The organism is uncultured Kordia sp. (assembly GCF_947496985.1).
GTDB lineage: Bacteria > Bacteroidota > Bacteroidia > Flavobacteriales > Flavobacteriaceae > Kordia.
In genome coordinates, this window is sequence record NZ_CANMEZ010000003.1 from 230685 (window position 1) to 288355 (window position 57671).

At 31.6% G+C, this 57671-nt stretch carries 47 protein-coding genes (2 of these 47 cut by a window edge); 23 read left to right on the plus strand and 24 right to left on the minus strand.

Going from position 1 to position 57671, the window contains the following annotated elements:
- Window positions 1-1222 carry the 3' portion of a peptidase inhibitor family I36 protein gene (locus Q0828_RS09400; RefSeq protein WP_298419918.1) on the plus strand. 242 nt of this gene lie to the left of the window's left edge, so only the last 1222 of its 1464 coding nucleotides appear in the window; its start codon lies beyond the left edge, outside the window; it ends in the stop codon at window positions 1220-1222.
- An 84-nt stretch (window positions 1223-1306) separates the two neighbouring features.
- Here Q0828_RS09400 and Q0828_RS09405 read toward each other — a convergent pair whose 3' ends face one another.
- The 6 genes from Q0828_RS09405 to Q0828_RS09430 all read right to left on the minus strand — a co-directional run bounded on the left by Q0828_RS09405 (window position 1307) and on the right by Q0828_RS09430 (window position 5582).
- On the minus strand, window positions 1307-2002 hold the full coding sequence (locus Q0828_RS09405) for an RluA family pseudouridine synthase (protein WP_298419920.1): 696 nt from the start codon (window positions 2000-2002) through the stop codon (window positions 1307-1309).
- Between the two features lie 35 nt (window positions 2003-2037).
- Window positions 2038-2391: a four helix bundle protein gene (locus Q0828_RS09410; RefSeq protein ID WP_298419921.1), complete on the minus strand. Its 354-nt coding sequence runs from the start codon at window positions 2389-2391 to the stop codon at window positions 2038-2040.
- 77 nt (window positions 2392-2468) lie between these two features.
- Window positions 2469-3287 (minus strand): 3-methyl-2-oxobutanoate hydroxymethyltransferase, encoded by an 819-nt coding sequence (gene panB, locus Q0828_RS09415; protein WP_298419923.1) that lies wholly within the window; start codon window positions 3285-3287, stop codon window positions 2469-2471.
- Between the two features lie 444 nt (window positions 3288-3731).
- Window positions 3732-4127 (minus strand): hypothetical protein, encoded by a 396-nt coding sequence (locus tag Q0828_RS09420; RefSeq protein ID WP_298419925.1) that lies wholly within the window; start codon window positions 4125-4127, stop codon window positions 3732-3734.
- A 92-nt stretch (window positions 4128-4219) separates the two neighbouring features.
- The gene (locus Q0828_RS09425) at window positions 4220-4708 is read right to left on the minus strand and encodes a GyrI-like domain-containing protein (RefSeq protein ID WP_298419928.1); all 489 of its coding nucleotides are present in this window, start codon (window positions 4706-4708) and stop codon (window positions 4220-4222) included.
- Between the two features lie 4 nt (window positions 4709-4712).
- A complete protein-coding gene (locus tag Q0828_RS09430) occupies window positions 4713-5582 on the minus strand; it encodes a bile acid:sodium symporter family protein (RefSeq protein ID WP_298419930.1) in 870 nt (289 codons plus the stop codon).
- 662 nt (window positions 5583-6244) lie between these two features.
- Here Q0828_RS09430 and Q0828_RS09435 point away from each other — a divergent pair.
- Window positions 6245-6703 (plus strand): nuclear transport factor 2 family protein, encoded by a 459-nt coding sequence (locus Q0828_RS09435; RefSeq protein WP_298419932.1) that lies wholly within the window; start codon window positions 6245-6247, stop codon window positions 6701-6703.
- A gap of 72 nt (window positions 6704-6775) precedes the next feature.
- Here Q0828_RS09435 and Q0828_RS09440 read toward each other — a convergent pair whose 3' ends face one another.
- Together Q0828_RS09440 and Q0828_RS09445 are read right to left on the minus strand one after the other, a co-directional pair.
- Window positions 6776-7000: a hypothetical protein gene (locus Q0828_RS09440; protein WP_298419934.1), complete on the minus strand. Its 225-nt coding sequence runs from the start codon at window positions 6998-7000 to the stop codon at window positions 6776-6778.
- Between the two features lie 136 nt (window positions 7001-7136).
- Window positions 7137-8555 carry an L-serine ammonia-lyase gene (locus Q0828_RS09445; RefSeq protein WP_298419936.1) on the minus strand — a complete coding sequence of 473 codons (1419 nt, stop codon included), beginning with the start codon at window positions 8553-8555 and terminating at the stop codon, window positions 7137-7139.
- A gap of 237 nt (window positions 8556-8792) precedes the next feature.
- Between Q0828_RS09445 and dnaK the strand changes: the two genes are divergently transcribed.
- Complete coding sequence (dnaK, locus tag Q0828_RS09450; RefSeq protein WP_298419938.1) at window positions 8793-10700, plus strand: molecular chaperone DnaK; 1908 nt, start codon at window positions 8793-8795, stop codon at window positions 10698-10700.
- 122 nt (window positions 10701-10822) lie between these two features.
- Here the strand turns inward: dnaK and Q0828_RS09455 are convergent, their stop codons facing one another.
- The 3 genes from Q0828_RS09455 to Q0828_RS09465 form a co-directional block, all read right to left on the minus strand.
- Window positions 10823-12475, minus strand: coding sequence for an HYR domain-containing protein (locus Q0828_RS09455; protein WP_298419941.1), 1653 nt, complete (start codon window positions 12473-12475; stop codon window positions 10823-10825).
- 174 nt (window positions 12476-12649) lie between these two features.
- Entirely contained in the window at window positions 12650-14752 is a 2103-nt protein-coding gene (gene recQ, locus Q0828_RS09460) for a DNA helicase RecQ (RefSeq protein WP_298419943.1), read from the minus strand.
- A gap of 314 nt (window positions 14753-15066) precedes the next feature.
- Complete coding sequence (locus Q0828_RS09465) at window positions 15067-15711, minus strand: esterase (protein ID WP_366523575.1); 645 nt, start codon at window positions 15709-15711, stop codon at window positions 15067-15069.
- A gap of 73 nt (window positions 15712-15784) precedes the next feature.
- Here Q0828_RS09465 and Q0828_RS09470 point away from each other — a divergent pair, with 73 nt between their 5' ends.
- From Q0828_RS09470 to Q0828_RS09490, 5 genes are all read left to right on the plus strand, one after another.
- On the plus strand, window positions 15785-16204 hold the full coding sequence (locus tag Q0828_RS09470) for a hotdog fold thioesterase (protein ID WP_298419945.1): 420 nt from the start codon (window positions 15785-15787) through the stop codon (window positions 16202-16204).
- Window positions 16205-16219: 15 nt separating this feature from the next.
- Entirely contained in the window at window positions 16220-17311 is a 1092-nt protein-coding gene (locus Q0828_RS09475) for a chorismate-binding protein (RefSeq protein ID WP_298419947.1), read from the plus strand.
- 34 nt (window positions 17312-17345) lie between these two features.
- Window positions 17346-19094 carry a 2-succinyl-5-enolpyruvyl-6-hydroxy-3-cyclohexene-1-carboxylic-acid synthase gene (menD, locus tag Q0828_RS09480; RefSeq protein ID WP_298419949.1) on the plus strand — a complete coding sequence of 583 codons (1749 nt, stop codon included), beginning with the start codon at window positions 17346-17348 and terminating at the stop codon, window positions 19092-19094.
- A gap of 96 nt (window positions 19095-19190) precedes the next feature.
- The gene (locus Q0828_RS09485) at window positions 19191-19532 is read left to right on the plus strand and encodes a DUF2853 family protein (protein ID WP_298419951.1); all 342 of its coding nucleotides are present in this window, start codon (window positions 19191-19193) and stop codon (window positions 19530-19532) included.
- Between the two features lie 104 nt (window positions 19533-19636).
- On the plus strand, window positions 19637-20467 hold the full coding sequence (locus Q0828_RS09490) for a S1-like domain-containing RNA-binding protein (protein WP_298419953.1): 831 nt from the start codon (window positions 19637-19639) through the stop codon (window positions 20465-20467).
- 130 nt (window positions 20468-20597) lie between these two features.
- On the opposite strand, the gene Q0828_RS09495 is transcribed toward Q0828_RS09490, so the two are convergent.
- From Q0828_RS09495 to Q0828_RS09505, 3 genes are all read right to left on the minus strand, one after another.
- Window positions 20598-21329, minus strand: a complete 732-nt coding sequence (locus tag Q0828_RS09495; protein ID WP_298419955.1) for a LamG domain-containing protein — start codon at window positions 21327-21329, stop codon at window positions 20598-20600.
- 65 nt (window positions 21330-21394) lie between these two features.
- Window positions 21395-22669, minus strand: a complete 1275-nt coding sequence (locus Q0828_RS09500) for a hypothetical protein (protein ID WP_298419957.1) — start codon at window positions 22667-22669, stop codon at window positions 21395-21397.
- Window positions 22670-22699: 30 nt separating this feature from the next.
- Window positions 22700-23821, minus strand: a complete 1122-nt coding sequence (locus Q0828_RS09505; protein WP_298419960.1) for a C1 family peptidase — start codon at window positions 23819-23821, stop codon at window positions 22700-22702.
- Between the two features lie 194 nt (window positions 23822-24015).
- Between Q0828_RS09505 and Q0828_RS09510 the strand changes: the two genes are divergently transcribed.
- Together Q0828_RS09510 and Q0828_RS09515 are read left to right on the plus strand one after the other, a co-directional pair.
- Window positions 24016-24855 (plus strand): 1,4-dihydroxy-2-naphthoyl-CoA synthase, encoded by an 840-nt coding sequence (locus Q0828_RS09510; protein ID WP_298419962.1) that lies wholly within the window; start codon window positions 24016-24018, stop codon window positions 24853-24855.
- A gap of 123 nt (window positions 24856-24978) precedes the next feature.
- Window positions 24979-25599, plus strand: a complete 621-nt coding sequence (locus Q0828_RS09515; RefSeq protein ID WP_298419963.1) for an outer membrane beta-barrel protein — start codon at window positions 24979-24981, stop codon at window positions 25597-25599.
- Between the two features lie 76 nt (window positions 25600-25675).
- On the opposite strand, the gene Q0828_RS09520 is transcribed toward Q0828_RS09515, so the two are convergent.
- A complete protein-coding gene (locus Q0828_RS09520) occupies window positions 25676-26491 on the minus strand; it encodes a DUF695 domain-containing protein (RefSeq protein ID WP_298419965.1) in 816 nt (271 codons plus the stop codon).
- A 155-nt stretch (window positions 26492-26646) separates the two neighbouring features.
- Here Q0828_RS09520 and menA point away from each other — a divergent pair, with 155 nt between their 5' ends.
- The 8 genes from menA to Q0828_RS09560 all read left to right on the plus strand — a co-directional run bounded on the left by menA (window position 26647) and on the right by Q0828_RS09560 (window position 35241).
- Window positions 26647-27582 carry a 1,4-dihydroxy-2-naphthoate octaprenyltransferase gene (gene menA, locus Q0828_RS09525; RefSeq protein WP_298419967.1) on the plus strand — a complete coding sequence of 312 codons (936 nt, stop codon included), beginning with the start codon at window positions 26647-26649 and terminating at the stop codon, window positions 27580-27582.
- A gap of 9 nt (window positions 27583-27591) precedes the next feature.
- Window positions 27592-29082: a hypothetical protein gene (locus Q0828_RS09530; RefSeq protein WP_298419969.1), complete on the plus strand. Its 1491-nt coding sequence runs from the start codon at window positions 27592-27594 to the stop codon at window positions 29080-29082.
- Between the two features lie 40 nt (window positions 29083-29122).
- On the plus strand, window positions 29123-30625 hold the full coding sequence (locus Q0828_RS09535) for a hypothetical protein (protein WP_298419971.1): 1503 nt from the start codon (window positions 29123-29125) through the stop codon (window positions 30623-30625).
- A gap of 24 nt (window positions 30626-30649) precedes the next feature.
- On the plus strand, window positions 30650-31327 hold the full coding sequence (locus Q0828_RS09540; RefSeq protein ID WP_298419973.1) for a metal-dependent hydrolase: 678 nt from the start codon (window positions 30650-30652) through the stop codon (window positions 31325-31327).
- Window positions 31328-31460: 133 nt separating this feature from the next.
- Window positions 31461-32504, plus strand: coding sequence for an o-succinylbenzoate synthase (locus Q0828_RS09545; protein WP_298419975.1), 1044 nt, complete (start codon window positions 31461-31463; stop codon window positions 32502-32504).
- Between the two features lie 9 nt (window positions 32505-32513).
- Window positions 32514-33677, plus strand: coding sequence for a CPBP family glutamic-type intramembrane protease (locus Q0828_RS09550; RefSeq protein WP_298419976.1), 1164 nt, complete (start codon window positions 32514-32516; stop codon window positions 33675-33677).
- Between the two features lie 69 nt (window positions 33678-33746).
- Window positions 33747-34316, plus strand: a complete 570-nt coding sequence (locus Q0828_RS09555) for a hypothetical protein (protein ID WP_298419978.1) — start codon at window positions 33747-33749, stop codon at window positions 34314-34316.
- A gap of 13 nt (window positions 34317-34329) precedes the next feature.
- Window positions 34330-35241, plus strand: a complete 912-nt coding sequence (locus tag Q0828_RS09560) for a hypothetical protein (protein WP_298419979.1) — start codon at window positions 34330-34332, stop codon at window positions 35239-35241.
- Between the two features lie 41 nt (window positions 35242-35282).
- Here Q0828_RS09560 and Q0828_RS09565 read toward each other — a convergent pair whose 3' ends face one another.
- The 6 genes from Q0828_RS09565 to Q0828_RS09590 all read right to left on the minus strand — a co-directional run bounded on the left by Q0828_RS09565 (window position 35283) and on the right by Q0828_RS09590 (window position 47419).
- Window positions 35283-37826: a hypothetical protein gene (locus Q0828_RS09565; protein WP_298419981.1), complete on the minus strand. Its 2544-nt coding sequence runs from the start codon at window positions 37824-37826 to the stop codon at window positions 35283-35285.
- A 104-nt stretch (window positions 37827-37930) separates the two neighbouring features.
- The gene (locus tag Q0828_RS09570; RefSeq protein ID WP_298419983.1) at window positions 37931-40420 is read right to left on the minus strand and encodes a hypothetical protein; all 2490 of its coding nucleotides are present in this window, start codon (window positions 40418-40420) and stop codon (window positions 37931-37933) included.
- 107 nt (window positions 40421-40527) lie between these two features.
- Window positions 40528-43017: a hypothetical protein gene (locus tag Q0828_RS09575; protein ID WP_298419985.1), complete on the minus strand. Its 2490-nt coding sequence runs from the start codon at window positions 43015-43017 to the stop codon at window positions 40528-40530.
- A 217-nt stretch (window positions 43018-43234) separates the two neighbouring features.
- On the minus strand, window positions 43235-43471 hold the full coding sequence (locus Q0828_RS09580; protein ID WP_298419987.1) for a hypothetical protein: 237 nt from the start codon (window positions 43469-43471) through the stop codon (window positions 43235-43237).
- 119 nt (window positions 43472-43590) lie between these two features.
- On the minus strand, window positions 43591-45516 hold the full coding sequence (locus tag Q0828_RS09585; RefSeq protein WP_298419990.1) for a DUF3857 domain-containing protein: 1926 nt from the start codon (window positions 45514-45516) through the stop codon (window positions 43591-43593).
- A gap of 10 nt (window positions 45517-45526) precedes the next feature.
- The gene (locus Q0828_RS09590) at window positions 45527-47419 is read right to left on the minus strand and encodes a DUF3857 and transglutaminase domain-containing protein (RefSeq protein WP_298419992.1); all 1893 of its coding nucleotides are present in this window, start codon (window positions 47417-47419) and stop codon (window positions 45527-45529) included.
- A gap of 170 nt (window positions 47420-47589) precedes the next feature.
- Between Q0828_RS09590 and Q0828_RS09595 the strand changes: the two genes are divergently transcribed.
- On the plus strand, window positions 47590-48690 hold the full coding sequence (locus Q0828_RS09595) for an AMP-binding protein (protein ID WP_298419994.1): 1101 nt from the start codon (window positions 47590-47592) through the stop codon (window positions 48688-48690).
- Between the two features lie 390 nt (window positions 48691-49080).
- On the opposite strand, the gene Q0828_RS09600 is transcribed toward Q0828_RS09595, so the two are convergent.
- Both Q0828_RS09600 and Q0828_RS09605 read right to left on the minus strand, forming a co-directional pair.
- The gene (locus tag Q0828_RS09600) at window positions 49081-49782 is read right to left on the minus strand and encodes a response regulator transcription factor (protein ID WP_298419996.1); all 702 of its coding nucleotides are present in this window, start codon (window positions 49780-49782) and stop codon (window positions 49081-49083) included.
- Window positions 49779-50915, minus strand: coding sequence for a histidine kinase (locus tag Q0828_RS09605; RefSeq protein ID WP_298419998.1), 1137 nt, complete (start codon window positions 50913-50915; stop codon window positions 49779-49781). The genes Q0828_RS09600 and Q0828_RS09605 overlap by 4 nt, the downstream gene beginning before the upstream one ends.
- 241 nt (window positions 50916-51156) lie before the next feature.
- Between Q0828_RS09605 and Q0828_RS09610 the strand changes: the two genes are divergently transcribed.
- From Q0828_RS09610 to Q0828_RS09620, 3 genes are read left to right on the plus strand one after another with little or no spacing between them, the layout of a single operon-like run.
- Entirely contained in the window at window positions 51157-52047 is an 891-nt protein-coding gene (locus Q0828_RS09610) for an ABC transporter ATP-binding protein (RefSeq protein ID WP_298420000.1), read from the plus strand.
- A 33-nt stretch (window positions 52048-52080) separates the two neighbouring features.
- Window positions 52081-55263, plus strand: coding sequence for a M1 family aminopeptidase (locus Q0828_RS09615; protein WP_298420002.1), 3183 nt, complete (start codon window positions 52081-52083; stop codon window positions 55261-55263).
- 59 nt (window positions 55264-55322) lie between these two features.
- Window positions 55323-55733 (plus strand): hypothetical protein, encoded by a 411-nt coding sequence (locus Q0828_RS09620; RefSeq protein ID WP_298420004.1) that lies wholly within the window; start codon window positions 55323-55325, stop codon window positions 55731-55733.
- Between the two features lie 69 nt (window positions 55734-55802).
- Here Q0828_RS09620 and Q0828_RS09625 read toward each other — a convergent pair whose 3' ends face one another.
- On the minus strand, window positions 55803-57431 hold the full coding sequence (locus tag Q0828_RS09625) for a carboxyl transferase domain-containing protein (protein WP_298420006.1): 1629 nt from the start codon (window positions 57429-57431) through the stop codon (window positions 55803-55805).
- A gap of 167 nt (window positions 57432-57598) precedes the next feature.
- Between Q0828_RS09625 and Q0828_RS09630 the strand changes: the two genes are divergently transcribed.
- Window positions 57599-57671 carry the beginning of a DoxX family protein gene (locus tag Q0828_RS09630; RefSeq protein ID WP_298420008.1) on the plus strand. Its footprint extends 284 nt past the window's final position, so the window shows 73 of its 357 coding nt (coding positions 1-73); its start codon is at window positions 57599-57601; its stop codon lies off the right edge, out of view.

Below are 57671 nucleotides of genomic sequence, written 5' to 3' on the forward strand. Positions count from 1 at the left end.
GGAAGATTTGATGGATGATAACGGTGAAGATGATATGGATGACACCATTGAAAGTTTTCAATTATTTGATCATGAACCAAGTTTCAATACAACCAATGTTATTAATAACTTTATTGCATTGTATCCAGGTTCTGATCATGATCGAAAAAACAATATTTATAACAGTGAATTTTACGCACAAAATGTAAAATACCGTATTTATGATCCTGTAATTACGTTAGGTTCTTCGAAAGCTTCTTTTAGAATTGATTTAGAGCATATTCAATTAGAAACCAATGATAAGGCAACTGTAACCTTTGGAATGGATTTTAGTGGAAATTATATAGATCAAGTTGAAGTTACCTATACAATGGCAGATGCGACTCAAATTCCTGATTGGGTCATTAAAATTGTAGATGGCGCTATTGATGTTGCTGCAGATGCTGCTAAAATTATTGCAGATGGTGCAGAAATTGTAATTACAGATGGCGTAGGTGTTGTTGCGACTGTTGAAACGAATAAAATTATTGATTATACAGCCAAGGCAGTTACATTTTGCGTAGACCATTTAAATACAGTTTTAAATGCTGTTTTTAATTATCAAGATGATGGAGGAACGATGTACTTCGCCGGAATTGTATCACATAGTATCGCACGTTCTGTATTGGCGTATTATGAAGAAATATTTGGACCAGATACGAATCCAGTGAAAACATTTACATACCAAAACTTTTTAAGTTCTATGGGCGTTTCTAGTTTTGATAACTCAAGAGAAAATCCTTTTGTAGAATTTAAAGAGAATGATTATGATTACAGAGCATATTATCCTGATAATACATTCTTTTATGCGCAAGGTGGATCGTTATCTTCTGTAAAAATTGACGCAGTCACTGGTTTTCAAAAAGACGATCATTTAATTATGCAATCTATTTATGATCCTAAAGGAAATTTATTTTCGATTGTAGGAAGTATTGATATTTTTGGAAGAAATCATGATGATGACTATACATCGCCAGCTTCTGGAATTGTAACATATAATAAAGAGCAACAAATGATTCATATTGGACAAGATGGTACAGTTACAAATATTAATTACAACTCTTTACAAGATGCATATCAAGATAAAATGTTATCAGCATTAAACAGTACGGCAAATACATTTGATATGGACATTACAGATCACCAGTACGGATTAATTGATGCTTCTATGCGTGTGTTAGCAGCAACCAAAGCAGGAATGTAATCGTATTCAAATGAACAAATAAGAATTATCATTCTTAGAAGCGAAATAGCTTTCAGAATTTTTCTGGAAGCTATTTTTTGTAAATTAATTACAGGCGTCCCAAATGGGATCTTTTGGTGTTGGCGCTATAATTTCTACTTGTTCTTTCTTTACAGGATGTGTGAAAACTAACTTGCGTGCATGTAAATGTATGCTTGCATCTTTATTGGAACGATTAAAACCATACTTTAAATCACCTTTAATTGCACAATCAATCGTTGCCAATTGCGCTCTAATTTGATGATGTCTTCCTGTATGTAATGCAATTTCTAACAAAACGTAACGATCAAGTTTTTTCTTAACTGTATACTCTAAAATGGCTTTTTTACTTCCGTCAATTTCTTTAGAAAATGCCGTCGATTTGTTATTCTTCGGATTCTTGCGAAGCCAATGAGTTAACATATCATTTGATTTTGGCGGTGTGTTTTTAACAACTGCCCAGTACGTTTTCTTTGTTTTTTTCTCTACAAACTGAAGATTCAATCGCGGTAAAGCTTTGGAAGTTCTTGCAAAAACAACAATACCAGTTGTAGGTCTGTCTAAACGGTGTACAACACCTAAAAACACATTTCCAGGCTTATTATATTTTTTAGCAATATATTCCTTTACAACATCGCTCAGTGGTTTATCTCCAGTTTTGTCACCTTGCACAATATCTCCAGCACGTTTATTAACAACAATCACATGATTATCTTCATAAAGCACTTGTAAGTTATTTTTTGTGGAAATTATTTTAGACATGCGTCAGATGGTTAGATTATTGAATTGTTGGATATTTATGTTTTTAATATCGTTGTAAATTTAGAAATCATTTTGATAATTACGTGAAGTTCTTTGATGAGTTTTTGTAAATCTTCTTTTGAAAGAAATCCCAAATCATTCGCAATTAACAATTGTGTTTCTATTTCATAAGCTGAACCAACAGCAATTCTTAAAAATCGAATAAAATCTTTATTTGAATCTCTTGAAGTTCCTTCCGCTATGTTTGAAGGAATTGATACGCTAGCTCTGCGTAATTGATTTATTAAGCCAAATTTTTCTAATGCTGGAAACTTTGATGTCGTGTTGTAGATTGATGCACAAAACAACCTACTTTTTTTCCAAATTTCTAATTCTTTAAAACGGTGCATACTATCATATTTATTTATTAAATATGAGCATCTCAGGAGGAAAAAATCTACAATCTAAAAGTCTAAGAAAGTCTAGTTTAATATTGCTCCGATTCATTAGGGAAATCAACCGATTTCACATCAGCAGCATACTGTTTAAAAGCGTTTGTCATTTCTTCATACATACTTAAATAACGACGTAAAAAACGTGGATTAAACTCATGTGTCATTCCTAACATATCATGTGTTACCAATACTTGTCCGTCTACACCATTTCCAGCACCAATTCCAATCACAGGAATCGTAAGACTTTCAGCAACTTCTTTTGCTAAAGTAGCAGGAACTTTTTCCAATACAACCGCAAAACAACCTGCTTTTTCAAGCATTTTGGCATCTTCTTTTAATTTAGCAGCTTCTTCTTCTTCTTTTGCACGAACTGTATATGTTCCAAACTTATAAATAGATTGTGGCGTTAATCCTAAATGCCCCATCACAGGAATTCCAGCATTTAAAATACGCTTTATTGATTCTTTAATTTCTTTTCCTCCTTCAACTTTTACAGCATGTCCACCAGATTCTTTCATAATTCGAATCGCAGAACGCAATGCTTCTTTCGGATCAGATTGATACGTTCCAAAAGGTAAATCTACTACAACCAAAGCTCTATTAATTGCTCTAACAACAGAAGAAGCATGGTAAATCATTTGATCTAATGTAATAGGTAATGTCGTTTCGTGTCCGGCCATTACATTACTGGCAGAGTCTCCAACTAAAATTACATCAATTCCAGCACCATCTACAATCTTTGCCATTGTATAATCATAAGCGGTAAGCATGGAAATTTTTTCTCCATTACTTTTCATTTCTACAACTGATTTAGTGGTAACTCTTTTGTACTGTTTCTTTGCAACTGACATATATAATATTTTATGAAGCCATAAAAATAATACAAAAAAAACTAGTGTTAACGTATGATGAGGTAAATAATTTAAAATCAGACAAACATAATGCGCTATATTTTTCGCAAGAAAAAATATCAATTACAGTTTATCCGTAATTAAAAGACAGTAATTATTGCAAACTTCTTATATATAAATCGTATATTTGTTTAATATTTATTTACAAACGTTAAACAATATTGAATTTGTTAACGGAAATAATATTATTTATAATATGTGTGACAACAAAATCGAAGCGTGTTAGTTTTGTACACAGCTTAACTTAACGCATTCTAAGGACATGTAACACAAGTTAGTTTAGTTGATCCTAGGAATCTTATGGTGCGATTAGTAAGATTTCTAGGATTTTTAATTTACAATATTTTCTTGTAATAAAAGCAAAGCTCCTGTGAAAAAGAAAGCTTATTGATATTTTAAAATGAACTTTCTCACCTTTTTTTCATCGATCTCTCCCTTATCATTGAAAACTTTCCCTTTGTAGAGAATCTTTATAATGTTTTTCCATGATTTACCAGCCAAACTACTCGTAAATAATGTTTTTTCACTGTCAAAAAAAACGATCTTTACTGCATCATCGCCAAAGTAATTTTGTGTTCCTCCGTTATCAGCCTCCATATATATCAATTCATCTTCGCCATCAAGTGAATAAATAGTAAATTTTGATCCAAAATCTTCTCTTTCGAATTTGAAGATTTCTTTTCCATCTACTTTTACTTTATCCTTTTTGAATTTTACTTTTTGTGCATAAATAGTATTTGATACTAATGCTAACAATACAATAATTATTATTTTTTTCATTCTTATAATTTTAGCCGCATAATATAATATTTATATAATTTTTACAAAAATCTTTTTTTAAAATTATCTCTCTGTAATTACTAATTTTATGTTTAGATTTTTTTAATCGGAATCCAAACCTCTTCCTGCGAGTTTTCATCAGATGGATTATAGTTTTCTCCCAATACTTCAAAATGTGGTCTGTTATCTAAATTATAGCTTGAATTTGGCAACCATTCACCAAAAATATAATTCGCTAATGCTGGAAAGCCAGAAGGTAGTCCTTTATAAATAAATACAGCGTACAAACCAGATTCGATGGTTAAGGTTTCCATTTCATCAGGAATAAAAGAGAAATCAATAACTTCTGTCATAGCATATTTAGTAAACGCTGTCTGCGGATTGAAATTTTTAAAATACAAATCGTCATCATATACTTGAATAGAATAAAAATCGCTGCCAATTACATTTTTGACATGCTTTCTATTTTGCATAAAACTTCTCCATAATACTGGAGTTGTGTTATTGACTAAAGACATTCGAGTTGACTTCCCAATGAGTTTTTTCTGCGGAAGCGTTTGTATTGTTGGAGTTTTAAACATAAAATTAATTTATTTCTTTTCGTTTACTAAAATACCACATTAAAATACTACCCGTCACAAACATCCAAATGGAATATGCAACAATAGGAATAGCCATATCTAAATTGTTTAAAACTGTAGTTGCAATTACAATTGCTAATGTTCCATTTTGAATACCACTTTCTACGGTTATGGAGATAGAATCTTTTAAATTGAGCTTAAATAAACGAGCCGTTACATAACCTAATGTCATAGTGGCAATATTAAGAAGTAACGTTACCACTCCAACTTGTTTCATGGCATCTCCTAGAAATTTCCATTTTGCAGCCACGATTGCAATAAAAATCAATACAAAAATAACTGTAGAAGCTGTACGCATTTGTTTTTCCATTCGTATAGCAAACGCTGGTTTTGAACGACGAATGAGCATTCCTATTGAAATAGGTATGGCAATAATAACAAGTATTTGAAGTATAATATCTATTATAGGTAACTTAATCACAACATCAGTAGTACTTCCAAAATAGTCAAGTGCAAATGATAAAATTGTCGGAATTGTCAAAATAGTTGCAAAACTGACAATAGCTGTTAAGGTAACTGACAAGGCAATATTTCCTTTGCAAACTTGTGTGATCAAATTACTTGTAGGGCCACCAGGGGCAGCTGCTAAAATCATTAATCCAATTGCCATGGTGGAATCTAAACCAAAAGCAATGGCTAATGAGAAGCCAATAATTGGTAAAAATATAAGCTGATTTACAATGCCAATAAACGCTGCTTTAGGATATTTTGTAATTCGTGTAAAATCTTTTGGAACTAAGGTCATTCCCATACCTAGCATAATAATACCAAGCGATAGGGGAAGTAATACTTTGGTTAGAATAGTCGTAATCATTGGTTGGTTATTTTGCTAAACAATGTAGTGATAATAAATGGAATGAAATTTTATGGAATGTTATATTTTTAATTCAATTTGAGTCGACTCTTTTATATACGTAAGTCCTTCGCATTTTTCCTTTTCTATTAGGTAGAAAAAAAATGAGTTTTCTTTTTTTGATCTTAACAGTCCAAGAATGAAATGTTTTTGGATTATTTTTTTCTCTTGTTAAAATTGTGATTTTCTTCTTGTAGAGAATATAACCTTTTGAAATCTCTGGTGTGTATTTTCTAAAAGTTTTCCAATCTTTTTTACTAGAAACGTTATAATTTTTTCGTGTATATGTTGAATCAGAATGAATGATAATTTCTGTAACTATATAAGAGTAATTTGGATAATAATTATGATCATGTGCCAAATAGATTTTGTCTTTGTTTTGACTTAAGCTAATGGTTGTAATGAAAAATAAGGTTAGGGCGATAGCTGTTTTTTTTAATAGATATTTCATAAAAAAGATTCAATATTCAAGAATAGACCATTATCTTAATAAAAATCACTTATTTATAAAAAAGTAAAAGTAGTTAAATAATATGGTTGGAGATTTGTTAAAAATCTTAAAACTATGATAAAACGAAACTAGTTTTCCAGTTTTTATATTATTTTTCAAAAAATCAATCAACATGAAAACCTATATCCTCTTATTATTTTGTATAATTAGTTTTAGCTTGAATGCCCAAACAGACGATGTAAAAGCTGTAAAACAAGCTGTAATTCAATTTTTTGAAGGATTTCACAAAAAAGATTCTGTCATGATGCAAGAAGTAGTTCATAAAGATATCATCTTGCAAACGACCTTCATGACTAAAAAAGGAGAGTCAATATTACGAAAAGGCAATGCCGAAGGCTTTATAAAAGCGGTTGCTACTAGAGCTGACAGTCCAACTTGGGATGAACGTATTCAATCTTATAACGTTCAAATAGATGGAACAATGGCCAATGTATGGACACCTTACGAATTTTGGTTAGATGGAAAGTTTTTGCATTGTGGCGTAAATTCATTTCAACTATTTAAGGACAACGGAAAGTGGAAAATTATCTACTTAATTGATACACGCCGGAAAAAAGGTTGTCAAGAATAATTATAAGTATATCTTCAAAATATAAAGAGACGAATTATAACTCGTCTCTTTACAATAATTATCACTTAATGTCTATCCAACAGTAGGATCATTTGGATCTATAGTATCCGTAATCGTGTCTGTTGATGTGTGCGTATACGTATCTGTAAGTGTATCCGTAAATGTGTCGGTAAATGTGTGCGTGAACGTGTGTGTAAAAGTTCCTGTAATTGATGCGCGTCCTCCTTTAATACCGACGTTAAGATTAGAGATTGATTTCTTGTTAAGCGCTAATGCTTTGATACTTCTGTTTTTCATGATTAATAATTTTTATGGTAAATAATACACTGAAGTTACTGAAAAAAGAATGTAAAAATCTTAAAAAAAATGTAATATTTTTGATAATATTTCTCACGAAATTACATGTGATTGCGTGTGTCAAGAAAAAAGCATACTAACAATCTGCTAAGTTTACACCAACGGCCAAACCGCCTTCAGAAGTTTCTTTATACTTTGAATTCATATCTTTTGCGGTTTCCCACATGGTGTTCACTACTTTATCAAGCGGAACTTTAACGTCTTCAGGATTGGTTTCCATTGCAAGTTCGGCTGCATTAATCGCTTTTATCGCTCCCATAGAATTTCGCTCAATGCATGGTACTTGTACTAAGCCACCAATAGGATCACAGGTTAAACCTAAATGATGTTCCATGGCAATTTCGGCAGCAATCATGACTTGTTCAGGCGAACCTCCATATAATTCTGTCAATGCACCAGCTGCCATGGCAGAAGATACGCCAATTTCAGCTTGACAACCACCCATTGCAGCAGAAATAGTGGCACCTTTCTTAAAAATGCTTCCAATTTCACCAGCAACTAATAAAAAGCGTTTGATATGACTAAAATCTGCTTTATGATTTTCAATCACCATATAATACATTAAAACTGCAGGAATAACACCAGCGCTCCCATTCGTTGGTGCTGTCACAACTCTTCCTAATGAAGCATTTACTTCATTTACAGCTAAAGCAAAACAGCTTACCCATTTAAAAATTTGACGAAACTTTACGGTAGTCTTTCTTATCTTTTGTAACCAATCTTCGGGAGAGTTATATGGTAAATCACCTTTTAACTTTTGGTGAATATCATATGCTCTTCGTTTTACATTAAGTCCACCAGGCAAAATTCCAGTGGTATGACAACCAGTGTACATACATTCTAACATGGTGTTCCAAACACGACGCAATTCGGCATCGATCTCTTCTGGAAAACGCAATAAAGTTTCGTTTAGTAAAACAATTTCAGAAATCTTCTTTTGTTCTTGATTGCAAAAATCGATTAAATCGGTTGCTTTATTAATAGGAAATGGGAAAATACGAATTGGATGATCCGTATCTGAATGTGTTTCTTCTTCCTTTACCACAAAACCACCACCGATAGAATAAAAAGTAGATGAATATATTTTATGATTTGCAACGGCATGAAAAGTAATACCATTTGGATGAAAAGGAAGAAAATCTGAATTAAATATAATGTCTTTACTTGGTGTAAAAGAGATTTCTTTTTCTTGATTGAAATTTAAAACTTCTTGTTCATTAATAGAACTTACAATTGTGGAAATACTTTCAGTAGGAACCGTTTCTGGGTCTGCACCATACAACCCAAGTAAAACTGCCAAATCGGTAGCATGCCCTTTTCCAGTTAAAGATAAAGAACCGTATAAATCTACTTTAATTGAAGTAACTGCATCAAAAAGATCAGTAGCTTTTAACTCTTCAATCCAGCTTTCAGCAGCTCTCCAAGGACCTAAAGTATGGGAACTTGACGGGCCAACACCAATTTTAAGCATATCAAATACACTGATGTATTCCATTATATATTCAGTTTAGTAAAACAAATATATAGGATTCAGATTAACAAAAAGGATGTATCGCATGAAATTTATCGAAGAAAAAACAAAAGTTCTGCCAACCTGTCATTCAATCTTGCCATAATCGTAAATCTATCTGACAAAACTTTAGCATTTTAGGGTTGGCATAGTCATTGTCTTATGGATAACAGTAAAAAAATAAAAATCACAACACAATAGATAAAAGTTTAAAATAAGGTTATGAGTAAAATTATTGGAATCGATTTAGGAACTACCAACTCATGTGTTTCCGTAATGGAAGGAAATGAACCAGTAGTAATCGCAAACGCTGAAGGAAGACGAACTACTCCTTCTGTTATTGCTTTTGTTGAAGGCGGAGAAATCAAAGTTGGTGATCCTGCAAAAAGACAATCTGTAACAAACCCTACAAAAACAGTTTATTCTATCAAACGTTTTATGGGGAACAAATTTTCAGAATCTGCTAAAGAAGCAGGACGTGTTCCATATAAAGTAGTAAAAGGAGATAACGATACGCCAAGAGTTGATATTGACGGACGTTTATATTCTCCACAAGAATTATCTGCAATGATTCTTCAAAAAATGAAGAAAACTGCTGAGGAATTCTTAGGACAAGATGTTTCGGAAGCTGTAATTACAGTACCAGCATATTTTAATGATGCACAACGTCAAGCTACAAAAGAAGCAGGAGAAATTGCAGGATTAAAAGTTAGAAGAATTATCAATGAGCCAACTGCTGCGGCATTAGCTTATGGAATGGATAAGAAAGGAACAGATCAAAAGATCGTTGTTTTTGACTTTGGAGGTGGAACACATGATGTTTCTATTCTAGAATTAGGAGATGGAGTATTTGAAGTATTATCTACTGATGGAGATACACACTTAGGTGGAGATGATGTTGATGAGAAAATCATTAACTGGTTGGCAGATGAGTTCAATAGTGAAGAAGGAATGGATTTACGTAAAGATCCAATGGCATTACAACGTTTAAAAGAAGCGTCTGAAAAAGCAAAAATTGAATTATCAAGTACAACTTCTACGGAAATTAACTTGCCATATATTACTGCTACAGCTAGTGGACCAAAGCACTTGGTTCGTACATTATCTAGAGCAAAATTTGAGCAATTAATCGACGATTTAGTAAAAAGAACAATTGAGCCTTGCCAAACTGCTTTGAAAAATGCTGGTTTATCAACAGGAGATATTGACGAAATTATCTTAGTAGGAGGTTCTACACGTATTCCTGCTGTACAAGAAGCAGTAGAAAAATTCTTTGGTAAAAAACCAAGTAAAGGTGTAAATCCTGATGAAGTTGTTGCTGTAGGAGCTGCAATTCAAGGTGGAGTTTTAACAGGAGATGTAAAAGACGTTTTATTATTAGATGTTACACCACTTTCTCTTGGAATTGAGACAATGGGGAATGTAATGACAAAGCTAATTGATGCAAACACTACAATTCCAACAAAGAAATCTCAAGTATTTTCAACAGCTGCAGACAATCAGCCATCTGTGGAGATTCATGTACTACAAGGTGAGCGTCCAATGGCAGCAAACAATAAAACAATTGGTCGTTTCCATTTAGATGGAATTCCACCAGCACAAAGAGGAGTTCCTCAAATTGAAGTAACATTCGATATTGATGCTAACGGAATTATCAATGTTTCAGCTAAAGATAAAGGAACAAACAAAGAACAAAACATTCGTATTGAAGCTTCTTCAGGATTAACAGAAGAAGAAATTGAGAAAATGAAGCAAGAAGCGGAAGCAAATGCAGAAGCGGATAAAAAAGCAAAAGAAACTGTTGATAAGTTAAATGAAGCAGATTCTATGATTTTCCAAACAGAAAAGCAATTAAAAGAATTTGGTGATAAATTATCTGATGATAAGAAAAAGCCAATTGAAGATGCTTTAGAGGAATTGAAAAAAGCGTATGAAACAAAAGACATCGCAGTGATTGATCCTGCTTTAGAGAAAATCAACGAAGCTTGGAAAGTTGCTAGTGAAGAAATGTACAAAGCACAAGCAGAAGCACAACAAGGCGGAGCTCCAGGACCAGATCCATCAGCACAAGGTGGAGATGATAAAGACGGAGAAGATGTTCAAGACGTAGATTTCGAGGAAGTTAAGTAATCTTAACAATTATTATATAAAAGAAAACCAGCTCAATTGAGCTGGTTTTTTTTATGATTTCTTCAAATATTTATTTTGTTGTCATATCGCACATAAGTCGAGATAAAACATAAATCACATTCTTATCTTTTTACAATTCGTTTCACAGCAATTCTATTATCAGAATCTTCTAACTGCATAAAGTATATTCCGGCTGCAAGATTTGAAATATTAACCGTTTTTCCATCAGCTAACTGTCCAATATTAGAAATGGTTTGTAAAGTTCTACCATTTAAATCAAGAATACGTATGTTATTCAATGAAACATTGGTTACACTATTAATTGTAATAACATTCTTTGTAGGATTTGGTGAAAGCCTGATACTATTTGAAAAAGCATTTTCATCAACACTTAAGTTTTCATCTATAGTAACGTCAAAAGAGCACATTACTGCGTTTCCTGCCAAATCTGTAATTGTAAACGTATTTGTTGTCGTACCAATTGGGAAATCAGCACCACTAGGTAAACCAGCAGTTTGAGTTGGGATATAATCAACTTCTAAAAGGTATCTGTATGTGCTTCCATTCGTAATATCATTCCAACCACCACTTGATTGAATTACAGTATAATCTTCATTTCCTGCATTATTTGGTTCTCCAGAATTCCAATTATCATAGGTTGAAACATCTCCACTGTGCCATATAAAACTTCCTTCGGAAGCTGTATCACTAAATCCTAACAGCACATCTCCAGTTCCTCCAATTTTACTGATGGCTTCGGTGATAGTTGTATTGTCTGTGCCATTTCTTATGGTTCCTACAAATCCACCTTGAACAATTGCATCAGTAAAAGCATCGGCAGGCGTAAATGTATTATCTGATAAATAATATGCTTTTCCATTAATGTTTGTCAAAGGTGTAAAATCTGTCAATGGGTTTATCAATACACAATTATCTGTAGGTGTTAAGGCATAATTAACAACAGCAGTTGTATCTCCAAAACTAGCAGCTGTTTCCATAATGTTTGCAGGGCAACCGGCAACAGGTAATTCATTGTCTACTACAGTAACTGTAAAGCTACAGCTAGAAGTATTATTATCAGAATCAGTAATACTCATAAAAACTTCAGTAGTTCCCACAGGAAATGATGAACCAGAAGCCAAACCAGATGTTACGGTTGGTGTCAACATTCCATCTTCAGTATCGTTAGCGGTAACGTTATAATTTACAACAGCGTCACATTGTCCGGTAGTATTATTAACAGTAATATTTGCAGGACAGCTAATCACTGGCGAATCTCCAATAGATTCAAATAATTGAATATCTGCAATTTGATTAATGCTTGAAGCACCACAAGTTCCTGTAAAGTTAACTCTATAATACGTATATGAGTTAGTATTCGTAAATGAAAATGTTCTTGAAAAGAAACGTGTAGAAGCACATGGAATAGTTCCAGTAGCAATACTTGTAAAATTTGTTCCATCATTAGAACCAGAGATTTCATAATTAGTCGGATCACGTTCAGGTGCATCGTTTGCTGTTACAAATTCCATAGCAATGGCAGTAGTTGCAACACCTAGTATATCGACTTCAAGACCAATACCATCAAAAGCATTAAAATCTAAATACTTTGTATTCGAATTTTGATCAATTACATTTTGAACACCTTCAGCTCCAGGCGAATTTACACTTCCAAAAGTGGTTGCTGTGTGAATGGAATCATCAAAAATCCCTTGCGCATTAGTAAAAGAAACTCCTGTACAAATAAGAAGTAATAAGAGTAATTTTTGTTTCATAATTAGTTGGTTGTTAGTTTTAAGTGAAATTAAGACAGGAAGTTAGCTGAATTTTCTAAAACTATCAAATTTTTCATCAAAAGTGTGAAAAGAATAAAATCTATATAAATTATAGAGAATACTACACTTATCGTGAAGAAAAATAGAATGGTAACTAATTGTATATTGATGTACTTAATTTTCTTTACTCAAAATGGTTAAACCAATACGAATTGTAGAATAGGGAATTGCTTCTTCAAAATGTTCAAAATAGGCTTTTAACGTATCAGGATCATTAAGTGTTTCTTTAGCGTCTCTAATACTTTGTAAGTCTTGTTTTCCAATAAATTGCATTAAATCGATATCTTTTCCATCGTCATATAATTTAGAAATATGAGAAAAGATAGTAGTTTCAGCTAATTTTCGTTCTTGCGCAATTTCAGCAATCGATAAACCTTGTTTGTATAATTCGTATGTTTTCTTAGTTGTTTCGCCTTTAGTACGTCTTGGTTTTTTTTCTTTTGAAAAAGCGATGATTTCTTTAATGAATTGATATCCATAATTTTCCATCTTTTTTCGCCCAACACCATTAATTTGTATAAATTCTTCATCAGACATTGGTCGTTCTGCGTCCATTTCTTTCAAGGTTGCATCGTTAAAAATTTGATACGCAGGAACATCTTCTTCGCGTGCAATATTGAGTCGTAATTCACGTAATCGTTCAAATAATAAATTTTTAGAGGCTTTAGGAGCTTTTGCTTTTTGTTTTTCTTTTACTTTCTCAGCTTCGACTAAGTTTGCTAAATCAACTTTCTTTCCTTTAAACAATACATCTTTTGCAAATTGTGTAAGTTTAAGTTTATTATTTTCATGAAAAGCAATTTCTAAATACCCTTGATTAATCAGTTGTGTCATGTACTGTTTCCAGTCAAGCCAAGCAATATCTTTGGCTATTCCGTAGGTTTTTACATTTTGATACCCTTTTTCAAAAATGGTATTATTTTGTGCACCACGCAAGACATCAATGACAGTTCCTATTGGTTCTTGCCCATCTAAACGCGCTACAGCAGATAGGGCTTTTTGAGCAATAATAGTTCCATCAAAAAACTGTGGAGGATTTTTACAAACATCGCAGTTTCCACAATCTTCACTAATCAATTCTCCAAAGTAATTGAGTAATATTTTTCTGCGACAACTCAACGCATCAGCGTATTCTTTCATACGATCTAACTTGGCAAGTTGCACATCTACATTACCTGAATTTTGCGCAAACTTTTGCAATTGAATCACATCTCCATAACTATGAAAAAGTAAGGTGTCTGAAGGCAATCCGTCACGACCTGCACGACCAATTTCTTGATAATACCCTTCTATGTTTTTTGGTAAATTATAATGAATAACCCAACGTACATTCGATTTGTCAATTCCCATCCCAAAAGCAATGGTTGCACAAATTACCTGACATGTATCATTGATGAAGTCTTCTTGAATTTGAGAACGAATATTGTGAGCAATTCCAGCATGATATGCCATTGCGTTGATATTAGCAGCTTGCAATTTTTCGGCAACGGCTTGTGTAGCTTTTCTACTTAAACAATAGATGATTCCGCTTTCGTTTGGTTTATCTTCAATGAAATTAATGATTTGTGTAATTCGATCATTTGCAGGACGTACTTCTAATTTTAAATTCTTTCGATCAAAAGATGCTATGTGTTGTGTGGCATTTGGAATGTTTAACTGATTGGCAATGTCTTCACGAGTTGCCTTATCTGCAGTAGCGGTTAATGCAATCACAGGAATATCAGGAAAACGATTTTTTAAATAGCCAAGATTTGTATATGCTGGACGAAAATCGTGTCCCCAAGATGAAATACAATGGGCTTCGTCAATAGCAATCAAACTAATTTTCTGGCTTGTAAAAATATGTTCTAAATAGGATAAACTTTCAGGTGCTGTGTATAACAATTTTATTTCGTTAGCAGCAATTTTACTATAAATTTCTTGTTGCTCACTTTCCGATTGGCTACTATTAATATAAGCAGCAGCAATTCCGTTAGTCGTTAAACCATCAACTTGATCTTTCATTAAGGCAATCAAAGGAGAAATTACAATGGTAATTCCTTCTAATAAAATAGCTGGTAATTGAAAACAGATTGATTTTCCTCCACCTGTAGGCATAATCACTAAATTATCATTTCCTTCAAAAATTGATTGAATAATTTCTTCTTGCAATGGTCTAAATTGGTCGTAACCAAAATATTCTTTTAGGGTACTTTTAATTTTAATTGGGGCTATCATATCTTACAAAGAAAACAAAAAATAGCTACTTTTCTAAGGATTTATTTTAATTAGTTCTAAATAAGAACCAATACAAACAAAGAGACTTTATGACAAAAAAATGGCGTGTACAAAAAAGCGCAACTGTTTGTACAAGTTGCGCTTTTAAGGATTGGTTGTGATTGGTTATTTAGTGGTTTTGAGCTAAATTTAGGTTTTTTAGGAAATCTAAAATTTAACTCAATTTTTTTTTGATGATGTAAACATACAGATAAAAATATGAAGACTATTACGTGATCGCCCTACTAAAGCTACGTAAAACTCATATTATTAGACTAATCGGCAAGTGAAGATAGTACTTCCATTGACATTTGATGCGTACCTTCAAAGGTATTGAAGAAGTAATTGTCGCCAAATAATAACTGCATTTTTTCAATTTCTTGTTGCATGCGTTTTTCTGTTAAATATTCGTCCTTATCACCTACAATATTAATGACTTTTGTAGTGTCATAATTGATGAATTCAAAATCTGTAGCTGTTAATTCATTCGGAATACTTCCTGCATAAATAATCAATTTAGTACATGGGATTTTATAACGTGCAACCCAACGCAACGCAACTGAAACACCTTGTGAAAACCCTAAAACATAAAAATTCACAGTACTAGGAATCTGTTCAGCTTTATAAATGGCATTCAAATTTGCCATTACATTTTCAATTTCTTTTTGTGTGTTTTCTTTGGTCAGCCAACTAGCACCAACGTGCTTGTATTCGTTCTTTAAGTAATATTTAGAAGCCGCTTGTGGAGCAATAATGTAATTCTCTTCAGGATTTAGCGTTTCAAAATAAAGTGAAAAATAACGACTCAAAAAACCAATTCCATGGCAAGCGAACCATACGTTTTTAGTTTTTGAAGTAAGTGTGTTTACAGTAGTATATGTATTTGTAGTTTGGTATGATATTTCTTTTTCGTTCATCATTAGATTTGCGCTAGTGTTTTGTATTTTTGTAGTATCAAAACTGTTTGTCGATACAATTCTATAAATATATCAAATGAATTTAAATAAAGAAGAAATTCTGAAACAACTCAATGCAATTGTTCCAAATACATTACTTGAAACCTTAAAAATTTCATACACGGATGTTGGAGAAGATTATTTAATAGCAAAGATGCCTGTAAACGCAAGTGTACATCAACCGCAAGGATTATTACATGGTGGCGCAACAGTTGCATTGGCTGAAACCGTAGGAAGTACGGCTTCACATTTATTTATAGATACAACAAAGTTTAAAGTGAAAGGATTGGAAATTTCGGCAAATCACTTAAAAAGTAAACGAGAAGGCGAAGTATTTGCAACTGCACGACCAATTCATAAAGGACGCACAACACATCTTTGGGAAATAAGAGTGGAAGATGAAGAAGGAACCTTAATTTCGTTGTGTAAATTGACAACGATTGTATTGCTTAAATAATTTCAGATTATATTCATGCTCGAAACCTTAGCTACACATTTAAAAAACAAACTACCTTTTGTTGCGTATCGAAAGCCGAATGCAATTCTGACGAATGTTATTTTTCAACACGATGATTTATTGCATAAAGTTTCAGACTTTACCGAAAGTGGTTTTGTCTTTGCTCCGTTTGATGCTACTGAGAAAGCAATTTTAATTCCATTTGAAGACATTCAGCAAATTACAATTTCGGATATCTCAATTCCAGAAGCAACAATTGTTTCTGAGCATATTTCTGCGAAAGCACACCAAAAACACATAAAATTGGTAGCAAAAGGTGTAGAAACGATTCAAAATTCTGAAATAGAAAAAATAGTTTTATCCCATAAGGAAGAAGTTGTTACTGAAAAAGATCCATTAGTGTTATTTCAACAACTATTAGCGACGTACAAAACAGCTTTTGTATACATTTGGTATCACCCGAAAGTTGGTATGTGGCTTGGCGCTACTCCAGAAACCTTAGTAAAATCAAAAGGAAGTACATTTACAACGATGTCCTTGGCAGGAACTAGAAAACTAGAAAAAGATATAGTTGTTTCTTGGGATCAGAAAGAAATTGATGAACAACAAATTGTTACAGATTATATTGTAAATCGCTTACAAAATGTAACTTCTAATATAAATATTACAAAAGCAGAAACGCATCAGGCAGGAAGTATAGTTCACTTACGTTCGATGATTTCTGGGCGAATTTCCTCATCGGTAAATATAGGAGACATTATTACTACATTGCATCCAACACCAGCTATTTGTGGTTTCCCAACACAAGAAGCAAAATCATTTATTTTAAAAGAAGAAGGATATAACCGAACGTTTTATACTGGTTATTTAGGCGAATTGAATATGCGTGAAGAAAATTCAAGAAATCGCAATCGAAAAAATCAAGAAAATAGTGCATACAGAACGGTTAGAACCAATTCTGAGCTCTATGTAAATCTTCGATGTATGGAGTTAAATGGAAGAAAAGCAATACTTTACATTGGTGGCGGAATTGTTAAAGATTCCAATCCAGAATCAGAATGGCAAGAAACACTTGCTAAATCACAAATAATGAAACGAGTATTATAAAAAATACATTGAAAGTCGTACTTTTGTGATACGAATGATGTACTCAAAAATCCCACTCGCACAAACTTTAGTTGCGCTTTGTATTGCCAAAGGAATAAACCATGTTGTGATCTCTCCAGGATCGCGAAATGCGCCATTAACTTTAAGTTTTTCACAGCACCCAGCTATACATGCATACAGTATTGTTGATGAACGTTGCGCTGCTTTTTTTGCTTTAGGAATGGCGCAAAAATTAAGGAAACCTGTAGCGGTGATTTGTACTTCAGGTTCTGCCATGTTAAATTATTATCCTGCTATTGCGGAAGCATATTATAGCAATGTGCCTGTTGTGGTTATTTCGGCAGACAGACCAGCCTATTTAATTGATGTTGGAGATGGACAAACCATTCGTCAAAAACATGTCTTCAAAAATCATATCAATTATGAAGCAAATCTAAAACAAGATATTGTTCATAAAAGCACTATTTTACGTGAAACGCATGAATTATCTGAAGAGATGGAGCGTGAATTGCAGAAAAAAGTGCAATCATATAATGAAAAGGAAATCAATTTGGCATTAAATGCAGCTGTAGAAACAAATGGACCAGTTCATATCAACGCGCCTTTTGATGAGCCTTTGTACTTTATGCAGGAAACACAGGATATCTCTCCAACAATAATTCCTCAAAAAAGCAAACCACCTGTAGCTGCTTCAAATATAACTACAGCCGCAAATGTTTGGAGTACTTCAATTCGAAAATTAGTGTTGGTTGGGACATTGCCACCGAATACAATTTTACGTAAATATTTAGAAATCTTAGCAGAAGATCCGTCAGTGATGGTATTGACCGAAACGACTTCAAATTTACGTGATGAACGATTTTTCAATGCAATTGATCAATTGATTTTACCTATTGAAAAAAACGAAGACTTACTTGATGAATTTCAGCCAGAAGTAATGCTGACACTTGGTGGAATGATTGTTTCAAAGAAAATTAAAGCCATCTTGCGTAAGCGACAACCAAAACACCATTGGCATATTCATGAGAATAGAGTATTTGATACTTTTTTCTGTTTGGAACATTTCTTTCAGATGAATCCAAATGATTTTTTTGAATCGTTTTTTGCGCAAATTACCCCTATTGAAAGTTCATATAAGAACTTTTGGAATACTATAAAAATAGAGCGCGAAGCAAAACATAAAGCCTATTTACAAAAGATAGAATTTACAGATTTAAAAGCATTTGAAGCAATTATAGATTCCTTGCCAACTTCGTTAATTTTACACTTAGGAAATAGTTCTACAGTACGTTATGCACAGCTTTTTCCTATCGATTCTAATATAGAATTGTATTGTAATAGAGGAACTAGTGGAATTGACGGAAGTACGTCAACAGCTGTTGGAACTTCGGTAGTTACAGATAAACAAACAATGTTGATAACAGGAGATTTAAGTTTCTTTTACGATAGCAACGCTTTGTGGAATAATTATATTCCGAAAAACTTTAGAATTATATTAGTGAATAATAGTGGCGGTGGAATTTTCAGAATCTTGCCTGGAAATAAAAACACAGAGAACTTCAATACGTATTTTGAAACCATTCATTCGCATACAGCAAAACAATTAGCTGAAATGTATCGTTTTGAATATCGTACAGCTACGAATGAACTTATACTGCAAAAGGAATTGGAGACTTTTTATGATGAAAGTGAACAACCAAAAATTTTAGAAGTTTTTACACCTCGTATTGATAATGATATTACGTTGATCGATTATTTTAAACACTTTAACGAAAAGCAATAACTTGCAACTTCAAAGAATAAAGAATATTTCTACTTCTACTACTTTTGAAAATATATATTATTAATCATTTTATAATTAAACAAATTTTAACGAGTTATGAGTAAAAGAGACGAGCTTATCACAAAGTACGCTGCAGATTTAAAAGACAAGTGTGGAGTTACTGCTGACATGGATTTATTGACAAAAGTAACTATCGGATGTGGACCAGCTATTTACAATAAAGACGCTGCTACCGTTTCAGGATCTGATGAAAAAGAGCTAGCTACTGTAAAAAACAATTTCTTAATCAAAAAGTTAGGATTAGCTGATAGTGCTGATTTAAACAAAGCAATTGATGGAGTTATGGAACAGTATGGTCGTTCTAACAGAAACAAATACAGAGCTGTTGTATATTATTTACTAACAGTGCATTTCGGAAAACAAGAAGTATACAGTTAAGAGTACTATTATATATGTTTTAAAAAGCGCTATCCTTTTATGGGATGGCGTTTTTTTATTGTAATCGTTAGATAAAACGTACCTTTGGCGAAAATTTAAACAGAATGATTCATTTAGGACAACTCAATACATTAGAAATATTAAGAGAAACGCCTCCAGGACTTTTCTTGGGCGATGAGGAAGGAAATGAAATATTGTTGCCAAATAAATATGTGCCAACTTCTTTTGAAATAGGAGATAAGTTGTCGGTATTTGCTTATTTGGATAGTCATGAACGTCCTGTAACAACCACTTTGAAACCCTATACGAAAGTAAATGAATTTGCTTTGTTACGTGTAACTGCGTTAAGTGATTACGGAGCTTTTTTAGATTGGGGATTGGAGAAAGATTTATTTGTTCCTTTTAAAGAACAAGCACGTGATATGCTAGAAGGAAAATGGTATGTTGTGTATTGTTATTTGGATGAAGAAACGAATCGTTTGGTTGGCTCAAGCAAAACAAATAAGTTTTTAAGTAATGAAGAGTTAACGGTTGAGCGTTTTGATGAGGTTGATTTGATTGTTTCTCGTTTTACAGATTTAGGTGTTGAAATGATTATCAATCAACAACACAAAGGTTTGGTGTACAATGATGAAATTTACAAAGATTTAAAACTAGGAGAACGCTTAAAAGGTGTTATCAAAAAAATTAGAGAAGACAATAAAATCGATTTGTCCTTACAGCATATTGGATACAAAAACATAGAACCTTCTGCACAAGTAGTGTTAGATGCTTTACAGCAAAATAAAGGAACTTTGCCGTTACATGATAAAAGCGATCCTGAAGAAATAAAAAGACGCTTAGGAATGAGTAAGAAGAGTTTCAAAAAAGCAATAGGAAGTTTGTACAAGCAAAAACAAATAGCTATAAAAGAAAACGGAATAGAATTATTATAAAAAAACGGCTTTATAAAAAATCAAATTTTCGTTAAGCCGAATTTGATTCGGTTTCTTATCATCATTGAAAACAAAAAGCGCCATGCTGAATCAAGTTCAGAATGGCGTTTTTTTATTTTTTTTTGATGAATTATTGTTTGTATAAATATTCAATAAAATCTAATGATTTTGCATCGCTGTACATGCGCAAATCATCAATACTTCCTTGAAATGGATTTTTTGCTGTAGGATCACTTCCTAAAATTAATGGCAATGCTGAAGTAGATAATTCCCCATTAATATATTTTAAAACCGCTGGTTTTCCATTGATATATAAATACATCGTATCATCTTTTAAAATACAAGTAACCATATACCAAGTTTCTTTTTCATAATCAAACTTTCGTAATTCTTGTTCAATTCCAAAAGGAGCAATAGAAAAGATAATATCGTTTGTTGCTTTTTGAATTTCATCTTTTGGTGTATGACCTAAAGAAATGCCATATGCAGCTTTTATTTCTTTATCGTCGGAAACATTTTTAAACAATACTTGTTGTAAATGATTTGCATCAGTTTTAATCCAAACATTAATAGTAAACTCTGTAGTAAAATTGATATGATCGCTTGCCGGAATTAGAATTTTATCATCTATTCCGTCAAAATAAAATGCATGATTTGGATTCGCATAGCGATCATGTGTAAGCTTTACACCGCTAGTAGTTGCTGTTACATTAAAATTACTTGCATCTTTGGTATTTCCATCAAATGCGTAATGAGCTACTAACTTTTGGGATAAATCGAATGTTTGTTCTTCTTCTTCGACGCTGCAACTACTAAAAGCTAAAAGTGCTATAAGGCAGCTAATTAGATACGTGGTTCTCATGGTAAAATCAGTTTTTTGATGATTGATGATTGATTCTAATAATGCATCAAAAATAATACCAAAAACTAATTTTCTATGCTGTAATTTTCTTTAAATTCTGGAAACTCCTTGCTGAAATAATAAAGATCCGGGGAAAGCTGAATTAACGGAGGAATGGAATCTGATTTCAAATATTTTACAAAAGGATGATGATTATACACATTAGATCGAATCAAACCATGTTTCATATCATTGAGTGATTTATTCAACATATAATAATGACTTCCGCCATAAAAATTACCAGAAAGCATATTTGATACTCTAAATATTCTAATCGCTTCTGTATACGTATGTATATTTTGGTCATATTCCATGTAACCATATTTTACTAACTCGTCAAATTCCTTTAAAATGTTAATCAATTCGTTAGCTTCTGCTGAGTTTGGAGCTACTTTTTTTAATTGACGATATACATGATATGGTTGTGTGTAATAGTAATTGTCATAAAATTCTAAATAGTATCCTTTAAAGTTATGAATCATAATTTTCTCTAAAAGAATCTGTTTCATGCTAATTTTTTCATCACTTTTAAATGCAGTTTTTAGTTCCAAGAGTAAGTTTTCTAATTCCTTTGATCTTGTTTGTTTTACTGTTGTAATTGTTTCTGCATCAAACGTTACTTGATATGTTTTTTGTGCATGTGCAATTTCCTTATCTATATACTCAAAATCTTCTGCATGCATTTTTTCATAAGCAATTTTAGAATACGAATACATAGGAATATTCACAAAACTGAGTAGTGTTGTTGTAGTCAAAAGAATTCCAAAAATATAGAGCATCCAACGTTGTGTTTTTAAATATCTAGAAGCTTCTGTCCAGATGCTGAAAAGCATATAAATAGGAATCAAAAAGATAACCCATCCATAGGATTCAATAATTTCAAGCTTTACATATACATTTGGAATAATAACTTTATGAATAAATCCGATTCCGATATATAAAGCTAAATAATGTATAAATAATGAATAATGTGTTATTCGTAATGTGGTAAGTCGAAACGTTTTTTGAAAATGATAAGTCGGTTTTTGAAACCAATAACGAAGCATTACATTACTTCCTAAAACACTAGTAAAAGCAATGAGTAATGTTTTTTCATACCATATCGTTTCTGTATTGTCTATGTATATATAGTAACCTAAACATATTTTAAAATACTCGGCGAACTCTAAAAGAAAATAGATAAACAAAAAGAAAATTACAGCATTCAATATTCCCAAACCAATACCTGTCCAAAAACGAATTTTTCCGATACTATGAATATTAATATATGGTTTGAGTTGAATTCTTTTATCTTTATCCATATACTGTCTGTATATAAATAACTAAGAATGTTACAATCCTAATTTCTGGCGTAATGCTTTTGGTAACGCATCTTTATGAATCATCACAGAGATTGTTTTCAATCTAAAAAAAGCTTCACTCATGTTCACATGTCCATCATTTGGAACACGTTCAGTGTTACTTCCCCAAGAATTTTTTACACGGAAATATGTATTTCCATTTTGATCTTCTGTTAAGCCTGTAATGTGCATTAAATGATCATCGGTAGTTGTATAATTTTCAAATTCTTGTTGACGATATGTTGCAGTAATTGACTTTTCTTTGCGAATTTCAGCAGAAAACTCTTTTTTATCTTTTACAGCTTCTTCAGGAATTGTAGCAACCGCATACTTTGCAGAAAATGTAGCTTCTGAAACATCACAATCCAATTCAACAGAATAACCAGTCTTCAATGCGTTTTTAGTTACAGAAACTAATTCATCTAAAGTTACATTATAAAAACTTCCGTTAGAAAAGTTATCCGGAATATTCAATATAAACGATTCATAATACGGTTGATGTGTAAAAGAAGTAAGTGTTACATAATCATCAGGATTGATCTTTGTCATCTCTAGAAATGATTCAGGCGTATATGTTTTTCCTTCATATGAAAAAGATTCAGGACGCTTTCCTAAATAAATATCTAAAACACTTTCAATAGCAGGCTTCCAGTTTAGGGATAATTTCTTAGCAGGATTTTTAATATACGTATCCAACATTGCTTTTAAAACAGCTACCATTTCGGCGTGATTATGGTTTTTTTGTAATGCTTGTAAACCAGAGTATGCACTATTTGGAACTAATCCGTTTGATTTTATAGCATTCATTACATCGTGCGCCAATCCACCTTGACTAAATTGTGTTTTTCCTTGTCGCATCACATAATTCCAAGCTTTTTTTGGATAAGTGTTTCGTACATTAAACATTTCAGAAATATTGATTTGTTTTCCTGTCAAACGTATAATTTCAGATTCTAGAAAAGAAGAAGCCGAAAAACTCCAACAAGTTCCTGTACGTCCTTGGCTAATTACGGGTGTTGCTTCTAAATCAACAACAGTTTTAAATTTATAATCTTGCGCAAAAGCATTGATAGTAAAACAAAATAAAAAAGCGGATAATAGTATTTTTTTCATCAGGTTATTTATATTTTATTAATTCGGTCAGATGGAATTCACTAAAAATTACTTTTGTAATAATAAACTATTAATAATAGCTTATTTCATCTGAAATGGTATGGTTTAATATATGTTTCTTTACAAGAATTAGAATGGATAAAATCTTGAAAAGTGTGTAAAATGAATTATTTTTACGCAAAATACTAAAAAATATGAGTAAACCTGATTGGAAAACAGTAAAAGAATACGAAGATATTACATATAAAAAGGCAAATGGAGTTGCCCGAATCGCTTTTAACCGACCAGATGTACGAAATGCATTCCGCCCGCATACAACAAGTGAATTGTTAGATGCTTTCAGAGATGCGCATGAAGATGTAACTATTGGAGTTGTATTACTTTCTGCGGAAGGTCCATCTAGCAAAGATGGTATATATTCTTTCTGTAGTGGTGGCGATCAAAAAGCTAGAGGTCATCAAGGATATGTTGGACAAGATGGATACCATAGATTAAATATTTTAGAAGTACAACGTTTAATTCGTTTCATGCCAAAAGCAGTTATCTGTGTAGTGCCAGGTTGGGCAGTTGGTGGCGGACATAGTTTGCATGTCGTTTGCGATTTAACATTAGCAAGTAAAGAACACGCTATTTTTAAACAAACGGATGCTGATGTAACAAGTTTTGATGCAGGATATGGTTCAGCATATTTGGCAAAAATGGTTGGACAGAAAAAAGCCAGAGAAATCTTTTTCTTAGGGCGAAACTATTCAGCACAAGAAGCATACGAAATGGGCATGGTAAACGCAGTAATTCCACATGCCGAATTGGAAGATACAGCGTACGAATGGGCACAAGAAATCTTAGCAAAATCGCCAACCTCTATCAAAATGTTGAAATTCGCAATGAATTTAACTGATGACGGAATGGTTGGACAACAAGTGTTTGCAGGTGAAGCAACACGTTTAGCCTACATGACAGACGAAGCCAAAGAAGGTAGAGATGCTTTCCTTGAAAAACGTAAGCCAAACTTTGAGAAAAAGTGGATTCCATAAATGAGTAGTGCGTATTGAGATGTTGTTAGTATAGAGGTTTTACTTTGATATAGCATCTTTACCTATTTTCCAATAAATATAGTATAAGAACGTTATTGTCTAATACTAATGAAACCAATTACCATGAAAAAACTACTCATAGCTTTCATATTTCTAAGTTTTCAATTTGGAAACGCACAAGATAAGGATACTGTACATTTGGAACCTTTGTTTGATATTGGATTGCATTATCCATTATCAACAGGCGATAACTTTATTGCAAATGGTTATGTAGGATTGATAGGTGCTGACGTGCGTTATCAATTTGCTGACACACGATTACTATCGATAAAAGCGAATGTTACTGTAGATTATTTTGATTATACTTTTTTTGATGATGTAAATGGTGGCGCTTTTGTTATAAAACCAGAAATTATAGGTGAATTCAATATACCAAGTATTCCAAAACTTAAACCGTATGTGTCTTTAGGATATAGTTTTTTCACGGTTTCGTTAAAAACATCTTCAACAGGTTTTGACATTATCAGCAATCCTGATCCTGTATTTCAACCTAATGATGAACGCGTAAGCGATACGCAAAGCGGTATTAGTTATGGTTTTGGCGTTGCTTATGATATTACTGATAGCTTCTTTTTAGAAGTCTCTGCCGATTTTATAAAACTTGATTTAGACGGAGATATTTCTGGAAATAGATTCAACGAAAATATTCATACTGTTGGAATGGGAGTTGGTGTACGACTATAAAAATGTTAAATTTTAAATATTGAATGAATCTTAGGGTATAGAAAATAAAGTAAAGAGAAAAACAATATTTAATAAACTATTTCTTTGTCCAAATAAACGTTTCCCAACCATCGTATGTGCCATAATGTTCATAGGCAAACTTCATTAATTCTTGAGTGATTTTTGAAATACGTTCCATTGAAGTTGTGTCTTCGCGATGAAATTTAACTTCGTAAGGTTGCGATTTATCATCAATCGTTTTTTCATAATCAATCGTATAGGAAAGCTCTTTAATTTTTGCAATGAACAGTTTTCTACCTTCTTCAGTTGGAAACTTAGCGTAATGCTCTATTTTTCGAGCGTGTTCAGCAACGTCACCAGCATTTCTAAGTTGAATCAATGTATCACGATTCGACATGAAGTTTTTTATTTCATCATTCGGATACAAGAAATCCTTGTACAATTCCCAAGAGATATCTTCTCTTACAAATACTTTATATGTTTCTCTACTATACTTTTTAGCAAACAATTTATCAATCTTAGCTTCTAAACCAGAAGCATCTTGTATATAATAATATTCAAAACGATTTCCATCATACATAAACGAACCTACATAATAATTGTTTGCAGACTTGTTAATGGCATCAAAAATATCATCTTTAACTTGGTATAACTTCTTCAATTTATTCCCTATCGGGAAATCACTTTCTTTAGTAACGCGATAGTCAATTTTTACATAAAACAGAAAGTCAAAACCATTCACAGGCGCTTGGTCAATCAAATCCATACGGACATTGGTGGAGCTCACACCTTTTTCTTGTTTTGCTTGATAGGTGTTCCAAACAGCTCCATCTTGCGCGAGCACAAAAAGTAAAGGAAAAAATAGAAACAATAAGCTGAAATTCAATTTCATAAATACGTGATAAAAAGTAAAATGCAAGGTACTCAAAACTGAGAATTACTTTTGCAAAATTAATAGAATATTATGATAAAAGAAGTAAATCAAAAACAATACCATTGCCTTTTTCAATATTTTTTGAAATTGTATATTTACAAAAATTAGTATACATGATAAAACCATGGCTGGCAGCCGCACGATTACGAACCTTACCTTTATCCATTTCAGGAATTATTGTAGGTTGTTCTTTAGGAAATGAATATAGTTGGCTATATATGAAAGGTGGCTTTTTTTGTTGCTTTGGATGCCCAGTTGTATTGAAGTCATCACTTTTTTGGTTGTGTGTTTTAACAACTATAGGTTTCCAAGTATTATCAAACTTTGCCAATGATTATGGTGACGGAATCAAAGGAACCGATGACGATAGAGAAGGAGAGCAGCGTATGGTAGCTTCAGGAATTATTTCGCCAAAACAAATGAAAAATGCCATGATCATTACGGCAATTATTACCTTAATGCTGGCTTTATGCGTAATTTATGTTGCTTTTGGAAGCAAAAACTTTAGTTATTCTATCTTATTTTTCTTTTTAGGAATCACCTCTATTATTGCCGCGGTAAAATATACGGTTGGAAAAAGTGCGTATGGCTATTCCGGTTTGGGGGACATATTTGTATTTCTATTCTTTGGTTGGCTCAGTGTTGTAGGAAGCTACTTTTTATACACAAAACAGATAAACTTTGATATTTTTTTACCAGCAACAGCAATCGGATTGTTAAGCGCAGCAGTATTGAATCTAAACAATATGCGTGACCGAATCAAGGATAAAAAACACGAAAAAAACACATTAGTTGTCAAAATAGGAAGTCAGAATGCAAAACTATATCATTATGGCTTAATTGTTGGTGCCTTACTTAGCACATTATTTTATATATACTTGAATTATCATTCTCCAAAACAATTAATCGTTCTAATTGCCTTTATTCCTTTGGCAATGAATATGATTGTTGTCGGAAAAAATATCATTCACAAAGAATTGGATCCTGAACTGAAAAAAGTTGCATTAAGTACTTTCTTGTATGCGATTTTGTTTGCAATATTTAACTAGAAACACTGCATGAATAGAGTTATATTAATTTTTATTTTAAGTTTTATAGGACACACTTTATTGGCACAATCGCCTACAGAATTACTAATTCAACGAAGTGATCGATTTGTCGAAAATGATAAAGCAGACGATTTGAAAGTTCTGTGTAAAATGGATAATGGAAATCTATTTACTGTTCGATTTGGTAAAAAACACTGTATTGTAAATCTTCTAAATAGTAAACTTGAATTGCAGTTTAATAAAACTATCGAAAAAGAGAAAGGAGAAATCTACAAGGGGCATATTCGTATGGGAAACAAAATGAAAATTTTCACGGTAGATGCTTCTAACAAACGAGAACGTATTATTAATTGTTACATATTTGATCTCTTACAAGGTTCACATCAAAAACAACAACTTGTACGTCTTCCTATAGAGAAAGGAAAAGAATTATTCCAGACAGAAAAAAAGTTGCAGACGGGTTTTAGTATTTCCGAAAATCATAAATATGTTGCGATTGCAATGGGAAGTGCTAAAAGAAAGAAACGTACTTATTTTACATATGTATTTGATAGTGAAAATTTAGAAACAGTTTCAAAAAATAGATTTCAGGAAAATGATACGAATGGATTCGATCCAAAAGGAATGTATGTTGATAACGAAGCAACGATTTTTTTACTTAAAAAAGTTTGGATCGAAACTGATGAATATGCTTTTGATGAGGAAGATGAAATTGAAAACTACGAATACCAACTGCACAAACTCAATCAAGGAAATAAAACGAGTGTAAAAATTCAAACAGAGGGAAAATTCATCAAATCACTTCGTATGCGAAGTATAAACAATACGCTTCAACTTTTAGGATATTATGCAGATAAAGGATATGACAGAATTGAAGGAACTTGTACATTTACTATAAATAAAGATGATTTAACGGTACAATCTTCTAAAACGAATCTTTTTCCAAAACAACTTTTCTCTGATGTATTTGGAAAAAATGATCGTTCTTGGTTATTAGGTTTCTCAATAGATTATCTCATAGAAGATAAAAAAGGAAATGCATACCTATTAGCAAAAAGTACTACAGATACTGATATTTCTTCGGGTAGTTCTTTTCTAAACAATCAACATATTATTACTACAGAAACCGCATTGAAAATAAATATTATAATATTGAAAATAAATGCATCAGGCGAATTGGTTTGGGGAAGAGGTTTGCATAAAATATCAAAGCATGGAGATTACAATGCTTTTATAAAGAATGAAAAAATACATATATTAATGAATTCTGGTGAAAAAACATTAGAGAAGATGAAAAAAAGAGCAATCTTTAAAGATGAATCATTATTCTCAGCCTTGTATGATATTGTATATGCTTCAGACGGAAGTGTGTCATATCATAAAATACAAAACAACGAAGAACATGATTTATATATACCTATTCACGGTTTATATACAAAAGGGATATTCTTAATAACAAGTGAAGACAAGTATGATCGAAAATATATGAAACTCAATTAAAAAAAAAGATTTATAAAGTAACATTCAATTAAAACCACATATGAAGAGAATTACAATTTTAGTATTATTTTGTCTTTTAGGCTATGTTTTAAATGCACAGGAAGAAGTTACCACAAAACTAAAAATTACAGAAAGCGCTCAATACAAAGATGAGGTGAAAGTTGGAGAAATTGATGTCATGTACACAAGTCCAGCGGGAAAAACAGCTATTGTTCGCTTTGGAAAGAAAAACATTTTATTAGATGTTTTTAATGGTAATTTGGATAAAGAATTTTTTAAAGTCATCAAAAAAGAAAAGAAGGAAGTCTACAAAGGACATTTGAGTTTTGATGATGAAATCAAGGTGTTTACAGTGTATTCTCCAAAGAAAAAAGAACGTATTTTATATTGTCATACGTTCAATATTAAAAACAATACACATAAAAAAACGAAGCTTTTTGAAGCAAATGTGAAAAAAGGCGGCGGACTTTTCTCAGGAAGTAACAAACGTCAAACTAGTTTTGCTATTTCTCCAAATCAACAATACATTGCGATTGCTACAGATAATATCAAGAAAAAAAGCAACTCATATCGTATTCATGTGTATGATACAGAAAACTTAAATCTGGTGTATATAAAATCGTATCGTGATCATGAAGAACAATATTTTTCACACAACGATTTAATTATTGATGATGAAGCAACAGTATATAGTTTGGGAAAATTATACTTAAATGGAAAACGCGATAAGAAAAAAGGAAAAGCAAACTACGAATTTGTACTGCATAAAATTTCAGAAAGCAACACGTCACATGTAAATGTAAAACTAGAGAATGAATTTGTTAGAACACTAGTAATCAGTCAAAAAAATGATCAATTACATCTATTAGGGTTTTACTCAGAAAAAGACTCTGGAAGACTAAAAGGAGGTTGCGATTTTGTAATAAGCGAAACAGATTTAACGGTTGCCTCTAAAAAAATAACAGAACTTCCTCAACAAGTATATGAAGATTTATACGGATATAGAAGAGGGAAACGCAAAAAGAAAAAAGCCAAAGAATTACGTAACTTCTATGTAGATTATACAATGGAAGATACGCAAGGAAACACATATATTCTAGCGGAAGAATTTTACATTACACAATCGTATATAAGTACAGGAATGAATGGCGGTTACTGGCAAACAGTTTATCATTATGATGATATTTTAATTATGAAATTCAATGCCAATGGCGAATTAGATTGGGGAAGAAGTATCTTTAAAAGAGCAAACGGACCTTCGTATAATGCATTTTTAAAGAATGATGAATTACATATTATCTTAAACTCAGGTAAAAACTTATTAGAGAAAAAAGATGGACGCACCAAAGTTTCACAAGGTTGGTTTGAATCATCTTCATTGTATGATATTGTATATTCTGTGGATGGAAAAGTAGCGTACACTAAAATACAAGACAACAAAGGGAAAACGTATTACTCACCATATTACGGGACATTTACAGATGATAAATTCATCACAACGACGACAAGAAGAAAGAAAAAGAAATTCTTAAAACTAGAATAACATAACATCAAAAACAGAGATAACATGAACATCACATATTTAGGACATGCTTCATTACATATTGAGTTTGAAGGAACAAATATCATTGTAGATCCTTTTATTTCAGGAAATCCAATGGCTTCTCATATAAACATCGCTGATTTAAAAGCCGATTACATTTTAGTAACACATGCGCATCAAGATCATATCTTAGATGTGGAAACCTTAGCTAAAAATACAGGAGCAACAATTGTTTCAAACTATGAAATAGCAATGCACTATGGTGCGAAATATTTTAAAGTTTTTGCAATGAATCATGGCGGAACTTATACAACAGAAACTTTTTCGGCAAAGTATGTAAATGCAATTCATACATCATCATTTCCTGATGGTTCCTATGGTGGACAACCTGGCGGATTCGTTTTAACAGCAAATGAAAAATCAATTTACATTGCTGGAGATACTGCATTGACATATGATATGAAACTCATTCCATTACAAACAAAACTCGATTTGGCAATTCTTCCGATAGGAGACACGTTCACAATGGGCGTTGATGATGCAATTATAGCAAGTGATTTTGTAGAATGTGATAGAATCTTAGGATGTCATTATGATTCATTTCCTCCAATAGTAATTGATAAAACGGATGCGATGATAAAATTTAAAGCAAAAGCAAAATCATTGGTGTTGTTAGACATTGGGAAAAGTATAGAAGTTTAGTTTCTCAAAACTCAAAATCTAGACAATTAATGTCACCTTTAAAAAGATAAAATAAACTTTCATACCAATATACCAATATACCAATATACCAATATACCAATATACCAACATACCAACATACCAACATACCAACATGAAAGCAACGTATCACAAACATATCTTAGATTTTAAAAGACCTAGTGGAACGTCACGTGGAATTTTAAAACAAAAAGAAACTTGGTTTATTCATCTAATTGATGGAGAAAAACAAGGAATAGGAGAATGTGGTATTTTACGAAGTCTGAGTATTGATGATGTTCCAGATTATGAAGAAAAACTACGTTGGACATGTGAAAATATATACTTAGGAAAAGAAGTATTACTCAAAGAATTGCGAACATTTCCATCAATTCAGTTCGGTGTAGAACAAGCATTTTTATCGATACAATCTGAAAATCCATTTCTATTACAACCATCAAAATTTACTGAAGGAAAAGAAGCAATTGATATCAATGGTTTAATTTGGATGGGCGATGCCGCTTTTATGAAATCGCAAATAAAAGATAAATTAAAAGCAGGTTTTTCATGTATTAAGATGAAAATTGGTGCAATTGATTTTGACACAGAATTAGAATTATTACAAAGCATTCGTAAAGAATACTCAGTAAATGATATAGAATTACGCGTGGACGCGAATGGAGCTTTTACTCCTTCAACCGCATTAGAAAAATTAAAACGGTTATCTGAATTTGAATTACATTCCATTGAACAACCCATAAAACAAGGACAATTGGAGGAAATGGCAGCACTTTGTAAAGTAACGCCGTTACCAATTGCATTGGATGAAGAACTAATTGGTGTTTTTAATATTGAAGAAAAGAAAAAAGTGTTAGAAGTCATTCAACCGCAATACATTATCTTAAAACCAAGTTTAGTTGGTGGATATGCAGGAAGTTCAGAATGGATTTCTTTAGCAAACAAACAAAACATAGATTGGTGGATTACAAGTGCATTGGAAAGTAATATTGGACTCAACGCAATTGCACAATGGACATACACATTGCAAAGCAATTTGCCACAAGGTTTAGGAACAGGAAGCTTATACACCAACAATTTTGATTCACCACTAACCATACAAAATGGCGCATTACAATACGATATAGCAAAATCGTGGAATGTACCTTTCATAAAAAAATAAAGAAAACATATGTTTATTACACAAGCTTACAAAGGTTTATATGAGTTTTGGCGATATCTTATTGGAACGCTAATCACGTTTATCGCGTGGCAATTGGTAGGAGGAATTCCTTTAGTCATTGTACTATTCATCAAGGTGTTTCAAAATGCGAGTGAAAGAGGAATGAGTTTTCAAGAAGTAATGAATTCTAACCATATGCCAACAGATATAGGCGGAATGGTCGAAATCATGGGCGGGAATTTATTTCTATTCATGATGATTATTTCCTTTGCTATTGGATTACTAGGTGTTTTATTTTCAAACAAAATATTACACAAACTATCATTTCTTTCACTCACAACTTCACGAAGTAAGGTAGATTGGAAACGTATATTTGTCGGTTTCTTTATTGTCGTAATTTTCAATTTAGGAACGTTTATAGTAGGATATCTTTTAGCACCAGATGCGTTACAATGGAATTTTAACTTACAACCTTTCCTCATACTATTAGTCATCTGTTTGCTGTTTTTGCCACTACAAACAAGTTTTGAAGAATACCTTTTTAGAGGATATCTTATGCAAGGAATTGGTGTCAATCTAAAAGAGAACAAATACATTCCACTACTAATTACAGCACTTTCGGTTGGACCGCTAGTATACTTTATACTACATGCAAATCTGAAATTGGAATTTTGGACCAATATGGGAATTACAGGATTAGTGATGTTATTAGTAATCATGCTTCTTGATCAAAGAAGCAAAGTAAATCCAACTATTTTACACAGAAAATGGGTTCCGTTATTATTTACATCAGTAATTTTTGGTGTAATGCATGCAGCAAATCCAGAAGTAGAAAAACTAGGATACATTTCAATGGTATACTACATTGGAACAGGTTTAATTTTAGGGATTATGACTTTAATGGATGATGGAATGGAATTAGCACTAGGATATCATGCAGGAAACAATATCTTAACGGCTTTATTAGTTACAACAGATTGGTCAGCATTGCAAACTGACGCTATATTTATAGATACGTCAGAGCCTACAACTGGATTCTTTGATATTGTTTTTCCTGTATTAATTTTATATCCGATTATGTTATTTATTTTGGCAAAAATTTACAAATGGAAAAATTGGAAAGAAAAATTATTTGGTATTGTTGCTGATCATAAAATAAAGGAGACGAAATAAAAATATAAAAAAATGTATTGCCAAAAGTGTTCAAAGTAAGAGTCTAAGTTTTTTTAATTTTAAAAATATATGAAATTGATTCTTAAAATTATAGGACAAGTAATTATGCTAAGTATTGTTCTAGTATTTGGAATCATATTAATTTGGGAACAACTACCTGGAAATAGAAATATATGTGATGCTGGAAGCATATATTATGTAATTGCTTGGTTCATCTTTATAATTACTACTATAGCATTACTGCTAAACTCATGGGTTTTCTTTAATAAACAAAATTGGACGAAATATAGATTGATAATCATAACGATCTGTATATCTCTAATTTTTACTTCATTTAGTATACGATGGCTAATTTTTCAAGTCTCATATAATCAGGAAAAATACAGTTTTGAAAGTACAGAGAATTCATTTCAATTCATAGAAATCAAACTTTATGAAAACGGAAAATTCTACGCGCAAACATATGACATGAGTTGTCAAATGGAACATATAGGAACGTACACAATTCAAGAAAATGAAATAACAATATTATTTAAAAATCAAAAGTCTAAATACATAGGAACAAAGTATTTGATGAAAAACACTACATTAGTATGCCTAAATAATTGTAACAATACCATTGAAATGAACATTAAATAACTCATATAATAATATGAAAACACTTTTCATAAGTATAGCAATTATCATAGTAATTATTGGATTAGCTTTTCTTGTATTATTTATTGCAGCAAGAAAAAGGCGTCCAAAAGAAACAACCAAAGGATTTACACCATTAGAAAAAAGCTTACTAGAAACATTCTACAATCTCTTTGATGATGAACTTTCAAAAAAACTAAAAGCACAAATTGCACATTTTGAACCGAAAAGAAAATGGAGACAGTATTGGGAAAAAAGTATGTCAATTGAGTTCTATACTGATCATGAAAATCCGTTAACTGATACTGAAAAGTTTAATAGAAATGATGAACATAAATTAGCAACAATTCGTTTTAAAGTAAATGAAGAAAAGTATTCCATAGAATTTAATAGTTATGAAAGACGATTATGGGGTTGGAAAATTAGACCGAACCCTAAAAGAATACAAAAGGTAACTTCTGTTGTTGTCACAAGCAAAAAAGTACATACAGATCCAAATTCCTTTGCAGAAATATTAGTTGAAAAACAAAAATTAACTGCAATTCCAAAATTCTCAGGTTGGTTACAAACATTAGTTGAGATTCAAACACCTACTGAAGTATTTCAACCAATAAAAGAAGTAATACTAAAAAAGTATTCTCAACAAATTGATGCAAGATTACCAAAAGAGTATTTAGAAGTAATTAAACAAACAGAAGGAATCAATTTTAAAGACTTCCATATTTTAGGGATTTCTGACATCAGAACAACTGGACTTGACGATAGGAATTATTATCACCTTGCCGAATTTGACGATGGAATCATTGCTGTAAAAGAAGGTGAAACAAATAGTAGTTTATACAGTTGTCAATATTCAGGAACTATAGAGCAATTAGATATTAATTTTAGTACAATCATTCTTGAAAAACAAAAAAACGAAACGGTATAAGCTATATTATAATAATTGCTGCATTGGGTCTTATTGGAATATTATTTCACATTCAACTCAAACAAATTCGTTCCTAATAAGCCATTTCCGTCGGTTCCTTCAAGCTTTCCTAAAAATACAGATTGAATATCAGATGTATAAAAACTTACGCTAATTTCTCCATTTTGATCAGAAATTAAATTAGGCGCCCAAAACAACGTTTTTCGGTTATCTGGAAATAGCTTATCTTCTGCATTATCATACAATGGACTGTAAAATTCTTTCGTAGGATAAAAACCTTTTACAAACAGAAAACCACGTTCGTTTTTTTCTTTCTCAAGCGCTTTTTTAGAAGCTTTATAAGTTACTTCTGTCCCATTATTTAGTTTGTACTTTTTTCCATTTACAGGCGTTGGACCTGCATAATGATTTATACAATTTAAAATCCCATATTCAATACAAATATAATCACCAACAACACCTTCAAAAATTACTTCATTTCCTCGATCTTTCAAACGTTCTTTAAAACCTGTCAACTCAACTTCTTCTAAATAATTAGTTTCAGAAAAACTAAAAGAAGTATCATATGAAGATTGTTTTTTTTCATTAACCATACGATCATTTTCTGGAAATATTAATTGTTTGTTGATGGTTCGTTCAAAAATTTCATTAAAAGGTTCGGTAATCTCTAAAAACGCTTCTACTGGCCATACAGGTTTTTTTTCGCCCTTTTTTGTTGGAGGAGGAGGAGGTAGTATGGGTAAAAGTGTAATGTGACTTCCAATTCCTGCTTTTAAAAAAGTTAATGGAATACTAAAATTACCAGCTTTATCGGCTGTAACTTTAGCAGCAAGTTTTGGCAATAATACTTGTACAGTTGCTCCAGTACCATTCCGTAGCGTACCATTTTTCATACGGTAAAAAGTACGGCCTGTAACTTCTTCACTGAAAGATTCTTTCTTATCATATAAACTTTTTAGTAAGTTTCCTGAAGTCCAATTGTAATTTCTCCAACCTTGTGTCAATAATACCAAATCTAAATGCTTTTCACGGTCTTTATTTTTCTCATCAAAATAATAAGAAGCATTGTATACATGACCTCGTAATTCTGAGAATAAATAATAATACGGCATCATTGCATAATCGTTATTTTTCTTCGCATATAACTGATCAAAAACACTTAAACTAAAATGTCCAACAGCCGGTTTCCCGTATTGGTCTTTTACTGAAAATTTTAAATCGACTTTATCTTTTTGTGTGAATAATGATTTTGATACTTCTGTGAGTTCAACATGTAATTTCTTATCTATGTTTGCATAGACCAAACGTTCTGTTAATGGTTGATAACGATCGTTAAATAAAGTAACTTCTGCAATTCCTTGCGGCAATTTGTCTAAAGGAATTTTAAATCGGACATGATCACTTGCCAACGAAGCAATTGCCATCCAATATACATATCCACGATTTTGCGCTCTTATATATACTTTTTCAAGTGTAACATTTGGTGTTTTGGTAATATTGAAATGTATATATTCTGCATCTCGCTTTTCTACTTGTAATCGAAGCCCTTTTTTCTGTACCAATGGCAATAGAAACACACTATCAAGCGAAGGATTTGAGAGTTGTACAGTATATTTTTTTTCTGGTTTTGGCGTAAAAATAAATTTACCCATTCCATAATGCTTAGCTTTAAACGAACTTAATTTTTTTCCATCTTCATATAATGTTCCTTTTACATCCAGTGGTTTCCCATGATGATTCACAGCTTTAAAAGCTACTGTATTTGGTAAGTTTTCGATTAAGTTTCCACCTTCAGGATACATTCCAAATTGAATTGATGCGGGTTTTTTAAACGGAATATCTACAATATGATATACAATATTGTCATCGTGTTTTACACGTAATTCTATAAATTCGGCTTTTTTAGTTTCCTCTTTTGTAAATACAATTCTAACTTGTCCGAGTGAATCCGTTTTTATCTTTACACGCGCAAGTCGTTCTTCGGTAGAGTAGATGTCAGCAGATACAGCCGCTTCTTTTAAAGGAACTTTACTTCGCGAAAATATATTGGCATCTAGCACAACTTCGTCGTTTCTATTATATGAATCGGCTAAAAATTCGGTATCAATCAATATTTTAGGAATAATACTTTCTCTGATTTCAAAGCGCTTCACAGCACTAATTTCATCAGCACTATTTTCAAGCGTTTTTTTGGTATGAATGATGAGTTGATAATTTCCTTCTTCCAAAATTTCTGCTAAAAACAAATAACCACTTGCAAAACCATTTTTAGCAGTGTAAATTTCTTTGACAATAATTTTTTCTTCCTTTTCCTCTTCTTTGAGCAATTCCACAAAAATGATTTCAGAATCGGTAGATATTTTTAAATTATTTGCATTTAAAATATATGCTTTGAACCATAAATTTTCACCAGGTTCGTAAATATCTTTGTCTGTGTGAATATAAATATTCTCTTTGAGTTGTTTTTCGGCAAGCGATTCATGACGAACAACTAAGCGTTCATTGGCAAAATCATCTAGTACTTGTGAATTTGAATAGAAACAATTTAGTAAAAATAAGCTGAGAAGAGTGGAGTAGTATTTCATAGTTTTTTTAATGCAAGTCGGTTTTTATAAAGATACGGAATATTCTATTTTTTTACTTGTTTTATAATACTTTCAAATCATGTTTTAATAAAAAATTAACGCTTTTAATTCACATTGAATTGAAACGATGTAGCACCGAGTAAACCATTTCCATTGGTTCCTTGTAATTCCCCAAAAAATGTTGTTTGCACATCAGAGGTGTAAAACGATATGTTGATTTCACCTTTTTCATCAGAAACTATATTGGGCGACCAAAATAATGTTTTTCTATTATCAGGAAACAATTTATCTTCTGCTTTGTCATAAGTTGGGTTGTAAAATTCCTTTTCAGGGTACAATCCTTTTACCATTAAAAAATGCTGTTTTGTTTCTTCATTGTATTCAAGTGGAGCTTTGTATCGTACTCTACTTCCGTCGTTTTTGTAGTAATATTTTCCATCAATAGGACGTGTTCCTCCACGGTGATTTGTACAGTTCAAAATTTCATAGTCATAACAAACATAATCACCACTAACAAAGCCAATATTATCATATTTTGAAGCGTTACCTTTATTTTTATCTCGCTTTTTATACGTTGTTAATTTTACTTCTTCTAAATAATTTGTTTCATTAAAGCTAAATGATGGATCATAGGAAGATTGCCTTTTTTCGCCAACTCGATAATCACTCTGCGGAAAAAGAAGTGTTTTATTTTTGGAACGTTTTAAGATTTCATCAAATGGTAAATAGACTTCTAAAGTATATTTTTCATTGTTTTTTGGTGCTAAAAGAATTTTTTCACCACGTCCGATTTGTAAAAAGGTTGAAGGTAAAATAAAATTCCCGCCTAAGTCACCTTCTATTTCTGTTAACATCCCTGAAAGCATTACATTGATTGGAACATTTTTGGCGTTTTTCAAGGTTTTATCTTCAGTTTTTTCAAATACTTGCCCTTTGATATCAGTATTAAATGTTTGTATAGGATTTCTTGAAAAATATTGTGGATTCCAATTGTAAGCGCGCCAACCTTGTGCGAGTAAAAGTAAATCTAGTTTTTCCTCACGGTTTTTATTTTTTTCATTAAAATAATAGGAAGCATTATATATGTGACCTTTTAATTCCGAAAAAAGATAGTAATGTGGTAACATATTGTAATGATTGTCTTTATCTGCATAGAGATGATCAAAAACACTCAAACTAAAATGACCGATAGCAGGTTTTCCATATTGATCTTTTACACTAAATTGTATATTGACTTTGTCTTTTTGACGATAGAGTAGTTTAGTGATTTCTTCTAACTTCACATGTAATTTTTGATCTAAGTTTGCATATACTAAACGTTCTGCCAAAGGTTGAAAACGTTCATTAAAGACGGTAATTTCTGCGATTCCTTGTGGCAATTTATCTAGCGGAATTTTAAAATGAATACGATCTTTCACTAAAGATGCTGTTGCCATCCAATAAATATTCCCACGACTTTGTGCTCGGATATATACGTTTTGAAGTGAAACATCTTTTGTTTTCGTAATGCTGAATAGTATATTTTTTTGGTTATTTCGGTCAACTTGTAATTTGATTCCGCTTTTGCGAATATCAGGTAATTCAAAAACACTATCTAATACAGGATTTGATAGTTGAACTGTGTATTTTTTAAAAGGTTTCGGAACGAAAGAGAACTTTCCCATACCAAAATGAGTCGCTTCAAATGAACGTACTTTTTTTCCATCTTCATATAATGTTCCTGCTACATTTAACGGTTTTCCATGATGATCTACGGCTTTAAAAGCTAAAGTGTTAGTTAGGTTTTCGATTAAATTTCCACCTTCAGGATACATTCCAAATTGAATTGCTGCTGGATTTTGAAAAGGAATATCTACAGTATAGTTTACAGTTTTATTTTTATACTGCACACGCAACTGAATGTATTCCGCATTTGCAGTTTTTTTTGCAGGAAAAATAAGTTTAGCTGCTCCTTTTGTGTTTGTTTTTGCTTTTATGCGACCAATTTTTTTATCAGTAGAAAATATTTCAGCAACAATGGAAGCTTCAGCATAGGGAACTCTACTTCTCGAAAATATAGCAACTTCTAATTGTAAATCGTCCGTTCTATTGTATGACTTTTTATGGAATTCAGAATCAATTAATATTTTAGGAATGATATTTTCTCTAATTTCAATTTGCTTGTTTGCCAAAATGGTTTTAGAAGTATTTTCTATTGTATTTTTTGTGTATATCACCAATTGATAAATGCCATCTTTCAAAATATCTGCCAAAAATAAATGTCCGTTTGCAAAACCAGTACTTGCAGTGTAAATTTCTTTTTTGATGTTACTTTCTTCTTCTCCTGGTTTGCGTAATTCAACAAAAATCATATTTGTTTTCAATGATATTTTTAAATCATTTGCATTTAAAATGTATGCCTTAAACCAAAGATCTTCTCCAGGTTCATAAATATCTTTATCTGTGTGAATGTAAATATTTTCTTTGAGTTGTTTAGAAGCCAATAATTCATGTTGAATAACCAATCGATCATTGGCAGTTTTGTCTAAAACTTGTGCATTTGAACAGAAACAACTTAGTAGGAATAAGCTGAAAATAACGGAATAGTATTTCATAGTTTTTTTATTGCAAGTCGATTCTTATAAAGATATGAGTACTCTATGTTTGAATTGTCATTTTTCATGTTTGACGAATAACTTTAATAATGGATTAACGGGTTATTTTAATTTACATTAAACTGAAAAAATTTAGTACCTAATAAACCGTTCCCGTTAGTTCCTTCCAGCTGTCCGAAAAATGTAGTTTGCACATCAGAAGTGTAAAAAGAAACAGTAATTTTTCCTTTTTCATTAGAAACTAAATTTGGTAACCAAGACAAGGTTTTTCGATTGTCAGGAAACAATTTATCTTCCTTTTTATCATAGGTAGGATTGTAAAATTCTTTAGTTGGGTAAAAACCTTTTACCATTAAAAAGTTGTTTTTTTCTTTTGGTTTTGATCCTTTTGGACCTGAATAAAATACAAAATCACCAGAGTTTGTAAAATAACGTTTGCCTACAATAGGAGATGGACCTATACGATGATTTTTACAGTTCAAAATTTGATATTCATAACATACATAATCTTCTCCTGGAGGAGCAAAGTTGAATTGATCTCCTTTATTTTTATCACGTTTTTTAAAGCTAGTTAGCTTTACTTCTTCTAAATAATTTGTTTCATTAAAGCTAAAAGAAGGATCGTAAGAAGATTGTTTCTTTTCGGCAATTAAGTGATCACTTCTTGGAAACAATAATTTCTTATTCTCCGTTCTTTTATAGATTTCATCAAAAGGAAACTCCGCTTCAAGAATGATTCGTTTGGTATTCATCGGTAAAAATGTAATTTGATATCCTTGACCTAGTCTTTGATAAGTAAGTGGTAACACAAAACTTCCATTTGTATCACTTTCTATTTTGGTAATCATTTTAGGGAGAATCACTCTAATTTCGGCATGTTTTGCATTCTTCAAGGTTTTTTCTTTTGTTACTTCAAAAGCACGCCCTGTTACTTCTTTACTAAATGGTTTTATAAAATCATGTCCATCTAATAAATTCTCTGAATTCCATGTATAGGTTCGCCAACCTTGTGTAAGCAATACTAAATCAAGATGTTTATCACGATGTTTATTTTTCTCGTCAAAATAATAAGAAGCATTATAGACATGACCTTTTAATTCTGAAAATAAATAGTAATGAGGTAGCATAGCGTAATCATTATCCTTATCAGCATACAAATGATCAAAAACACTTAAACTAAAATGTCCAATAGCAGGTTTTCCATCTTGATCTTTTACAGTAAACGTCACATCAACTTTGTCTTTTTGACGGTAGAGTGATTTTGACATTTCCTCCAATTCAATTTGTAGTTTCTGATCAAGATTAGCATAGATCAATCGTTCTGCCAACGGCTGAAAACGTTCATTGAAAATAGCAATTTCAGCAATTCCTTGTGGTAACTTTTCCAATGGAATTTTAAATCGAGTACGATCTTTCGTTAAAGAAGCAGTTGCCATCCAATAGACATTTCCACGACTTTGCGCCCTGATGTAAACTTTATTAAGAGAAACATCTTTACTTTTAGTAATATTAAAATGTATGTTCTTTTTATTACTTCTACTTACTTGCAGTTTGATACCACTTTTACGAATATTTGGCAATTGAAAAACACTGTCAAGTTGCGGATTTGTGAGTTGTACGGTATATTTTTTTTCAGTTTTTGGTGTAAATGAGAACGTTCCCATGCCAAAATGAGTTGCTTCAAATGAATGTAGTTTTTCCCCATCTTCATATAAAACGCCTTCAATATCTAATGGTTTTCCAAGATGGTTGATTGCTTTAAAAGCAACTGTACTTTGTAGGTTTTCAACTAAGTTTCCTCCTTCAGGATACATACCAAATTGAATCGAAGCAGGATTTTTAAAAGGAATATCTACGGTATGATACACTGTTTCACCTTTGTGTCGAACACGTAATTGTATATATTCAGCATTAGCGGTTTTCTTTATTGGAAATACAAGTTGTGCGGTTCCTTGCTCATTCGTTTTTACTTTTAAGCGATCTATTTTTTTATCTGTTGAAAATACGTCAGCAGTAATTGTTGCATTTACATACGGAATTCTACTTCTTGAAAATATATGTAAGTCCATGGCTATTTCATCAGATCGATTGTATGATTTTTTCGAAAATTCACTATCGATTAATATTTTTGGGATGATGTTTTCTCGGATTTCAATTTGTTTGGTTGCTAAAATCGTTTTTGAAGCACTTTCTAAGGTGTTTTTTGTGTGAATGATTAATTGATAGGTTCCATCTTTTAAAATATCAGCTAGAAATAAATGACCGCTTGCAAAACCGTTTTGTGCTGTATAAATTTCCTTTACAAGAATGTTTTCTGTGTTTTCTTCTTGCTTGATTAATTCGACAAAAATCATGAATGTATTTAAAGAGCTCTTTAAATCATTAGCATTTAAAATATAAGCCTTAAACCAAAGATCTTCTCCTGGTTCATAAATATCTTTGTCGGTGTGGATGTAAATGTTTTCTTTGAGTTGCTTGGAAGCCAATAATTCATGTTGAATCACCAATCTATTATTGGCAGTTTCATCTAAAACTTGTGCATGAGAAAAGTAACTGAAAGCAAAAAGCAAACAGAGGTGGTATGTAATTTTTTTCATAGATTTTATTTGGTAATAATCAGTTTAATAAAATAATTACCATCAAAAAACGCACCATAATTTAAAATTCATAAAATGTTTATATTTTCTGAATTTAGTTAAGTCTCTAGGCGTATCATATTTTGGAAGGTTGTATTTGTGAAAATTATTAGAAGATACAGCATAAAAAAAGTCCGTCATATAGACGAACTTTTTAATTAAATTGTTTAGAACTAATTTACCTACCGTTGCACCAATCAGCTTCTCTACTTACACAAATAGAGCCGTCATCATGACCAATAGTTGGTAAATCACAATCTTCCCATCTAGTACATGCGTTAATTGTAACTTGAATTGTAACCGTACAAATAATACCTAATGTAGGAACTGTTCCTCCTTTAATAGTGTCGATTGTACGTAAACTCGAAATTGACTTCTTGTTTAACTTTAAACTTTTAATCTGCTTTTTCTTCATAATAATATAATTTATTAATTAATGATGAATCGAAATTACTGTGGTTAAAAGTGTTTTGAAAGAAATGTACTATTCGGTTTATAAATTGAATCTGTACGCTTGTTAAGTATAATTATTCTTTACTCTTTTGGGTTCATTAAAATAGCAGCTTTATTAAAGTCAGAAGCCGCATTAATTACATTTCTAAATGTATCATATTCTGCAATATCATATTCACTTACTTTGTAAAATTCTTGAATAATAATCGTTAGTTTGTTTCCTTCTAAGGTGTAGTTTGACTCAAACTTACATTTTTGCTTTCCTTCTTCGTCTAATAATTCTTTTTTAATGATTAACGACTCCAAACCTTCCACATTGTAGCCATCAGGAATGGTTACTACAATTTCATAATCATAATGATTAGGATATTGCATTAAAATTGGATTTACACGTTTGGTTTCTTGGTACAATTCGCTTTGAGTACCAATTACTTTTCCAACTTGAAATATATAACTGTCACCAGCTTCTTCCAGTAAAGATTCAGAAGTGATTTCTGAGTTTACAATAAAAGGTTTGTTGTATTCTAATTGAGTAATGTCTTTGTTTTCTACAGAGTATGATTTTACAACTTTATCTTCAATTCCTGAACCTGTTAAATAGTCTTCAAACTCTTTAATTGATTGATCTGGCGATAAGTTTAATACAGCTCTGTTGGTAATAGACCAATATCCATAATATTCTTGTCTTTGCGCAATTTTTACAGCTTCTAATTCATCTTCAAATGAAATATTCATGTTTCTAATCACACGACTGTAATCAGGATCACTTTGCTTGGTTTTGTAAAAACTATATTGCAATTTGTTATTGATGTACATTGCATTGTTTCCTAAAATGTAGAATGGAATTTCACTTAAACGATATTCAATACGATCTGGTGTAATATAATTTCCAGTTTCTGGAATGTAAATTAAAAATTCACGCAATGAACTTGGATTAAAGAATTCTGGATCGAATCTTTGTTGATATACATTGGCTGTAATCATTGGTAAATATTCCACTTTTGCAGCTGTTAAAAAGTGTCCATATACTTTGATAATTCCTAAATCACTTGCCGATTTATTTTTTAGAATGTAATCAATATCAGATAATTGTTCATTGTTGTTTTTAATTACCGTGAAGTTTTTCTTTACATAATCATCAATTAAGTATGCCTTTGTAAAATCGTCTTGTTTTTGATCTTTTAAAATGTTTTCAACAATTTTTTTAATCTCTTTATTTGGTGTTGAAGGAAACATTCCTTCAGAAATATTCGAAACAACATTATTCCATAGTAATGCTTCTGTAACACCTTCTTGTCCAAAACATTGATAAGCAATAGCTGTTTTGTTTGCATCAGAAGTTGAGTATTCTTCTTCAATCATCGGGACAATATCATTCAATATCAATTTTAGACCAGCACGATTATTGTATGTCATCTTTTGAAATAGACCAGTAGTATTATATGGCTTGATTTGACCTTCTAAATCACCCGAAATAAAATGATATTCCAAGGTTTTGATAGGATAATCTTGTTGCAAAGTTTGTCTTCCAAAGGCAGAATATTGCTTTTCTAAAGTGTATAATACTTCAATTTCAGAATCTTTTTGAGCACCTTCTATCGCAAATATTTTAAAATCTCCATATTCTTCAACATTTTTGACTTCTTTAATATTGTCTTTATTAAGCAACGTAACTTTTCCGTCAGGCGAAATTGTTCTTGCTTTAATATCTACAATCTTTTTTACATTGTACATTGGAATATAGACTCTGTTGTGCATTTTTATTCCTTTTTCATCATGTACACGCGTAATGGTATGATTGGTTTCAAATTTTCTAATAACACCACCAAGTTTAGGTTCATAGTATTCTATGATATATTTCTCTATGATTGCAATAGAAGATTCGTCTGCTTCTTGTTCAGAAAGTTGATGTAGTACTGGATTTTTTTCCCAATCGTAATCTTTATAATATTGTGAAAACGCTTGTGTAGAACACAAACATAAAAGGATAACAATAAATGTTCTCATATAGTTCAATTTACTTTTCAATAATAATACTTTTTTTATAGGCTTTTATTAATTTTTTCACAAAAGTATTCCATGCTTCAAAATCTTCTTTTTCAATACGTAAGCTATTTACATAAATGTTTTTATGTTGAATGATCACACCTTCTTTTTCTTCATATGAAATTGTAAATCCATATGTTTTTCCATCATATTTGATAGGTTTTGGTATAGAAGTTACTTTGTAACCTGCTGGAATTTGGAAGGTAGTTGTGTACTCTTTTTGAAACTGATGATCAATCTTTTTAGTGTATTTACGATTTTTAATATCAATTTTTTCTTTTGATAATGTACGATCAATATTTAGGTTTAGAATTGTTTTTGACCCAATTGTTTTTACATAATTATCAATGATCAAATCATAGGAAACTGTCAAGGTTTTATGTTGGGATTCTAACGGAGAAACTTCAATGTTTTGATACTTTGTTTTGTTATTTCCTAGCGCTAATGTTGTATTTAAGAATTCTTCTTCCGTGTTGTCTTTCTTCTTATATAAGTAGTCGGTAACAAAGTCAACTTTTTCATAACCAGTTAATATACGTTGTTCTTTTGCATTAATTTTTCCATCTTCAAATGAAATTGTGGTATTAATGACAGCTTTGCTTTTGTCAGAAGGTTGCTTTGGAACTTTCATTAAAACAAATTTTTCTGGCGTAATTCCGATTAACGCTTCTTTTGTTTGCGTAAATGAGCTCGGCATTCCAAAATTGACATAACTGTCTGTCCCATCAATAAAAATAGTATCGTTATCAATTATGGTTGCAGTAATCATATGATTATCAACCATTGGAGTAGGAACTTCTTCATATAAATATGGACGATCGCGTGTGCCAATCCAAGTTCTAAAAGAAGGAATTCCAATATGATTTAGCATTACATAGAGTAAATTTGCCATGTCTTTACAATCACCATAACGGTTTTTACAAACGCTTGCAGCACCACGTGGAATAAATCCACCTAAACCATCTTCAAAAGCTACATAGGTAATATTTCCTTGAACCCAATTATAAATAGCTTCCGCTTTTTCAACGTCCGTATTGTATTTTGAAGCAATATCTTCGGCAATTTGATATACTTTTTTCAAGTCGTTTTCATCCACTTGTTTCGCTAAAGAAGCATACCAACTATACAAATCAGTTACATTGCTCAATACAGGAACCGTTTTTCCTTTTTCTTCGTAATTTTTAATATGAATTATAATATGCGGTAAGTAATAAAGAGCAGCTTCTGCATCTTCTTCACCAGTAAATTTTGATACGTTTTCAACACTCCAACGATAGATAAATGATTTTTTTGTTTCTTCTTTTGTGAAATTTACAGGAATATTTTCTGTGTGAAATTCTCTATAGCCAATTTGAACATTCTTAGGAAATTCAATCGTTAATTGAGCTTTTTTAGTAGGAGCAAAAGTTCCAAATCTGAATAGACCTAAAAAATGCGGATCTGATATTATTTCTTTATACTTTAAATCTGTCACTGCGCCTTTAGTAACTGCCGGAAATGTAAAGTTTTTAGTTTGCTGATCGCTATAAAAAATACCGTCGTCAAATTCGTGCTTGGTTTCTATGTAATCAACTTCTACTGATTTTCCGTCAGGCAAATTGGTCACAGCTTCAATATCTTCAAGCTTTGTAAAACTATCAAAACGCAATACTTCATTGGCAAAATAAAGTTTGTTAGCTGTAATATATTCTGCTTTTTCATGAATACTTTTAACAATATTAAATTTTCCTTTTCGCAATTTTATATTGATCGTTTCATTTCGTTCTAAAAACTGATAATCTTCAGAAGTGCCATTTTGCGCAAAGCCAATGCTTACAAATAAGAAAAGAATCAAATAAGGGAATTTTATATAGGATGCTGTCATAAATTATAATTTAAAAATCGTTTCAAAGAAACTTTTACAAAAATAAACAATACTTCTGTTAAAATATTGTCAAAAATTGAACACTATTTTAGCTAAAAATAGTAAAAACGATGCTTGAAAGCATTTTTTTCTGTATGAATGTTTAATTTTACACAACAACCTAAACAAAAATGATTCCAAGCTTTAAAAATATACACGAAAAGTTTCAACTTGATGGTACTTATTTTAATAGAGAAGCACTAAAAGAAGTTGCATATAGTTATATAAAAGAAGGAAAACCACATGAAAAAATAATTGGTGATTTTTTGATTGATTGGCTAGATGATCGATCTTTTGTAGATGTGTTTACTTCTGGCTCTACTGGAAAACCCAAACCAATTCGTTTGGACAAACAAGCAATGGCAAATTCGGCATTAGCAACAGGCGATTTTTTTGGAATTCAGCCCGGAGATTCAGCGTTGCAATGCTTACCTTCAAACTTTATTGCAGGAAAAATGATGCTAGTTCGTGCTATGATTTTAGGTTTATCAATTGATTTAGTTTTGCCTTCCATGCATCCATTAGCAGAAATTAAAACGAAGTATGATTTTTGCGCAATGGTTCCGATTCAAGTGGAAAATTCGCTTGAATATTTACACAAAATTAAAACATTAATTGTTGGTGGCGCACCAGCTTCATCTGGACTAATTGCACAATTACAAAACGTTTCTACACATATTTTTGCAACTTATGGAATGACTGAAACCATCACACATATTGCTGCAAAACCATTAAATCACCTTCCAGAAGGAACAACTACACATTTCTCAACCTTACCAAATATTGAGGTACAAAAAGATAATCGTGGTTGTTTAGTAATTCATGCACCAAGAATTACAGCAGCAGAAATTATTACAAACGATGTTATCGAAATCATCTCCGAAACCGAATTCAAATGGCTAGGTCGTTTTGATAATGTAATTAATAGTGGTGGTATTAAATTACATCCTGAACAAATAGAGGAGAAGTTAAGTCCTTTTATTTCAGGTAGGTATTTCGTTACAGGAATAGATGATGATCAGTTTGGGAAAAAGCTAGTTCTAATTGTAGAAGATGTAAAAAACGAATTGGATAGTTCTAAGCTTCTAGAAACGGTAAAGCAATCAAAAAAGTTTTCAAAATTTGAAATTCCTAAGTCAATTTATATACTGCCAAACTTCGCAGAAACTAATACAGGAAAGGTGCAGCGTACAAAGACTCTTAATTTGTTAGCTGTTAGTTTTAAAAGCTAGCAGATAAACATTTTTAAATTTTAGCTTCAAAATATTTTATTTTACATTCAACTAAGTAGATAGGACATTTCACTCATCAAAACGATGTGTTCCCTCAATATAGGTTTCAGAATCAAAGTAAGTACTGTACTTTTAAAATGTATTTAACACAAGGTTGGTTGTTTAGTTGTTTATTCAGAAAGACCTGGTAATTCATAACTTATTAGGTTTTTCTGTTTGTGTTAAAAAAATCATAAAAAAGTAAAAGAATGGCATAGAATTTGTGACTTACCACACAATAAATCTTTGCTTTCTTATAGAAATAAAGATTAGGTTATTTTAGGTTTTTTAGGGAGAATAGGTCTGGTATTTAGCATACTAGGCCTTTTCTTATTTATTTTCAAAATTTATTTAATGATTATACAATTTACTTACATTACTCTTATAAGTTAGCCCAATTGGTATTTTATGAGTTGTTATTTGAATTCTATTTCCTTCAATATGCTTTATTTTGTCTATTGCAATTATAAAAGACTTGTGTACTCGTAAGAAGTTTTTTGTATTTAAGAAGGTTTCATAATAAGATATTTTTTCATGACTGAAAATCATTTCGTCTTCAAGAAATATTTTTGTGTAATTTCCAAAGGCTTCAATAAATAGAATTGTATTGGCATCTACGTAATGCTGTTTTTTATCTCCTTTTACAAAGAATTTAAACGATTCCATTTTTGTAGTACTAGTTTCTTTTTTATTTGAAGATGTATTGTTTGTAATTACTTTGTTGATAGCTTTCACTAAACGATCAAAACTAAATGGTTTTAAAAGGTAATCTGCTACGTTCAATTCAAATCCTTCAATGGCAAATTCCTTATACGCAGTAGTAACAATCACTTTAGGTGGATTGGTTAAGGTTCTTAAAAAGTCCAAGCCTTTTAATTTTGGCATATGAATATCTAGAAACATAAAATCTACCGTATTTTCATTTAAAAACTGCATGGCTTCTATGGCATTATAACAGTTTTTTACTAACTGCAAATGTGGAAGCATTCCACAGTATTCTTCAATAATCTCATGAGCTAACGGCTCATCATCTATAATGATAAATGTATTCATACAGGAACTTTTAAGGTTACTTTATAAATGTCGCTTTGTTGTGTGAATTCTAATTGATGCGTTTTTGGATATAGTAATGATAGCCTTCGTTTTAGATTAGTCAATCCAATACCTTTAGTTTGATTGTTCTCTTTTTTGTCAAAATTATTTTCAATAGAAAAGTAGATGAAATCAGCATCATTTGTCAACTCCATTTTAATAAAAGCATTTTCTGTTAACGTATCTACACCATGTTTAAAAGCATTCTCCAAAAGATTAATAAATAACAATGGAGTAATAGAAAGATTCTCATCAATCGCATGGTTAAATTGAATAGAAACAGATTTTTTGTACCTGATTTTATGCAACTCGATATAATTTTCTAAATACGTAATTTCATCTTTAATAGTAACATTACTTTTTTCTCCTTCATAAATAGTATAGCGCATCATTTCGGATAGTTTCAAAATCACTTCTGGCGCTTGCTTTGAGTTCTTTATCGTTAATGCGTATAGATTATTCAACGTATTAAAAAAGAAATGCGGATTTAATTGACTTCTTAAATGCAATAGTTCCGCTTGTGTTTGCTCATTCTTTAAGCGAACCGTATTGGTAATGTGACTGATTAACCATTCTGTCAAGAATACAAATAAAAGAATAAAATAATAAGGGTCTAAATATTTTGATGAAGGCGAATATTCATTGAAAACAGAAAGTAATAAGAGCACTGTGACTGCAATAAAAAACATCCGAAAACAAAAACGAATGATTCCCCATTTTTGGATAATATTTTCACTGTTAGCAGGTTTATTTCTATTTCTAAAAGCGAAATAAGCATATACATAAAGAAATACAAGAAGTTCTGCAAAAACAAGTATTAGTATAAAGTTTGGACGCGATTCTATCATTCCAAAAAAACTAAGCAAACTAGCAAATCCAAAAAGTATTTTACGATCATATTTAAGCCATTTACTTGTTTCTGGGAGTGTATTTGTTTTAAAAAATATGAGCGATACAATAAAATATGAAGCAGCAATTATTAATACCGTACCTGTTACTTCATAATTCTTTGTCTTAGCAAATATTCCTAGCACATACGCTACTGGAATGATGATAAGATTAAGAATATTATGTTGCCTAATGTGTTGCTTCATACAGATCAATAATACATAAATAAAATCATATAGAAATATAAAATGATGAACATGTAAAGTTTAAGCATAAACGTTATAGAAATAAGGTTGAACACTATTTTGTGTCTATTCATATTCTGTGTATATCAAAAACAAGTTTGTATGTCATAACTATTTCTCTTTCAGTGTAATTGCTGGTAAGTTAGCGTAAAATTAAAAAATAAAGCGCTCTTTATTATAAGCAATCAAAAAACGAACAGGCATGGAATTAATCATCAAAAATTTATCAAAAACATATAAAAATGGTGTAAAAGCCATTGACACTATAAATTTAGAAATAGGAACAGGAATGTTTGGATTACTTGGTCCAAACGGCGCAGGGAAATCTTCTTTAATGCGAACAATAGCAACATTACAAATTCCAGATTCAGGAATGATCACGTTTGGAGATATTAATGTTTTAGAAGATAATTTAAGTCTCAGAAAAGTACTGGGTTATTTGCCGCAATCTTTCGGCGTGTATCCAAAAATGTCAGCAGAAAATTTACTAGATTACTTTGCCACATTAAAAGGAGTTAGCTCAAAATCTGATCGAAAAAAAATAGTGACTGAAGTTTTAGAAATTACCAATTTATATGAGGTTCGTAAAAAGTATGTAAATGGTTATTCGGGCGGAATGAAACAACGTTTTGGCATTGCACAACTCTTACTAAACAAACCAAAACTTATTATTGTTGATGAACCTACAGCTGGTTTAGATCCGGCAGAAAGACAACGTTTTTTAAACGTTTTAAGAGAAATAGGAACGAACAATACAGTCATTTTTTCAACACATATTGTGGAAGATGTGAAAGAACTATGTAATAAAATGGCGATTTTAAATGGAGGACGAATTTTGTCAAACACAACACCAACAGAAGCTACGACTGCATTAAAAGGGCAAATCTGGAAGACAGTTATAACTAGAGACGAATTAGAACTCATGGAAGCTAACTACGATGTATTATCTTCAAACTACAATCAAGATAATTCGATAACAGTCAGAATATATTCTAGCATACAACCAGACGGAGATTTTAGAGAAGCGACACCACAATTAGACGATGTTTATTTCATTGCTTTAAAACAAGACGAATCTGTACTTGTAAACTAATTCAACTTTCATTATTTAAACACATAGACACAAATGTTTTCTACAATATTTAAACACGAATTAAAATACTGGTTTAGAAATCCTTCTTTCTATATATATGTATTTTTATTTTTAACAATATCTATTTTACTATCGGCTGCTTCTGCTGGAATTTTTGAGAGTAATACTGTAACTAACGGAACAGCAATCATTGCAAATTCACCAATGCGAATTGGAAATATGTTCAACACTTTAGCGATAATTATTTTCTTCTTATTTCCGTCTATAATTGGGTTTTCTGTGTATAGAGATTATAAAAGCGAAATGCATACGATCTTGTATTCATATCCTTTTACCAAAGCCAATTACTTATTTGCTAAATTTTTTAGCAGTGTATTGATTGTGCTAATTATAGTTTTATTTGTTGGTATAGGTCTTTCTATTGGATTTAGTTTGCCAGGAACAAACCCAATTCTTCTGGAAGAATTTAGCATAATGCCATATTTGCAAACGTATTTAATCTACATAGTGCCAAATATTCTATTGTACGGCGCTATCATATTTGCAGTTGTAGTATTTACAAGAAAAATTATAGCAGGTTTTACAGCTTTTATTATTCTAATAGTATTGCAATCTACATTGGTGGCATTATTTTCGAATCCTGAATACACCTTTATTACAGGTTTGTTTAATCCTAGTGGAATATCTGCTACTGAATACTATATAAAATATTGGACAATTTCTGAGCAGAATACAAAAGCAGTTCCAATAAAAGAATTAATCATATATAACCGATTGTTATGGACAGGAATTGCAATGTTAATTTTTGGAATCGTTTACAAATACTTTAAATTCAATCAACAACCAATACGCTTATCATTAAGAAAGCAAAAAGGAGAACGTGCTATAAAAAGTAATTTTGGAAGCATCATACGTGTACAATTGCCAAAAGTAAACTTTGATTTTTCATTCAGGCAATACCTGAAAACTACGTGGAAACTATCAAGCATTGACTTTAACTATATAACTAAAAGTATTCCGTTTATCATTATGCTATTAGGTGTAACGCTGAGTTTACTACTTGATTACTTTGAAGGAAGTAAATTCAGAGGAACTTCCAGATTGCCTGTAACTTGGAGAATGCTAGATTATGGAGAAACTTTTCAATTAGCCATTATTATTTGTACGTTTTTATATGCTGGAATGTTAAATCAAAGAGCAAAAATTTCAAACATCAATATATTGGTTGATAGTATGCCCATTCCGAACTGGACACTTCTTTTATCAAAACTAATAGCACTATTCAAAATGCAATGGATCATGTTAACTGTTATAATGATTACAGGAATCTCTTTTCAAGTTTATAAAGGCTATTATCAGTTTGAAATCGGACACTATTTATTTGAATTATATATATTAAACTTCATGTATTATGCATTGTGGGCAATGATGGCAATATATGTGCAGACACTCATAAAGAATACTTATGTAGGTCTATTTTTATTATTTAGCCTATTCATTTTTGTAAGTACTGCCATACCAAACGTAATAGGAATCACACAAGATATCTTCCTATTCAACAACGGAACTGTTGGGTATAATTATTCAGATATGAATGGTTACGGAAACTCACTGTCAAGTATTTTTATCTATAGTTTTTACTGGTTTTTATTTGGAATTCTATTGATAATTGGCGCAGGATTATTTTATAGCAGAGGAATCGTAGGATCATTTAAAGAACGTTTATCCATTGGAAGATCACGTTTTACTAAAAAAATAGCTTTAGGAGTTGGAATCGTTTCTATAGCTTTTTTAAGTACTGGTTTTTGTATTTATTATGAAAACAATGTGACCAATGCATCAGCTTCTGCAAAAGAGAAAGAACAAATCATTGTTGATATAGAAAAGAAATATGCTAAATATGAAGACTATGCTCAACCAAAAATTGCCGCGGTAACTATTGAACTAGATATATATCCGAAAGAATTAAACTTCAACCTAAAAGGGAAATATGTATTAGTAAATAAAGCTGAAGTAGCTATTGATAGTCTATTTTTAAAGTATAATAATTATCCGAGTACTTTTAAGTTTAATAAATCAAATACTTTAGTTTCGAAAGACAGTCTTTTTCAATTTAATATGTATCGTTTAGACAAAGCACTGCAACCAGGAGATAGTATCCAATTAGATTTTACTGTTAAAAATGTTACCAATACAATCCTAAATACGCATTCACCTGTATTAGAAAATGGTACGTTTTTGAATAGCTTTCAATTAGCTCCTACTATTGGTTACAAAAGAGTAGGTTTGACTGATGCTGAAACTCGTAAAAAATATGGACTTCCTGAAGTCGCATTAAAAGCACATCCTTCAGATACTACTGCTTTAGGAACAAATGATTTGACAAGAGATGCCGATTGGATAGATTTTGAAGCGACAGTAAGTACTTCCAAAGATCAAATTGCGATTGCGCCAGGATATTTGCAAAAAGAATGGATTGAAGATGATAGACGCTATTTTCATTACAAAATGGATCAAAAAATGTTGAATATCTATTCGTTTAACTCAGCACGTTATGAAGTGAAAAAAGATATATGGAATGATGTTGTGTTGGAAATTTACTATCACAAAGGGCATGACAAAAATTTAGATAGAATGATGGCGGGAATGAAAGCATCATTAGCATACAATACAGAAAATTTTAGTCCATATCAACACAAACAAATACGCATCATAGAATTCCCAAAAACCTACGGAAGCTTTGCGCAATCGTATCCAAATACGATTCCATTCTCTGAAAGTCACGGATTTATCGCTGATGTAAATGACAATGATATTGGAGGAATTGACTATGCGTTTGGAGTAACTTCACATGAAGTAGCACATCAATGGTGGGCACATCAAGTGATTGGAGCTGATGTTTTAGGTGCGACAATGCTAACGGAAAGCATTTCTGAATATGTACGCTTAAAAACTTTAGAACGTGTATATGGAAAACATAACATGTATGCCTTTTTAAAATATGCAGCTGATCACTACTTGAGAGGAAGAAAAAATGATGTAACTGGCGAAGATCCCTTAATGTATATCAGCGGACAATCGTATATCCGTTACTCCAAAGGAGCGCTTGTGTTCTATGCATTGAGTGATTATATAGGTGAAAAAAACTTAAATGCAGCATTGCATAAATTCGTAAAAAAAACAAATTTAAAGAACCACCATACACAACTTCAATAGAATTAGTAAATAACATAAAAGAAGTAACTCCAGATTCTTTACAATATGTTATCAAAGATATGTTTGAAACAATAACGTTTTATGAGAATAGTGTGACTGATTTTAAAACCACAACATTAGCTGATGGAACTTATAAAGTTGATATCGAATTTACAGTGAGTAAATACAGAAGTGATAGCAAAGGAAATCGATCATATAATGATACTGAGTTAAAATCTTCTTCTTCTACAGATAACGAATTCAAATCATTACCATTAGCGGATTATATAGATATCGTTGTTTTTACTGAAGAAGAAATCAATGGAGAAAAAAAAGAAGTTGAATTATACCTGAAAAAACATAAAATCACTAACGTTCAGAATACAATCAGCATCATTGTAAACAAAAAACCAACTGCGGTAGGAGTAGATCCTTATCATAAACTAATTGATACAAATTCTGAAGATAATAGGATAAATAGTGATAGATAAAATCTTTTAAAAACAAAAACCGCTTTACAATACTGCAAAGCGGTTTTATTACATATTTTTTTGTGTTACTTATACTTGAATCACGCCTAAATTAAATGGTTTTTCAATTGGAGCTTGATTTGCAGCTTCAATTCCCATAGAAATCCAAGTTCGTGTATCTAACGGATTAATAATTGCATCTGTCCATAAACGTGCAGCTGCATAATATGGAGAAATCTGCTTATCGTAACGTGACTTGATTTTATTGAATAATTCTTCTTCTTTCTCTTTCGTGATTTCTTCTCCTTTTTTCTTCAATGAAGCCGTTTCTATTTGTAATAATACCTTTGCTGCAGAATTTCCACTCATTACGGCTAATTCGGCACTTGGCCAAGCTGCAATCAATCTAGGATCGTATGCTTTTCCACACATGGCATAATTTCCTGCTCCGTATGAATTTCCAATCACAATTGTGAATTTAGGAACAACACTATTACTTACAGCATTTACCATTTTGGCTCCATCTTTTATAATTCCTCCATGCTCAGATTTACTTCCAACCATAAATCCAGTTACATCTTGTAAAAAGACTAATGGAATTTTCTTTTGATTACAATTAGCGATAAATCGAGTAGCTTTATCAGCAGAATCTGAATAAATTACACCACCAAACTGCATTTCACCTTTCTTCGTTTTTACTAACTTACGCTGATTGGCAACAATTCCAACTGCCCAACCATCAATTCTGGCATACGCAGTAATAATACTTTGTCCATAGCCAGCTTTATATTCATCAAACTCAGAATTATCTACAATACGTTTGATGATTTCTTTCATATCATATTGTTCATGACGTGCTTTTGGCAAAATTCCAAAAATATCTTCAGGATTCTCTGTTGGTTTAGCAGCTTTCACACGATTATATCCAGTTGGTGTATAATCACCAATTTTTCCAACAATATTTTTAATAGTAGTTAATGCATCTTTATCATCTTTCGATTTATAATCTGTAACACCAGAAATTTCACAGTGTGTAGTTGCACCACCTAACGTTTCATTATCAATACTTTCTCCAATAGCAGCTTTTACCAAGTAACTTCCCGCAAGGAAAATACTTCCAGTTTTGTCTACAATCAACGCTTCATCACTCATAATAGGTAAATACGCACCACCTGCAACACAACTTCCCATCACGGCAGCAATTTGGGTAATTCCCATACTACTCATAACAGCATTATTTCTAAAAATACGTCCAAAGTGTTCTTTATCTGGGAAAATTTCATCCTGCATAGGTAAGTACACACCAGCACTATCTACCAAATAGATGATAGGCAATCTGTTTTCAATAGAAATTTCTTGTGCGCGTAAATTCTTTTTAGCAGTAATTGGAAACCAAGCACCTGCTTTTACAGTAGCATCATTGGCAACAACAATACATTGTTTTCCTTGTACATATCCAATCTTTACAACAACACCTCCAGAAGGACAACCTCCATGTTCTTCATACATTTCATCACCAACAAAAGCACCAATTTCAATAGCAGGTTTCTTGTCATCTAACAGGAAATCAATACGTTCACGCGCAGTCATTTTCCCTTTGCTATGAAGTTTATCAATTCGTTTTTGTCCGCCTCCTAAACTCACTTTAGCTAAGCGATGACGTAATTCTGATACTAAAAGTTTGTTGTGATCTTCGTTCTTATTGAAGTTAATGTCCATGGTTGTATAATTTTCCAGCGCTAAAATACGAAACAAATACGGCTATTGAAAGGCACAAGTTTGAAAGTTTTCTTAAAAAGCATGTCATTTAATTTACACGGAAATAGTTTCCTTGGAAAATAAAAATATTATTTGTAGCTTTGTATTGAATTTAAAAACTAACAAGCATGAAAACTCAAAAAATAATTTATTACATCGCAACAGGATTATTATCCTTATTAATGTTTTTTTCTGCAGGAA

Bases quoted from the DNA above. Each gene is read 5' to 3' on its own strand.
- Q0828_RS09405 (WP_298419920.1), bottom strand. From the start codon at position 2,002: ATGTCTAAAATAATTTCCACAAAAAATAACTTACAAGTGCTTTATGAA.
- Q0828_RS09410 (WP_298419921.1), bottom strand. From the start codon at position 2,391: ATGCACCGTTTTAAAGAATTAGAAATTTGGAAAAAAAGTAGGTTGTTT.
- panB (WP_298419923.1), bottom strand. From the start codon at position 3,287: ATGTCAGTTGCAAAGAAACAGTACAAAAGAGTTACCACTAAATCAGTT.
- Q0828_RS09420 (WP_298419925.1), bottom strand. From the start codon at position 4,127: ATGAAAAAAATAATAATTATTGTATTGTTAGCATTAGTATCAAATACT.
- Q0828_RS09425 (WP_298419928.1), bottom strand. From the start codon at position 4,708: ATGTTTAAAACTCCAACAATACAAACGCTTCCGCAGAAAAAACTCATT.
- Q0828_RS09430 (WP_298419930.1), bottom strand. From the start codon at position 5,582: ATGATTACGACTATTCTAACCAAAGTATTACTTCCCCTATCGCTTGGT.
- Q0828_RS09435 (WP_298419932.1), top strand. From the start codon at position 6,245: ATGAAAACCTATATCCTCTTATTATTTTGTATAATTAGTTTTAGCTTG.
- Q0828_RS09440 (WP_298419934.1), bottom strand. From the start codon at position 7,000: ATGAAAAACAGAAGTATCAAAGCATTAGCGCTTAACAAGAAATCAATC.
- Q0828_RS09445 (WP_298419936.1), bottom strand. From the start codon at position 8,555: ATGGAATACATCAGTGTATTTGATATGCTTAAAATTGGTGTTGGCCCG.
- dnaK (WP_298419938.1), top strand. From the start codon at position 8,793: ATGAGTAAAATTATTGGAATCGATTTAGGAACTACCAACTCATGTGTT.
- Q0828_RS09455 (WP_298419941.1), bottom strand. From the start codon at position 12,475: ATGAAACAAAAATTACTCTTATTACTTCTTATTTGTACAGGAGTTTCT.
- recQ (WP_298419943.1), bottom strand. From the start codon at position 14,752: ATGATAGCCCCAATTAAAATTAAAAGTACCCTAAAAGAATATTTTGGT.
- Q0828_RS09465 (WP_366523575.1), bottom strand. From the start codon at position 15,711: ATGATGAACGAAAAAGAAATATCATACCAAACTACAAATACATATACT.
- Q0828_RS09470 (WP_298419945.1), top strand. From the start codon at position 15,785: ATGAATTTAAATAAAGAAGAAATTCTGAAACAACTCAATGCAATTGTT.
- Q0828_RS09475 (WP_298419947.1), top strand. From the start codon at position 16,220: ATGCTCGAAACCTTAGCTACACATTTAAAAAACAAACTACCTTTTGTT.
- menD (WP_298419949.1), top strand. From the start codon at position 17,346: ATGATGTACTCAAAAATCCCACTCGCACAAACTTTAGTTGCGCTTTGT.
- Q0828_RS09485 (WP_298419951.1), top strand. From the start codon at position 19,191: ATGAGTAAAAGAGACGAGCTTATCACAAAGTACGCTGCAGATTTAAAA.
- Q0828_RS09490 (WP_298419953.1), top strand. From the start codon at position 19,637: ATGATTCATTTAGGACAACTCAATACATTAGAAATATTAAGAGAAACG.
- Q0828_RS09495 (WP_298419955.1), bottom strand. From the start codon at position 21,329: ATGAGAACCACGTATCTAATTAGCTGCCTTATAGCACTTTTAGCTTTT.
- Q0828_RS09500 (WP_298419957.1), bottom strand. From the start codon at position 22,669: ATGGATAAAGATAAAAGAATTCAACTCAAACCATATATTAATATTCAT.
- Q0828_RS09505 (WP_298419960.1), bottom strand. From the start codon at position 23,821: ATGAAAAAAATACTATTATCCGCTTTTTTATTTTGTTTTACTATCAAT.
- Q0828_RS09510 (WP_298419962.1), top strand. From the start codon at position 24,016: ATGAGTAAACCTGATTGGAAAACAGTAAAAGAATACGAAGATATTACA.
- Q0828_RS09515 (WP_298419963.1), top strand. From the start codon at position 24,979: ATGAAAAAACTACTCATAGCTTTCATATTTCTAAGTTTTCAATTTGGA.
- Q0828_RS09520 (WP_298419965.1), bottom strand. From the start codon at position 26,491: ATGAAATTGAATTTCAGCTTATTGTTTCTATTTTTTCCTTTACTTTTT.
- menA (WP_298419967.1), top strand. From the start codon at position 26,647: ATGATAAAACCATGGCTGGCAGCCGCACGATTACGAACCTTACCTTTA.
- Q0828_RS09530 (WP_298419969.1), top strand. From the start codon at position 27,592: ATGAATAGAGTTATATTAATTTTTATTTTAAGTTTTATAGGACACACT.
- Q0828_RS09535 (WP_298419971.1), top strand. From the start codon at position 29,123: ATGAAGAGAATTACAATTTTAGTATTATTTTGTCTTTTAGGCTATGTT.
- Q0828_RS09540 (WP_298419973.1), top strand. From the start codon at position 30,650: ATGAACATCACATATTTAGGACATGCTTCATTACATATTGAGTTTGAA.
- Q0828_RS09545 (WP_298419975.1), top strand. From the start codon at position 31,461: ATGAAAGCAACGTATCACAAACATATCTTAGATTTTAAAAGACCTAGT.
- Q0828_RS09550 (WP_298419976.1), top strand. From the start codon at position 32,514: ATGTTTATTACACAAGCTTACAAAGGTTTATATGAGTTTTGGCGATAT.
- Q0828_RS09555 (WP_298419978.1), top strand. From the start codon at position 33,747: ATGAAATTGATTCTTAAAATTATAGGACAAGTAATTATGCTAAGTATT.
- Q0828_RS09560 (WP_298419979.1), top strand. From the start codon at position 34,330: ATGAAAACACTTTTCATAAGTATAGCAATTATCATAGTAATTATTGGA.
- Q0828_RS09565 (WP_298419981.1), bottom strand. From the start codon at position 37,826: ATGAAATACTACTCCACTCTTCTCAGCTTATTTTTACTAAATTGTTTC.
- Q0828_RS09570 (WP_298419983.1), bottom strand. From the start codon at position 40,420: ATGAAATACTATTCCGTTATTTTCAGCTTATTCCTACTAAGTTGTTTC.
- Q0828_RS09575 (WP_298419985.1), bottom strand. From the start codon at position 43,017: ATGAAAAAAATTACATACCACCTCTGTTTGCTTTTTGCTTTCAGTTAC.
- Q0828_RS09580 (WP_298419987.1), bottom strand. From the start codon at position 43,471: ATGAAGAAAAAGCAGATTAAAAGTTTAAAGTTAAACAAGAAGTCAATT.
- Q0828_RS09585 (WP_298419990.1), bottom strand. From the start codon at position 45,516: ATGAGAACATTTATTGTTATCCTTTTATGTTTGTGTTCTACACAAGCG.
- Q0828_RS09590 (WP_298419992.1), bottom strand. From the start codon at position 47,419: ATGACAGCATCCTATATAAAATTCCCTTATTTGATTCTTTTCTTATTT.
- Q0828_RS09595 (WP_298419994.1), top strand. From the start codon at position 47,590: ATGATTCCAAGCTTTAAAAATATACACGAAAAGTTTCAACTTGATGGT.
- Q0828_RS09600 (WP_298419996.1), bottom strand. From the start codon at position 49,782: ATGAATACATTTATCATTATAGATGATGAGCCGTTAGCTCATGAGATT.
- Q0828_RS09605 (WP_298419998.1), bottom strand. From the start codon at position 50,915: ATGAAGCAACACATTAGGCAACATAATATTCTTAATCTTATCATCATT.
- Q0828_RS09610 (WP_298420000.1), top strand. From the start codon at position 51,157: ATGGAATTAATCATCAAAAATTTATCAAAAACATATAAAAATGGTGTA.
- Q0828_RS09615 (WP_298420002.1), top strand. From the start codon at position 52,081: ATGTTTTCTACAATATTTAAACACGAATTAAAATACTGGTTTAGAAAT.
- Q0828_RS09620 (WP_298420004.1), top strand. From the start codon at position 55,323: ATGTTTGAAACAATAACGTTTTATGAGAATAGTGTGACTGATTTTAAA.
- Q0828_RS09625 (WP_298420006.1), bottom strand. From the start codon at position 57,431: ATGGACATTAACTTCAATAAGAACGAAGATCACAACAAACTTTTAGTA.